The organism is Campylobacter sp. 2014D-0259 (assembly GCF_008000505.1).
In the GTDB taxonomy this organism is placed as follows: Bacteria; Campylobacterota; Campylobacteria; order Campylobacterales; family Campylobacteraceae; genus Campylobacter_D; species Campylobacter_D jejuni.
On the sequence record NZ_VOAQ01000026.1, the window covers coordinates 1 to 57,174 of the forward strand.

59 protein-coding genes, 4 tRNA genes and 1 pseudogene are annotated in these 57,174 nt (G+C 31.0%); 37 read left to right on the plus strand and 27 right to left on the minus strand.

Annotated features, from left to right (window positions below; all coding sequences use genetic code 11):
* Window positions 1–140 (plus strand): annotated as a pseudogene (locus tag SR63_RS07450) (methyl-accepting chemotaxis protein); the annotation flags it as partial.
* A gap of 42 nt (window positions 141–182) precedes the next feature.
* Here SR63_RS07450 and SR63_RS07455 read toward each other — a convergent pair.
* From SR63_RS07455 to SR63_RS07550, 20 genes are all read right to left on the minus strand, one after another.
* Entirely contained in the window at window positions 183–2,549 is a 2,367-nt protein-coding gene (locus SR63_RS07455; protein WP_002866855.1) for a tetratricopeptide repeat family protein, read from the minus strand.
* Window positions 2,550–2,571: 22 nt separating this feature from the next.
* A complete protein-coding gene (locus SR63_RS07460) occupies window positions 2,572–3,960 on the minus strand; it encodes an NADH-quinone oxidoreductase subunit N (protein WP_002866856.1) in 1,389 nt (462 codons plus the stop codon).
* Window positions 3,950–5,437, minus strand: coding sequence for an NADH-quinone oxidoreductase subunit M (locus SR63_RS07465; protein ID WP_002877569.1), 1,488 nt, complete (start codon window positions 5,435–5,437; stop codon window positions 3,950–3,952). Before SR63_RS07465 ends, SR63_RS07460 begins: the two co-directional genes overlap by 11 nt.
* 1 nt (window position 5,438) lies before the next feature.
* Window positions 5,439–7,229 carry an NADH-quinone oxidoreductase subunit L gene (gene nuoL, locus SR63_RS07470; RefSeq protein WP_002877567.1) on the minus strand — a complete coding sequence of 597 codons (1,791 nt, stop codon included), beginning with the start codon at window positions 7,227–7,229 and terminating at the stop codon, window positions 5,439–5,441.
* A gap of 1 nt (window position 7,230) precedes the next feature.
* Complete coding sequence (gene nuoK, locus SR63_RS07475) at window positions 7,231–7,527, minus strand: NADH-quinone oxidoreductase subunit NuoK (RefSeq protein ID WP_002858466.1); 297 nt, start codon at window positions 7,525–7,527, stop codon at window positions 7,231–7,233.
* Window positions 7,524–8,042 carry an NADH-quinone oxidoreductase subunit J gene (locus SR63_RS07480; protein ID WP_002866859.1) on the minus strand — a complete coding sequence of 173 codons (519 nt, stop codon included), beginning with the start codon at window positions 8,040–8,042 and terminating at the stop codon, window positions 7,524–7,526. The genes nuoK and SR63_RS07480 overlap by 4 nt, the downstream gene beginning before the upstream one ends.
* On the minus strand, window positions 8,039–8,680 hold the full coding sequence (gene nuoI, locus SR63_RS07485) for an NADH-quinone oxidoreductase subunit NuoI (RefSeq protein WP_002866860.1): 642 nt from the start codon (window positions 8,678–8,680) through the stop codon (window positions 8,039–8,041). Before nuoI ends, SR63_RS07480 begins: the two co-directional genes overlap by 4 nt.
* Window positions 8,681–8,689: 9 nt before the next feature.
* A complete protein-coding gene (gene nuoH, locus SR63_RS07490) occupies window positions 8,690–9,688 on the minus strand; it encodes an NADH-quinone oxidoreductase subunit NuoH (protein ID WP_002866861.1) in 999 nt (332 codons plus the stop codon).
* Window positions 9,681–12,143: an NADH-quinone oxidoreductase subunit G gene (locus SR63_RS07495; RefSeq protein WP_002866862.1), complete on the minus strand. Its 2,463-nt coding sequence runs from the start codon at window positions 12,141–12,143 to the stop codon at window positions 9,681–9,683. The genes nuoH and SR63_RS07495 overlap by 8 nt, the downstream gene beginning before the upstream one ends.
* A complete protein-coding gene (locus tag SR63_RS07500) occupies window positions 12,140–12,832 on the minus strand; it encodes a hypothetical protein (protein WP_002866863.1) in 693 nt (230 codons plus the stop codon). Before SR63_RS07500 ends, SR63_RS07495 begins: the two co-directional genes overlap by 4 nt.
* Entirely contained in the window at window positions 12,829–13,056 is a 228-nt protein-coding gene (locus SR63_RS07505) for an NADH-ubiquinone oxidoreductase subunit E family protein (RefSeq protein WP_002824979.1), read from the minus strand. The genes SR63_RS07500 and SR63_RS07505 overlap by 4 nt, the downstream gene beginning before the upstream one ends.
* A complete protein-coding gene (nuoD, locus tag SR63_RS07510; protein ID WP_002866864.1) occupies window positions 13,053–14,279 on the minus strand; it encodes an NADH dehydrogenase (quinone) subunit D in 1,227 nt (408 codons plus the stop codon). Before nuoD ends, SR63_RS07505 begins: the two co-directional genes overlap by 4 nt.
* Before the next feature lies 1 nt (window position 14,280).
* Window positions 14,281–15,075, minus strand: a complete 795-nt coding sequence (locus SR63_RS07515) for an NADH-quinone oxidoreductase subunit C (RefSeq protein WP_072238634.1) — start codon at window positions 15,073–15,075, stop codon at window positions 14,281–14,283.
* The gene (locus SR63_RS07520; protein ID WP_002777888.1) at window positions 15,072–15,575 is read right to left on the minus strand and encodes a NuoB/complex I 20 kDa subunit family protein; all 504 of its coding nucleotides are present in this window, start codon (window positions 15,573–15,575) and stop codon (window positions 15,072–15,074) included. The genes SR63_RS07515 and SR63_RS07520 overlap by 4 nt, the downstream gene beginning before the upstream one ends.
* The gene (locus SR63_RS07525) at window positions 15,557–15,946 is read right to left on the minus strand and encodes an NAD(P)H-quinone oxidoreductase subunit 3 (RefSeq protein ID WP_002824972.1); all 390 of its coding nucleotides are present in this window, start codon (window positions 15,944–15,946) and stop codon (window positions 15,557–15,559) included. The genes SR63_RS07520 and SR63_RS07525 overlap by 19 nt, the downstream gene beginning before the upstream one ends.
* A 112-nt stretch (window positions 15,947–16,058) precedes the next feature.
* Window positions 16,059–16,724, minus strand: coding sequence for an ATP-binding cassette domain-containing protein (locus SR63_RS07530; protein ID WP_002876088.1), 666 nt, complete (start codon window positions 16,722–16,724; stop codon window positions 16,059–16,061).
* Window positions 16,717–17,427 (minus strand): ATP-binding cassette domain-containing protein, encoded by a 711-nt coding sequence (locus SR63_RS07535; RefSeq protein ID WP_002866868.1) that lies wholly within the window; start codon window positions 17,425–17,427, stop codon window positions 16,717–16,719. The genes SR63_RS07530 and SR63_RS07535 overlap by 8 nt, the downstream gene beginning before the upstream one ends.
* Window positions 17,424–18,218: an ABC transporter permease gene (locus SR63_RS07540; protein WP_126239108.1), complete on the minus strand. Its 795-nt coding sequence runs from the start codon at window positions 18,216–18,218 to the stop codon at window positions 17,424–17,426. The genes SR63_RS07535 and SR63_RS07540 overlap by 4 nt, the downstream gene beginning before the upstream one ends.
* On the minus strand, window positions 18,205–19,149 hold the full coding sequence (locus tag SR63_RS07545; protein ID WP_002877562.1) for an ABC transporter permease: 945 nt from the start codon (window positions 19,147–19,149) through the stop codon (window positions 18,205–18,207). Before SR63_RS07545 ends, SR63_RS07540 begins: the two co-directional genes overlap by 14 nt.
* On the minus strand, window positions 19,149–20,684 hold the full coding sequence (locus SR63_RS07550; RefSeq protein WP_002877559.1) for an ABC transporter substrate-binding protein: 1,536 nt from the start codon (window positions 20,682–20,684) through the stop codon (window positions 19,149–19,151). Before SR63_RS07550 ends, SR63_RS07545 begins: the two co-directional genes overlap by 1 nt.
* A 295-nt stretch (window positions 20,685–20,979) precedes the next feature.
* On the opposite strand from SR63_RS07550, the gene SR63_RS07555 reads away from it, so the two are divergent.
* The 5 genes from SR63_RS07555 (at window position 20,980) to cgb (ending at window position 25,909) form a co-directional block, all read left to right on the plus strand.
* Window positions 20,980–23,343: a DMSO/selenate family reductase complex A subunit gene (locus SR63_RS07555; protein WP_002866870.1), complete on the plus strand. Its 2,364-nt coding sequence runs from the start codon at window positions 20,980–20,982 to the stop codon at window positions 23,341–23,343.
* Between the two features lie 10 nt (window positions 23,344–23,353).
* Window positions 23,354–24,010 carry a DMSO/selenate family reductase complex B subunit gene (locus tag SR63_RS07560; RefSeq protein ID WP_002866871.1) on the plus strand — a complete coding sequence of 219 codons (657 nt, stop codon included), beginning with the start codon at window positions 23,354–23,356 and terminating at the stop codon, window positions 24,008–24,010.
* On the plus strand, window positions 23,997–24,863 hold the full coding sequence (locus tag SR63_RS07565) for a dimethyl sulfoxide reductase anchor subunit family protein (RefSeq protein WP_147498417.1): 867 nt from the start codon (window positions 23,997–23,999) through the stop codon (window positions 24,861–24,863). The genes SR63_RS07560 and SR63_RS07565 overlap by 14 nt, the downstream gene beginning before the upstream one ends.
* A complete protein-coding gene (locus SR63_RS07570) occupies window positions 24,863–25,420 on the plus strand; it encodes a molecular chaperone (protein WP_002877556.1) in 558 nt (185 codons plus the stop codon). Before SR63_RS07565 ends, SR63_RS07570 begins: the two co-directional genes overlap by 1 nt.
* A 66-nt stretch (window positions 25,421–25,486) precedes the next feature.
* Entirely contained in the window at window positions 25,487–25,909 is a 423-nt protein-coding gene (cgb, locus tag SR63_RS07575; protein ID WP_002866873.1) for a single-domain globin Cgb, read from the plus strand.
* A gap of 19 nt (window positions 25,910–25,928) precedes the next feature.
* On the opposite strand, the gene SR63_RS07580 is transcribed toward cgb, so the two are convergent.
* Both SR63_RS07580 and SR63_RS07585 read right to left on the minus strand, forming a co-directional pair.
* Window positions 25,929–27,560, minus strand: a complete 1,632-nt coding sequence (locus SR63_RS07580) for a multidrug ABC transporter permease/ATP-binding protein (protein WP_002866874.1) — start codon at window positions 27,558–27,560, stop codon at window positions 25,929–25,931.
* A 49-nt stretch (window positions 27,561–27,609) separates the two neighbouring features.
* Window positions 27,610–28,905 carry an MFS transporter gene (locus tag SR63_RS07585; RefSeq protein WP_002866875.1) on the minus strand — a complete coding sequence of 432 codons (1,296 nt, stop codon included), beginning with the start codon at window positions 28,903–28,905 and terminating at the stop codon, window positions 27,610–27,612.
* Between the two features lie 96 nt (window positions 28,906–29,001).
* Here SR63_RS07585 and SR63_RS07590 point away from each other — a divergent pair, with 96 nt between their 5' ends.
* The 15 genes from SR63_RS07590 to hisIE all read left to right on the plus strand — a co-directional run bounded on the left by SR63_RS07590 (window position 29,002) and on the right by hisIE (window position 39,309).
* On the plus strand, window positions 29,002–29,799 hold the full coding sequence (locus SR63_RS07590) for an MBL fold metallo-hydrolase (protein WP_002866876.1): 798 nt from the start codon (window positions 29,002–29,004) through the stop codon (window positions 29,797–29,799).
* An 87-nt stretch (window positions 29,800–29,886) separates the two neighbouring features.
* A complete protein-coding gene (gene infA / locus SR63_RS07595) occupies window positions 29,887–30,105 on the plus strand; it encodes a translation initiation factor IF-1 (RefSeq protein ID WP_002781436.1) in 219 nt (72 codons plus the stop codon).
* A gap of 171 nt (window positions 30,106–30,276) precedes the next feature.
* Window positions 30,277–30,390, plus strand: coding sequence for a 50S ribosomal protein L36 (rpmJ, locus tag SR63_RS07600; protein WP_002781429.1), 114 nt, complete (start codon window positions 30,277–30,279; stop codon window positions 30,388–30,390).
* Window positions 30,391–30,392: 2 nt separating this feature from the next.
* Window positions 30,393–30,758, plus strand: coding sequence for a 30S ribosomal protein S13 (rpsM, locus tag SR63_RS07605; protein ID WP_002800121.1), 366 nt, complete (start codon window positions 30,393–30,395; stop codon window positions 30,756–30,758).
* Window positions 30,759–30,767: 9 nt separating this feature from the next.
* Window positions 30,768–31,160 carry a 30S ribosomal protein S11 gene (rpsK, locus tag SR63_RS07610; RefSeq protein ID WP_002779544.1) on the plus strand — a complete coding sequence of 131 codons (393 nt, stop codon included), beginning with the start codon at window positions 30,768–30,770 and terminating at the stop codon, window positions 31,158–31,160.
* Window positions 31,161–31,187: 27 nt separating this feature from the next.
* Window positions 31,188–31,814 (plus strand): 30S ribosomal protein S4, encoded by a 627-nt coding sequence (gene rpsD, locus SR63_RS07615; protein WP_002856574.1) that lies wholly within the window; start codon window positions 31,188–31,190, stop codon window positions 31,812–31,814.
* Window positions 31,815–31,826: 12 nt separating this feature from the next.
* Window positions 31,827–32,840, plus strand: a complete 1,014-nt coding sequence (locus SR63_RS07620) for a DNA-directed RNA polymerase subunit alpha (protein WP_002855748.1) — start codon at window positions 31,827–31,829, stop codon at window positions 32,838–32,840.
* A gap of 3 nt (window positions 32,841–32,843) precedes the next feature.
* Window positions 32,844–33,197: a 50S ribosomal protein L17 gene (rplQ, locus tag SR63_RS07625; protein WP_002851332.1), complete on the plus strand. Its 354-nt coding sequence runs from the start codon at window positions 32,844–32,846 to the stop codon at window positions 33,195–33,197.
* Window positions 33,198–33,371: 174 nt separating this feature from the next.
* Window positions 33,372–34,271 carry an ATP phosphoribosyltransferase gene (gene hisG, locus SR63_RS07630; RefSeq protein WP_002866577.1) on the plus strand — a complete coding sequence of 300 codons (900 nt, stop codon included), beginning with the start codon at window positions 33,372–33,374 and terminating at the stop codon, window positions 34,269–34,271.
* A gap of 7 nt (window positions 34,272–34,278) precedes the next feature.
* Window positions 34,279–35,565 (plus strand): histidinol dehydrogenase, encoded by a 1,287-nt coding sequence (gene hisD / locus SR63_RS07635; protein ID WP_002866578.1) that lies wholly within the window; start codon window positions 34,279–34,281, stop codon window positions 35,563–35,565.
* A complete protein-coding gene (gene hisB / locus SR63_RS07640) occupies window positions 35,562–36,620 on the plus strand; it encodes a bifunctional histidinol-phosphatase/imidazoleglycerol-phosphate dehydratase HisB (RefSeq protein WP_002866579.1) in 1,059 nt (352 codons plus the stop codon). The genes hisD and hisB overlap by 4 nt, the downstream gene beginning before the upstream one ends.
* Window positions 36,617–37,204 (plus strand): imidazole glycerol phosphate synthase subunit HisH, encoded by a 588-nt coding sequence (gene hisH, locus SR63_RS07645; RefSeq protein ID WP_002862245.1) that lies wholly within the window; start codon window positions 36,617–36,619, stop codon window positions 37,202–37,204. Before hisB ends, hisH begins: the two co-directional genes overlap by 4 nt.
* Window positions 37,201–37,935, plus strand: coding sequence for a 1-(5-phosphoribosyl)-5-[(5-phosphoribosylamino)methylideneamino]imidazole-4-carboxamide isomerase (gene hisA, locus SR63_RS07650; RefSeq protein WP_002866580.1), 735 nt, complete (start codon window positions 37,201–37,203; stop codon window positions 37,933–37,935). Before hisH ends, hisA begins: the two co-directional genes overlap by 4 nt.
* Window positions 37,917–38,684 carry an imidazole glycerol phosphate synthase subunit HisF gene (gene hisF, locus SR63_RS07655; protein ID WP_147498418.1) on the plus strand — a complete coding sequence of 256 codons (768 nt, stop codon included), beginning with the start codon at window positions 37,917–37,919 and terminating at the stop codon, window positions 38,682–38,684. The genes hisA and hisF overlap by 19 nt, the downstream gene beginning before the upstream one ends.
* Before the next feature lies 1 nt (window position 38,685).
* Window positions 38,686–39,309 (plus strand): bifunctional phosphoribosyl-AMP cyclohydrolase/phosphoribosyl-ATP diphosphatase HisIE, encoded by a 624-nt coding sequence (gene hisIE / locus SR63_RS07660; RefSeq protein ID WP_002866582.1) that lies wholly within the window; start codon window positions 38,686–38,688, stop codon window positions 39,307–39,309.
* A gap of 23 nt (window positions 39,310–39,332) precedes the next feature.
* On the opposite strand, the gene SR63_RS07665 is transcribed toward hisIE, so the two are convergent.
* Complete coding sequence (locus SR63_RS07665; protein WP_002866583.1) at window positions 39,333–40,493, minus strand: tetrahydrodipicolinate N-succinyltransferase N-terminal domain-containing protein; 1,161 nt, start codon at window positions 40,491–40,493, stop codon at window positions 39,333–39,335.
* Between the two features lie 25 nt (window positions 40,494–40,518).
* Entirely contained in the window at window positions 40,519–41,625 is a 1,107-nt protein-coding gene (locus SR63_RS07670; RefSeq protein ID WP_002866584.1) for an Mrp/NBP35 family ATP-binding protein, read from the minus strand.
* A 122-nt stretch (window positions 41,626–41,747) separates the two neighbouring features.
* On the opposite strand from SR63_RS07670, the gene SR63_RS07675 reads away from it, so the two are divergent.
* The 6 genes from SR63_RS07675 (at window position 41,748) to prfA (ending at window position 46,818) form a co-directional block, all read left to right on the plus strand.
* Window positions 41,748–42,863 (plus strand): bifunctional 2-C-methyl-D-erythritol 4-phosphate cytidylyltransferase/2-C-methyl-D-erythritol 2,4-cyclodiphosphate synthase, encoded by a 1,116-nt coding sequence (locus SR63_RS07675; protein ID WP_002877789.1) that lies wholly within the window; start codon window positions 41,748–41,750, stop codon window positions 42,861–42,863.
* On the plus strand, window positions 42,860–43,747 hold the full coding sequence (locus SR63_RS07680) for a response regulator (protein WP_002866587.1): 888 nt from the start codon (window positions 42,860–42,862) through the stop codon (window positions 43,745–43,747). The genes SR63_RS07675 and SR63_RS07680 overlap by 4 nt, the downstream gene beginning before the upstream one ends.
* Complete coding sequence (locus SR63_RS07685) at window positions 43,725–44,885, plus strand: sulfate adenylyltransferase (RefSeq protein ID WP_002866588.1); 1,161 nt, start codon at window positions 43,725–43,727, stop codon at window positions 44,883–44,885. Before SR63_RS07680 ends, SR63_RS07685 begins: the two co-directional genes overlap by 23 nt.
* Before the next feature lie 4 nt (window positions 44,886–44,889).
* A complete protein-coding gene (locus tag SR63_RS07690) occupies window positions 44,890–45,390 on the plus strand; it encodes a phosphatidylglycerophosphatase A (RefSeq protein ID WP_002858951.1) in 501 nt (166 codons plus the stop codon).
* Between the two features lie 78 nt (window positions 45,391–45,468).
* Entirely contained in the window at window positions 45,469–45,732 is a 264-nt protein-coding gene (rpsT, locus tag SR63_RS07695) for a 30S ribosomal protein S20 (RefSeq protein ID WP_002856547.1), read from the plus strand.
* An 18-nt stretch (window positions 45,733–45,750) separates the two neighbouring features.
* Complete coding sequence (gene prfA, locus SR63_RS07700; protein ID WP_002858952.1) at window positions 45,751–46,818, plus strand: peptide chain release factor 1; 1,068 nt, start codon at window positions 45,751–45,753, stop codon at window positions 46,816–46,818.
* Window positions 46,819–46,831: 13 nt separating this feature from the next.
* Here the strand turns inward: prfA and SR63_RS07705 are convergent, their stop codons facing one another.
* Window positions 46,832–47,587, minus strand: a complete 756-nt coding sequence (locus tag SR63_RS07705; protein ID WP_002866590.1) for a HugZ family heme oxygenase — start codon at window positions 47,585–47,587, stop codon at window positions 46,832–46,834.
* Window positions 47,588–47,780: 193 nt separating this feature from the next.
* Between SR63_RS07705 and SR63_RS07710 the strand changes: the two genes are divergently transcribed.
* Genes SR63_RS07710 through SR63_RS07725 form a run of 4 tightly spaced genes read left to right on the plus strand, consistent with a single transcriptional unit; the run spans window position 47,781 to window position 52,438 of the window.
* Window positions 47,781–49,898, plus strand: a complete 2,118-nt coding sequence (locus SR63_RS07710; protein WP_147498419.1) for a TonB-dependent receptor — start codon at window positions 47,781–47,783, stop codon at window positions 49,896–49,898.
* On the plus strand, window positions 49,873–50,859 hold the full coding sequence (locus SR63_RS07715; RefSeq protein WP_002856526.1) for a FecCD family ABC transporter permease: 987 nt from the start codon (window positions 49,873–49,875) through the stop codon (window positions 50,857–50,859). The genes SR63_RS07710 and SR63_RS07715 overlap by 26 nt, the downstream gene beginning before the upstream one ends.
* Complete coding sequence (locus SR63_RS07720; RefSeq protein ID WP_002866594.1) at window positions 50,859–51,635, plus strand: ABC transporter ATP-binding protein; 777 nt, start codon at window positions 50,859–50,861, stop codon at window positions 51,633–51,635. The genes SR63_RS07715 and SR63_RS07720 overlap by 1 nt, the downstream gene beginning before the upstream one ends.
* A complete protein-coding gene (locus tag SR63_RS07725; RefSeq protein ID WP_002866595.1) occupies window positions 51,632–52,438 on the plus strand; it encodes an ABC transporter substrate-binding protein in 807 nt (268 codons plus the stop codon). Before SR63_RS07720 ends, SR63_RS07725 begins: the two co-directional genes overlap by 4 nt.
* On the opposite strand, the gene SR63_RS07730 is transcribed toward SR63_RS07725, so the two are convergent.
* Complete coding sequence (locus SR63_RS07730) at window positions 52,435–53,292, minus strand: radical SAM/SPASM domain-containing protein (RefSeq protein WP_002877785.1); 858 nt, start codon at window positions 53,290–53,292, stop codon at window positions 52,435–52,437. The genes SR63_RS07725 and SR63_RS07730 overlap by 4 nt on opposite strands.
* Before the next feature lie 165 nt (window positions 53,293–53,457).
* On the opposite strand from SR63_RS07730, the gene SR63_RS07735 reads away from it, so the two are divergent.
* A complete protein-coding gene (locus tag SR63_RS07735) occupies window positions 53,458–54,717 on the plus strand; it encodes an MFS transporter (protein WP_002877783.1) in 1,260 nt (419 codons plus the stop codon).
* Here SR63_RS07735 and mutY read toward each other — a convergent pair.
* A complete protein-coding gene (gene mutY, locus SR63_RS07740) occupies window positions 54,703–55,722 on the minus strand; it encodes an A/G-specific adenine glycosylase (protein WP_002877780.1) in 1,020 nt (339 codons plus the stop codon). The genes SR63_RS07735 and mutY overlap by 15 nt on opposite strands.
* Window positions 55,723–55,794: 72 nt before the next feature.
* Between mutY and SR63_RS07745 the strand changes: the two genes are divergently transcribed.
* The 5 genes from SR63_RS07745 (at window position 55,795) to SR63_RS07765 (ending at window position 56,992) form a co-directional block, all read left to right on the plus strand.
* Window positions 55,795–56,547: a hypothetical protein gene (locus tag SR63_RS07745; RefSeq protein ID WP_002866598.1), complete on the plus strand. Its 753-nt coding sequence runs from the start codon at window positions 55,795–55,797 to the stop codon at window positions 56,545–56,547.
* 71 nt (window positions 56,548–56,618) lie between these two features.
* Window positions 56,619–56,693: transfer RNA gene (locus SR63_RS07750), tRNA-Gly, on the plus strand.
* 9 nt (window positions 56,694–56,702) lie between these two features.
* Window positions 56,703–56,791 (plus strand) — tRNA-Leu (locus SR63_RS07755).
* An 18-nt stretch (window positions 56,792–56,809) separates the two neighbouring features.
* Window positions 56,810–56,883: transfer RNA gene (locus SR63_RS07760), tRNA-Cys, on the plus strand.
* A 21-nt stretch (window positions 56,884–56,904) separates the two neighbouring features.
* Window positions 56,905–56,992: transfer RNA gene (locus tag SR63_RS07765), tRNA-Ser, on the plus strand.
* The last annotated feature ends 182 nt before the right edge of the window (window positions 56,993–57,174 follow it).

Sequence of the window (57,174 nt, forward strand, 5' to 3'; positions counted from 1 at the left end):
AAATCAATGAAAGTGTAGCTCAAATTGATCAAACTACTAAAGATAATGTTGAAATTGCTAATGAATCAGCTATTATTTCTAGTACAGTAAGTGATATAGCTAATAATATCTTAGAAGATGTTAAGAAGAAGAGGTTTTAACCTTAGATAACTAGCCAAAAAGCTAGTTATCTCTAAATTTACTTATTGATTTAAAATTTGATTTTTACTCTTACATAAATTCTGCCAATTTGAAGCACTTTTGATTTCAAGACATTGTTTTAAACTTTCTTTTTCAGCTTGTACATTTTGCATTCTTTCATAAGTTAAGGCTTGGATATATAAAGCTCTTGCTCTATCTTCATCTGAAAGTTTTAATTTAAGTAAATCTGTTAAAACAGCTAAACTTTCTTCATTTTTATTGATTTTAGTCAAAGCATCAAGATATATAAATTCTAAATTAGGACTAAAAAGATTTATACCTTTAAAATTTTGATAGTCAATGGCCTTAGGTGCGTAAGTTAAAATAGTTGTTTGCATATTATGATCATTAGCGTAAGAAAGTAAAGCATCGTAGGCTTCTACCATACTAAAATTCATTGGAAAACTTTCTAAAATTTGCAAAATTTTAATGGCTTGATTGTAGTCATTTAAGCGCAATAAAGATAAAAATTGCAAATAATAAGCCTTAAAATTCTCATCATCACTTTTTAAAATTCTAGAATTAGCTATGTCTTTAGAAATTTTAATCACCTGAGGATATTGTTTATTGTCAAAAAGAATAGATGCTTTTTGAAGACCATAAAATATAGAATCTTCATTATAATTTTTATCTATATAATCAAGTGCTTGTTCAACATTAGAAGTTCTGATAAGACAAGCTAACATTTGTTTTTTATTCTCAATTTTCTGACCTATATCATAAGCACTAAAACGCATAAAAATATTTGCAGCATTGATACAATTATCAGCTTTTATCGCATTTTTTAAATCATTAATGGCTGCTTTCTCTAAAAATTGAGTAGCATTTGGAATTTTTTTACTTTCTATAAGATCTTTATAAGCTAAAATAGCACTAAAATTTCCCTCTTTATAATAAAGTGCAACATCTTCATCTAAAGCTTTATTTGCAATATTCTCATCTTTATTTGCATATTGCTTCATTAAATCTGTATAACGCTGATGCAAAAAGCTTGCATTATTATCACCTAAAGCAAAGAATACCTCATCACTTGCTTTTTTAATTTCATCTAAATACTTACCATCTAAATAATCATCCATATATAAATCAAGGTATTTTTTAGCATCACTAGATCTGTTAGTATGTGATAAAACTAAGGCTAAATCTTTTAAAGTTTCTTCATAACTTGGATCAAGTTTTGACATTTTAGCAAAGGCATCTTCATAAATACTTGCACTTATATCAAATTGTCCTTTTTGATTAAATAATTTAGCAAGTTCTAAAGATCTTGGAATATCTTTTCCAAAATATTCAGGATTGGCTTTTAAAATGGTATTAATATACTCTATAGCTTTATTTACTTGCTCATTTGAAAGCAAATTCTTTGCCAAACTCATAGCTGCTCTTGCAGCTAAATCTAAATTTTTTGTATTAAAATAAGTATTTTCATAAATATTTACAGCTTTTTCTTTTTCATTTAAATTATAAATATAGTCTGCATAATCAAGTTTTGATAACTGAGTAAAATAATTATTAGGTTGTTCATTATCCAAAATCGACATTGTATACTCTACATCAGCACGCTGAGCTAAAGCGATATAAGTTCTTAACATTATATGTAAAACTTCTGAAAAATTTTTATCACTTGTAAAAGTACGCGTCCAATTTTTAGCATCATCAATCATCTTTTCTAAAATTTGTTGATCACGCATACTTGGATCTTGAGTGTAAAGTTTATTTTGAGCTCTTAATTTATAAAGTATAAATTCACTAGCAAAAATACTGCCACGATATCTATTGATAGCATTTTGTGCATCAATCACAACTTGATTGTAATTAGCCTTATCGTATTCTTTTTTGATGCGTAAATAAGTATTGATATCTGCACTTTGAGGAATAACAACAGGATCAGAATTTAAATCTAAAGCTCCAACATAAGGCAAACTCTCATGTGGAAAATTGATATTAAAATCAAGTCCATCATAGTCTTTAACGCGTACTAGTTCTGGTGTAAAAATAAAAGTAAAAGCCTTACTTTTATGCGAACTTGATGAACTGAGTTCTTTATCTATATAAATATTTTGAGAAGTGTCAAACATTCTTGCTTGTATTTTTGGCAAAATGATCATTTTAATTTTTTGAGCTTCTTGTATAAATTTTAAATCAAAAGCAGAAAAACTCTGATCTTTTAATTTATTATCAACCATACCTGCAATATCACATTCAAAATGAACTTTTGCTTCGGTAATAAATTTTTGACATGTAAATTCTAAATCATTACTCGCATGTAAAACTGCAAAAGCTTGATTATTTTCGCGACCCGTATTTAAAACAAGCTCAAAAGCAAAAGCATTTAAAAAACTTAATAAAATTAAAAATAATATTCTCATAAAAATAATTATAGCAAAACTCTTATAACATTAACAATATAGCAAAAGTGCTTACACAAACACAACAAGCTAAAATAAAATTTTGTATAAAACTAAACTTAATATTATAAACCCTATCATTTTTCATAAATAAAGCATGAATTAAAATCTTTAAATACGCATAAAGCATAATAACAGAAGATAAAGCCACAAAAAGCGCCAAATACCAATATCCATTTAAAATTGCTGTATTTAAAATCATAAATTTACCCCAAAATACTCCAAAAGGCGGGATACCTGCTAAAGAAAGCACACTAATGCTTAAACAAAAAACAATTAAAGGTTTTTTAACCAAAAGCCCATTTAAACTCTCATAAGAATTATTCTCATAATTGCTTAAAATCATAAATACAGCATAATTTGCAAAAGCAAATAAAGTCCAATATCCAAAAATAGCAAGCAAAATTCCATCAAAATTTTGTTCTTTTAATAAAGGAATGCAAGCTACCAAAACCAAAGAAGAATGCACTACAGAACTATAAGCAAACATTTTTTTGATATTGTTTTGACTTAGAGCCGCAAAAGCGCCTATAAGCATAGAAAAAATCGCTAGAACTATTATGATATATTCAAAACCTGTATTATTTAAAAAATCAAACAAACGAATAACCACAACCAACATGGCAACTTTTGGCACAACTGAAATAAAAGCAACCAAATTTGTATGTGCTGCATAATACACATCTTTAAGCCAAAAATGAAAAGGTGCCAAAGAAAGCTTGATTGCACAAAGAACAAAAATCATCACTCCGGCACCCAAAAGCATGGGATCTTTTTGAAACTCATTTTTTAACGCTAAATTAGCAGATAAATCTAAAGTTCCTGTTTTTAAATAAATAAAAGCTACAGCCATAACAAAAAACCCAGCTCCTACAGCCGCTACACTAAAGTATTTTATCGCACTTGAAATAGCATTATCACTTCCACGCATTGCTATTAAAGTATAAAGTGCTAAAGAAGAACTTTCAAGTCCTATAAAAATAAGCACTAAATTTGAGCTTGAAACCATCAAAAGCAAAGATGCGATCATAAATAAAAATAAAGCATAAAATTCACCTTGATTTTCTTCTTTTTGCATTAAAAGATATAAAAATGAAAAACACAAAATCACCAAAAAAGCATAAAATGAAACAATATCATTATTTAAAGTAGCCAAAAAAGCTTTTGCTTCTAAACCTTGAGCATTTGCATTATTTAAAATCAAAAAAGCACTTACAATTAAAGATAAAGAACTTATACCGATATAAAACGATCGATGAAATTTCCAAAAACCAGAGCAAAGCAAAAGAACTATTGCAGTTGTAATTAAAAATAAAAATGGATAAGATAAGCTTATATTTAAAAGTTCTAAATTTAAAAAATTATTTAACATTTGCCTCTCCTATTTTAGATAAAAAATCTAAAGTATTTTGCTCAACAGCTCTAATATTCATTGTTTTTATAAGATTATCCACATCTTTTTGTATGGGCTTTAAAAGTATATTTGGCATAAGCCCTAGTCCAAAAATCATTACTATAATGCACACAAGCGCTACTATTTCTCTAAGGCGTAAAGAAAAATTCTCTATAAAGCTTTGTTTTTGCATGAAAAATATTTTTCTAAATACTGCGAACATATAAATTGCTCCTAAAATAATCACCAAACCTGCCAACAAAGCGTAAAATAAATTAATCTTTGCTATACCTAAAAGAATTAAAAACTCTCCCACAAAAGAAACAGTTAAAGGCAAAGAAACGCTTGCGAGTAAAATTAACATAAAGAAAATTGAAAATAAAGGTGCTTTTTTGGCCAAAGAATGGTAAAAAGAAATATCATAAGTATGATATCTTTGGTATAAAAGTTCAACCATTAAAAATAAAGCTCCCGTTACAATACCGTGTGCAAACATATAAAAAACCGCACCGCTAATACCCAAAGCATTTAAAGAAAAAATTCCCAAAATCATCACACCAAGATGTGAAATAGAACTATAAGCGATCAATTCTTTAATATTTTCTGCTCTATAAGCAATTAAAGCATTATAAACGATACTCACTATACATAAAGCTACAATTAAAGGCATAAAATACACACTCGCATCTGGAAAAAGTGGTAAACAAAAAAGCAAAAATCCAAAAGGAGCCATTTTAAAAACTACAAGCATTACAGAAACAAGAACAGGCGAATTTACATAAACCTTAGGTGCCCAAGTATGAAGTGGAAATAAAGGAGCTTTGATAGCAAAAGCGATAAAAAATGCTCCAAAAAGTAAAAGTTGCTCTGTAAAATTTACTGCCGAGGCATTATTTTTCCAAATTTCTAAGTCAAAAGTGAAGATGTTTAAAAGTTGATAATTTAAATAAGCTTGATAAATCAATGCTATAAGCATTAAAATTGAACCCGCAAAAGCATAGATAAAAAATTTCACCCCTGCTCTAAAATCTTTACCATAAACTCCCATAATATAAAGCAAAGGCAAAAGAGAAAATTCCCAAAAAACATAAAATAACAAACCATCTTTTGCACTAAAAAGTCCCATAATTGCAAATTCTAAAAAGAATATACAAGATACAAGTGCTTTTTGTTCCAGCTTTAAAAATAAAAAGCTTAAAAATATCATCAAAGAACTTAAAAGCATCAATATAAGTGCGATACTGTCTACTCCTACATGAAAGCTAAAAAATTTCAAAATTTTAAAAGAAAGATTATAATCAAAGCTTACCCCTTGTAAAAAATCCGCAAAAATATCCAAATTTAAAGCCAAAATCATAAAACTTACAACAACGCTAAAAACCTTAACGCCTCCACGATTTAAAAGCAAAACCACAAAAGCAGAAATTAAAGGAAAAAATATCAAATAATTTAGCATTTTACACCATCCATACCAAAATCAACAAAATCACAAAAGCTGCCACCAAAAATCTAAGCATTAAGTTTAAGCTGTTTGGCATAATCATTTTTTGTGAAATAATTTGAGAATACAAAGCAATTTTTTCAACTATTCTATCAAAAATATAAAGATCACAATGCTTTAAAATCGCACATAAACTTTCATATTTTGAAACGATAAATTGATGATAGAATTGAGGAATAAAATAATCATTACTTAAAAGTTTGTGAATTTTATTTTCTTCAATACTTTCTTTAAACCAAGAATTTTTATAAGCAAAAATAGCCAAAATTACACCCAAAATAGCTGCTACACTCGCACAAATCATTACAATTTGATTTTGTGCATCAATAAAAACTAATTTTGTGCTTAAATATTCAAAAAAACTATGTTCAAAAAATCCTGCAACAATAGCTAAAACCATCAAAGGACTCATAGCCAAAAGTGCGATTTTACTTGCTTCATGTGGATGTTCATTGTGTCTTGCAGGGGTAAAAAATACCAACATTAAAAGTCTAAAGCTATAAAATGCTGTTAAAAAAGCTGCGATTAAAAGCACTAAAAAAATACCATGGTGAAAAGAAATGAAAGAATATCCTAAAATCAAATCTTTAGAGAAAAATCCTGCAAAAGGATAAATTCCTGCTAAAGCTAAAGATCCTATACACATCAAAATAGCCGTAAATTTTAAAGGTTTAAAAAGTCCACCCATTTTTTTAATGTCTAATTTATCATTCATAGCATGCATTACATTTCCAGCACCTAAAAAAAGTAAAGATTTAAAAAAAGCATGTGTAGCTAAGTGAAATAAAGCTATACCATAAGCCCCAAGTCCTGCGGCCACAAACATATATCCAAGTTGCGATAAGGTAGAGTAAGCAATAATACGTTTTAAATCCCTAGCCACCAAAGCCATAGAGGCTGCAAAAATCGCTACAAAAGCTCCAAGTAAGGCAATAATATAAGAAACCTCAGGAACTAAATCATAAAGCGTGCTAGCACGAATTACCAAATAAACCCCCGCTGTTACCATGGTTGCTGCATGGATTAATGCAGAAACAGGAGTTGGCCCTGCCATAGCATCAGCAAGCCAAGTGTGAAAAGGAAATTGTGCAGATTTTCCCATAGCTCCTATAAATAAACAAGTTGCGATTAAGATCAAAGCATTGTGATCTAGGCTTTGTGCCATGGAAAAAACTTCATCATATTTTAAAGTTCCTGCTTGTAAATAAAGCCAAAAAATTCCTAAAAGCATACCCAAATCCGCAATACGATTCATAATAAAAGCTTCATTAGCTGCAAAAGAATAAGTATCGTTTTTATACCAAAAACCTATGAGCAACCAAGAGCAAAGCCCAACGCCTTCCCAACCTACGAAAAGTCCTAAGAAATTATCACTCATAACTAAAAAAAGCATAGAAAAGACAAAAAGCCCCAAATAAGCAAAAAATTTATTAAAACCTTCATCATGAGCCATATAAAAAATACTATAAAAATGCACACAAGTAGCTACAATACCTACAACACTCATCATAGTGAGCGAAATGGCATCTATATCAAAGCCAAAATTTACTCCAGCAAACCATTCAAACAAACTCACATTAAAAGCTTCATTGCAAAAAAGCAAATACAAAGAACAAAAAGCACTCAAAGCTACTAAAAGTGAACAAATTATCCCTACAAATTGTTTTTTCTCACTCAAAGCAAAACAACTTGCAAACAAAAAAGCTACAAAAGGACTAAAAAGAGAAATCAAAGCTAAATTTTGCATGCTAAGCCTCCACTTCTTTTAAGCTTTTTAATTCCAAAGTGCCTTTTCTTCTATACCAAAGCACACACAAAGCTACACCAACAGCTACTTCACAAGCTGCTACACCCATGATAAAAAGCGCAAAAACCTGTCCATTTAAATCATTGTGCATTTTAGAAGCTGCTACTAAGGCTAAATTAGCACTATTTAATAAAATTTCACTCGAAATAAAAAGCATGATGAGATTTTGTCTTTTTAAAATCCCTACAAGCCCTATGACAAACATTAAAATAGCTATAAAAAAATACTTTTCTATCATTGTTTTTCCTTTGTTAGCTCTTTACGAGTAAGCACTATAGCACAAACTAAAGCAATCAAAAGCAAAATAGCTATAAACTCAAAAGCTAAAAGATATTTTGAAAAAATCGCTAAAGCCAGTTGTTTATTAAAATCAAACAAAGCAGGATCATTTAAAGGCAAATCCGTGCTGATATTTTGGTATTTAAAACCTATAAGCATGGCCAAAAGTAAAATCGCACTTAAAACCACCAAAGTAAAAAAACTTTTTTTAGCTTTAAGTTGTTCTTTAAATTCTTTAGAAGCATCAAAAAACATTATCGCAAAACTATAAAGTCCAAGCACAGCTCCACTATAAACAATAATTTGTATCACGCCTAAAAACTCTGCATCAAGTAAAAAATAAAATCCCGATAAAAACACCATTCCACCCGCTAAAGCAGAAAGAGAATAAAGCATATTTTTACTTAAAACCGCAATGCCAAAAAAACCTAAAACCACTACACTAAAAAATACAAAAGCCAAATTTTCTATCATTTGTTTTCTCCTTGCTCTTGTGTGTCTTGATTTTCTAAGGCTCTTTCAATCATCACATCGTAATAATTTGGTGTTTTTACCACCAATAAATCAGCATCTTTTCTAAGGCTTCCCGCTCCTTCAAATTCAACTTGATTTTTAAGCTTATCAATAGGAGTTAAAAAATCTTGCTTATAGCCAAAATAAGATCTTTGTTCAGCCGCATTTTCATACTCTGTTCCATGTACTATAGCAAGCTCAGGGCAAACCTCAGCGCAAAAACCACAATAAATACAACGCCCTAAATTAATACTATAATTTCCTACTTTTTTACGCCCATTTTCATCTAAAGAAGTTTCCATTCTAATACAATTGCTAATGCAAATTTTTTCGCAAAGCCCACAACCTATACATCTTTCATTTTCGCTTTCTATAAAACGCATCAAACGATGAACAGCACGGTAACGATTGTCAAGCTTTACCTTTTCAAAAGGATATTTAATCGTAGCGCTATTATTTCTCTTAAGCAATTCTCTCATCATCACAAAAAGCCCTACAAAAAGCTCTAGTTTAACGCTTCTACGAAAAGTTTGTGAAATTTTCTCCCAAGTGCTAACAGGAGTTTTTCTTTTCTCATCCACTAAATAATAATTTTTCATATCAAACTCCTATAAAAGAACTGCCAAAGCAGTGATTAAAAGGTTTAAAACCGCTAAAGGGATTAAGATCAAATAGCACATTTTCATCACTTGATCTGGACGCAATTGCGGAAAAGCAGCTCTTGCCCAAAAATACCAAAAGAAAATAAAACTTGATTTTACTATCATCATAATCCAACCAGGAATAATCCAAAAGCTATTAAAACCCCCTAAAAACAAAAGAGTTACCAAAATAGCTCCAGCTATCATAGAAGCATATTCACCTATAAAAAACATACCCCATCTTAAACCCGAATACTCCGTTCCATAACCCGCTACAATTTCAGCATCATTTTCCGTCAAACAAAGCGGAGTTCTATTAGTCTCTATAAATAAAGCAATTATAAAAAGCACAAAAGCCAAAGGCTGTTTAAAAATAAGCCAGGAAAAAAATCCATCGCTTTGATAATTGTTGATATCCACCAAAGAAAAAGAACCTACAAGCATTACAATAGCAATCAAAGCTAAAGCTCCTACGCTTTCATAGGAAATAATCGCTACAAGCCCTCTTGCAGCCCCTAAAATCGACCATTTATTATTACTTGCAAGTCCACCCAAAAACACCGCATAAAAGCAAAGTCCTGAAGTGCCGATGACAAAAAGCAAAGCTACATTGATATCTGCCACTATAGGCTGAATCACCCTTCCAAATAAAGTAAATTCAGGTAGCATAGGAATAGCTGCTAAAGAAACAAAAGCACAAATAGCAGAAATCAAAGGTGCTATAGCAAAAATAAATTTTTGCGAATTTGAAGGGATTATATCTTCTTTGGTAAAAAGTTTTATCATATCAGCTACAAGTTGAATAAGCCCAAAAGGCCCTACCATATCAGGCCCTATGCGTCTTTGAAAATAAGCTAAAACCTTTCTTTCAGCATAAGTTGCAAGACCTGCTAAACTCGCAAATATTGCAATGATAATAATACATTTAATCAAAGCCTCTAAAGCAAAAAAAGCAAAATCACTCATGGCTTGCTCCTAATTTTTCTAAATTCGCCACAACAAATCTTTCATCAAAAAAGCTTAGCGTGTCAAGCTTTTCATCAAAATACGGCAAGAAAGCTCCATTTTTTATATCCTTATCCACACGCACGCTAAGGCTTAATTCTTTATCTTTTATTTTAAGTTTTACAAGATCTTTATCTTTTAAATTTTTCTCTTTAGCTAAATTTTCACTTACACCTAAAAAAATCACCTCATTAATTGCACTAGCACGATTTGAAAATCTACCAAATTGATAGCTAGGATTAGCACTATAAAGCAAAATTTCATCTTCTTTTGGGTTTAAATTTTCAAAATTTGGAGAGATGAATTCTTTTTTAGCAACTTGTTTGAAACATTCTAAATTAAGTTCATATCCCCTTTTACAATCGCCTGCATTAGTATAAAAATTGTCTAAATGATCAAAATCAATCGGAGAAAAACCTTTATTTATAGGGAGTCTCTTAGTATAATTTATAGTATATTCCTCATCAAAACCTAAAGCATTAGCTAAATCATTTAAAAAATATCCCTTAAATTCTAAAGCAGCGTTAGTTGGTACCACTCTTTTATCATAATTTAAAAAAGTTCCTTCTTGCTGATTTAAACTCGCACTAGCTAAATTTGCATGCTCTTCATAAGAAAAACTAAAATCACCTTTTTCATTGTAGCCTAAAGTCTTGCCTTCTTGTGTGTTTTTATCCAAATCACAAATCATAGCCACACCTAAGGTATTAGTATGCGTAGGATTTAAAAAGACTTTAAAAGGAGTAGTATTTTGGATCAAAGCAAGTAATTTAGCAAGTTTTTTCGCATTTTTATGAAAATAAAAATCATTCCCTACAACAAGAGTAAAATTTGCTTTTTTAAGCAATAAATCTTCTAATTTATCTTCATCTATGCCTAAATTTTTAGCAAAAACAGAGCGTTGTACTTCTATAATTTTTTTTACTTTTTTAGGTACGACTTTTTTTACTTCTTTTTGAATTTCATTGCCTTCTTCATCTTTTTCTATGACTTGTTCTACAACTTCTTCGTTGATACTTTCTTCTATTTCTTTATTTTCACTAACAAAAAACTCTGCTAAATGAGTTTTGATACCTTCATCTTGGCTAAATTTTTGAAGTAAAAAATATAAAATTTGCTCTTCATCGCCACTTTTATGAATGTGTGAGATAAAATTTTTAGAATATTTTGCTATACCCATATCTTCCATAGGATGAAAATAAAGCCCTGAGCCTTTATTTATCACTAAAGCATTATTGATTTTATAGCTAAGCGTTGGAGCATCATATCTTAAAAGCGTTCCAGCCACAACCAAAAAATCACTTTTTGTTATATCTTGAGTATTAGCACTATAAAACTCACCGGAATTAGCGATAAATTCTTGTAAAAATTCTTTAAATTTCAAAGCTTCTTCATTGATCAAAGAAAGATTAAATTTCTTTTTTAAATTTTGTAAAATCAAAGCTTCTTCATTGGTAATAAAACTATTAAATTTAATGTTTTTAATTTCATTTTTCTCAAAAAGTTCCACAAGTTCTTTAAAGGCTTTTTCGTCTTTATCCGCCTCATTTTGCGTATCAAAAGCAAATCTTGCAGCCTTATTTAAACTCGCAAAGGCAAAATCATTACTCACACGATAAATTTTTTCTTTTTGATTGCTAATACCACTTTGCTTAATATCATAATACATCAACTCACAATCGCTTGAATGCGGATTTGAAGCAGGGATTCTTTTAAGTTCCCAAATATTTGAAGTGTATTGAAATTTCGAACCTATTAAAGCTCCTGTTGGACATACGCTTGTACATTCTCCACAAAATGAACAATCAAGCGTATCGCCATTTGCAGGACCTATCAAACTTTTTTGAAATTTAGTCCAAATCGCATAAGCATCTTTTCCCATGCTCTCTTTAAAGCTATTATCCACACTATCTCCACCACGAGGAACAGTCTTTAAAGCACTTTCGCCGATTTTATCCTTACAAACCGTAATGCAACGCTCACACACTATGCAAAGTGCGGGATCGTAATTAATCATTCCCCAATGTTTATGCGGTTTATGCGTGTCTTTAATCCAATGCTTTTGAACATTTACACGGCTTTTATGAGTGAAATTTTGCAATTCACACTCGCCTGATTTATCGCAAACCCCACATTCTAAAGGATGATTGATGCAATAAGCTTGCATGATCTCATTTCTTTCATCCCAAAGATTTTGTAAATCACTTTCTACAATCATACCCTCTTTTGCTTTAGTATTGCAAGAATATACCTTTTTACCATCAGCTTCAACCATACACATACGACAAGCCAAAGTAGGACTACAGCCTGAAAGATAGCAAATCGCTGGGATAAAAATATCATTTCTTCTTGCTATATTTAAAATATATTCGCCTTCTTCAAAGGCGCAATCTATACCATTAATCTTAACTGTCATTTTGCTTCCTTTATGCGAATTGGAGTAAAATCAAAACCATTGTTTTCATAATTTAAAAAAGCTATAGTGCCTTGTAAATTTTCATCTAAACAAAGCTTGGTTTTAAGACTAAAATCTTTAGCCAAAATTTCAACTTCACTTTGATCTTTGCATTTTGCAATTTGTAAAAATTGCTTTGAACAATGTAAATTTTTATCTTGTAAATTGGCTCTAAAAAGCACTAAACCATCATAATTATCAAGTTCTTTTAGAGTATTTAATTTTGCCTTTTTAAAATCGCATTCTTCTTCATCACTATCTAAAATCTTTAATTCATATTTTATGCTTAAGAAATTCAAAAAATATTTGATATTTTCGCTATCTTTGTAAGAATGGATATTTTTATCTACAATTAAATACTTAGCCTCTTTTAAAAAAGAAAGCACTTCACCTGCTTCTTCCTCTCCAAAGCAAGATTCAGCACTTAAATATCCCTCATCTAAATCGCAAAAATGCCCTTCATCGCTTAATTTACAAAGCAAGGCTAAAACAAAACTCAAACTTGCAATTTCGCATTTGTAAAATTTAGCTTTTAAGTTTTTATCTTCCAAACAAGAAATATTAATGCTATTTACACCTATTTTTTCACATAAATTTTTGTTTTTAAGGCTTGGCATATCTAAAAAACAAAGAGCATTATCATAAATCATACCCTCTCCTTTTTTATAACAATAGTCCAATCCACTTGATTAAATTTCAAAGAATTTAAAAGCTCACAGCCTTGTTCTTTTACAAAAGAAAAACTTTTTTCAACAGGAGAAAAATCGCCGATTTCAAAAAGCACCACTAAAACCTCGCCTTGTTTTGCTTCTTTTATGATTTGTGCTAAATCTTCAAAAAGCTCTTTGCTTTTTCTTAAATCTACTCTTCTCATCGATCTATCTCACCTAAAACTATATTTACATTACCCATAATGGCTACAACATCAGCCAAATAAGTACCTACAAGCATTTCTTCAAAAAACGCACAATGCCAATAACTAGGCGTTCTAGCCTTTAAACGATAAGGTCTTCCTGTACCATCACTATGGATAAAAAAGCCAAGCTCGCCTTTTGGACTTTCAGTAGGCACATAAACTTCGCCTTTAGGGGGTTTTAAACCTTGAGTGATTAAAACAAAATGCTGCATTAAAGAATAATTCTGCGTTAAAATTTGCTCCTTTGAAGCACTTACATACTCAGGATGCGTAGCTAAAATTTCAGGTGGGGTATCTTTATAAAGCGTGGCACATTGTCTAAGGATTTTTAAACTTTCACGAAATTCTTGCATATAAACTTTATATCTTGCATAAGAATCCCCTTGCGTAGCATAAGGCACACCAAATTCAACTTCATTATAAAGCAAATAAGGCTCTTCTTTGCGTATATCGTATTTTATACCACTTCCTCTTAACATCACACCCGTACAACCCCAATTTAAGGCTTGTTCTTTAGTAACCACACCTACATTTTCAGTTCTTAAACGCCAAATTCTATTATCATCTAAAAGATCTTCATAATCTTTTAAATCATTTGGAAATTTATCGCAAAATACAAGCATTTCTTCTAGATAATTTTCAGGTAAATCAAGCATAACCCCGCCTATTCTCATAGAAGAATGTGTAAGCCTTGCACCACAATACTTTTCTATCAAATCCAAAACATATTCTCGTTCTCTAAAGCAGTATAAAAACACACTCATCGCACCAATATCAAGTGCATGAGTGGCAAGCCAAAGTAAATGTGATGCGATACGGTTTAATTCTAAAAGTATCATGCGTATGACTGCGGCACGGCGTGGAATCTCTAAACCACAAAGCTTTTCAACCGCTGCGCAATAAGCATAATTATTCGCTGAAGCAGCGATATAGTCCATTCTATCAGTAGTAGGAATAAATTCTTGATAAATCATATTTTCAGCCATTTTTTCCATACCACGATGCATATAACCTATACAAGGACGCGCTTTTACAACTTGCTCTCCATCAAGTTCTAAAATAAGGCGTAAATTTCCGTGTGCTGAAGGGTGTTGAGGGCCTAAATTGATAATCATTTTTGAGTCTTCTTGCTCAAAAGCTATATTTTCATAATAAGGTTTTAACTTGCTAGGAATTTGCATTTTAACGCCTTTTCTCTAAAATTTTTGCTTCATCGCGTTTTACTTTTTTTACAAAAGCCACGCCTTCATCTTCTTGATATTCTTGTTTAAAGGAAATTTCCTTCTTTTGACTACCTTTTGGCACTTCATGATAAAGTCTTGCAAAATTTAGCGTATCTTTATCATCAGCAAAACCAGAATCTCTTTGCTCTTCACCCACTACTTCACGATATTCTTTGCCAAAAATTTTATCAATCTCATACCATCTTGCAAACTCATCGCCCTTTAAAGGATAAGTTTTTAAAAGCGGATGTCCAAACCAATCATCAGGCATTAAAATGCGTTTTAAGTTAGGATGATTTATGATGAAAATTCCAAACATATCATAAATTTCTCTCTCGCTCCAATTTGCCCCTTTAAAAACATGAGCCACGCTTTGCAAACGCTCTTTTACGCCTACAAAAGTTTTTATTCTCACTCTTAATTTTTTTTCTAAATTTAAAAGCTGATAAAACACTTCAAAACCATTTTTATCTGCTACAAAATCAATAGCACTTGCCTCTGTAAAACTTAAATACCCTAAAGTTTTAAGCATTTGCAAGGTTTTAACATTGTCTTCTTTTTTAATTTCTATTACCCAAAAATCAAGTTCTACAAAAGAATTTAAAATTTCTACTTGAGTTTTTAAAACTTCAAAATCATCTTTAAAAACACTTTCATTAACATCAGATTTTACAGCGTGTGGCGCGTGATAAAATCTATCTTTGTAATAATTTTGAGTTTGAGCATTTTTTTTATCGCTATACTTTCTCATTATACCAACCTTTTAGGTGCGATTTTACGACTTGCTTTTTCTTTGCGGATCTTTTTTTGCAAAATCATCAAAGCAAACTGAAAACTTTCTGGACGTGGAGCACAGCCTGGCACATAAATATCTACAGGTATAATTCTATCCACTCCTTGAACCGTAGAATAAGTATTAAACATACCCCCTGTATTGGCACAACTTCCCATAGAAATCACCCATTTAGGATCAGGCATTTGATCGTAAAGTCTTCTTGTAAATTCAGCATGCTTTTTACATAAAGTTCCTGCGATAATCATCACTTCACTATGGCGTGGTGAAGCTCTAAAAATCGTTCCAAATCTATCAAAATCATATCTTGAACCCCCAGCCGCCATCATCTCAATCGCACAACAGGCAAGTCCATAAGATAAAGCCCATAAAGAATTACTCCTGCCCCATTGAACTAGTTTATCCACACTAGTTAAAACTACGGGCAAACCACTTGCATAATTTACTTGATGCTCTGCCATGCAAACGCTCCTTTTTTATAAGCATATAAAAATCCAACTCCTAAAAGTACGATAAAAACAAAAACTTCTAAAAGCCCAAACCAACCTAAATCTTTAAAAATCAAAGCCCAAGGAAATAAAAACACAACTTCTATATCCAAAAGTATGAAGATTAAGGCGATGATGAAAAATTGAGAGTTAATCTTGTTAGCTTGTTTAACAGGAATAGGACCACATTCATAAATTCCAAGTCCTAATTTTTTGCGATTTTTTGCGGCAAAATTATTACCGATTTTTGAAGCTAAAAAAACCAGTCCAAAAAAAATAACACTAGCAAGTACTAGCATTAAAAAAATACCAAAATAAGGATGCGAAGCATCTATATGAGACATTTATTCTCCTTTTTTAAAGCACTTTAATCACTCCACAACAAAAATTAAATTTACACTTTTCTTTATTTTACTCTAAACTTTCTATATTGAAACTTATATTAAAAAATATTTTTTAAAGTTTTAATTTTTTATGATTAAATTTATAAAAAAGATCACTTTGATGGGTTATAAATATATAAGAAATATTATTTTTTTGCTGATAGTCATATAAAAAAGTTAAAATTTCTTTAGAAGTTTTAATATCAAGTGCTGAAGTAATTTCATCTAAAATCAACAATTTAGGATTTAAAACCAAAGCACGGATAAGACCTACACGCGTGGCTTCTCCTCCACTTAACTCATAGGGTTTTTGTTTTAAAATTTGCTTTTTTAGACTAAAAAAATCAAAAAATTCTAAAATCAAATCATCATTCTTTTGTAAATTAAAATTTTCCAAACCATCTTGTATAAGATTTTTAATTTTTTTATAAGGGTTTAAAGCCATTTTTTGATCTTGAAAGCAATACTGAATTTGCTTTCTTAAAAGTCTTTGTTTGTTTTTATCAAGCTTGTGTAAGTTAAGATTTTCATACCATACCTCACCCTCACTTGGATCTTCTAAAAAACAAAGAATTCTAGCTAATGTGCTTTTACCCGCACCACTTTTACCCAAAATTATTAAATTGTCATTTTCATTTAAAGAAAAATTGATATTATCAAAAATAATATGTCTTTCTTTTTTTAAATACCAGTGCTTTTTAAGCTCATAAAACTTACTTAAATTACAAACTTTAAGCATTATAATACCTTAAAAACTCATTTAAGCTATATAAATTTGAACTATTTTTTTCTAGCATAAGAATTTCATCTGCTAAAGAATTTACCAAATTTAAATCATGAGTGATGCAAACTAAGGCTGTGGTATTTTTTAATTCTTCTAAAATCGATATGATCTTAGAAGCGTTTTCTTTATCCAAAGAAGCTGTGATTTCATCACAAATTAAAATTTGGGGTTGATTTAATAATGCCAAAGCTAGGCTCACCCTTCTTGCCATACCCAAACTTAATTCATTAGCATAAGAATGCCACAAACGATCAAGATTTTCAAATCCTAATTTTTGAAAATAAGAAAAAGCGTAATCTTTTCTTTCTTTTTGTTTTAATTTTGTATGAGTTTTTAAAACAAGATGACATAAATTTCCAATATCCAAATAAGGATAAAGACTAAGCTCTGCATCTTGCAAAACAAGTGCCACCTTAGAACGAAAATTTCTAAGTTCTTCTTTGTTAAAATTAAAAATGCAAGAATTATGAAAACTTAATTCATCAAAACTTATTGTGAAATTAGAATCTAAAAGTCTTACCAAAGCTTTTCCTAACAAACTTTTACCCACTCCACTTTGTCCTAGTATCATTAAAGTTTTACCTGTTTTTATATCTAAATTAATATCCTTAAGCAATAAATTATTCTTCAAACTGATATTTAAATTTCTTACCTTCAAGATCTTATACCCCAAATTTTTTGTAAAAAATTACCCAACCATAAAAGAGGTAAAAACAACAAAAGCAAGCTTAAAAGTGGAAAAAGTATCATCCACCAAGCGCCTATAAAAACTGCTTTTGAAGACTCACTCAAAAGAGTACCTAAAGTTGGAATTTCAAATCCTAAACCCAGTCCAAAAAAACTCAAAGTAGCTTCTGTGGCTATAGCATGAACGATATTAAATATAAAAAGTGTAAAAATCAGTGTTTTTAAAGCAGGTATTAAATCTTTAAAAAAAGCTCTAAATTTAGTTCTTCCAAGCACTATATTTGCTTTGTAAAAATCTAAATTTTCAAGTCTTTTTAATTCACTTTCTATAATTCTTGCTATGAAACACCAATGAATTAAAGCGATTAAAAAAATCATCAAAAACACATCAGAAGTTATCATACTTTGAAAAAACATCATAAGTAAAAAAGCAGGCAAGGCTAAAAAAAACTCTAAAATACGCATCCAAAAAACATAAAAAAAACATCGCGCTAAAAACAAATAGCACAAAGCAAAGATAATAGACAATAAAGATCCACCAACACCTATAATCAAAGAATTTCTCAAAGCAAAAAGCAAACGAGAAAACAAATCTCTGCCTAAAAAATCAGTCCCTAAAATATAAGTAAAATTAGGAGCTTGATGCAAATTTTCTAAATGAGTACTTAAAATATCAAAAGGAGTCAAAAAAGGTGCAAACAAGGCGCATAAAAACAAAAAAATTAAAGGCGCAAGAATGATAAGAAATTTAAACAAAATCAAGCCTTCTTAATCTAGGATTTAAAATCCTAGCTACAATATCACTTAAAAATGTAAAAAATGCCGCAAGCAAAACACTAAAAAATATAAGCGCAAGCACAACAGGATAATCTTTAAAAATAATACTTTTAAAAAGTAAAGACCCAAGCCCCTCGTAAGCAAAGACACTTTCTACCACATAAGTTCCCATCATAAAACTTAAAGCACTTCCCCCAAAATAAGCCACAATAGGACTTAAAGAATATTTCAAAACTAAAAAATAAATATCTTTCTCCCTTAAAGCCCTAGCGTATAAATTTTGAATAAAAATTTGAGAAAAACTTTCATTGATAAAATTTCTAGCAATCCTTAAAAATAACGCCAAATGTGATAAAACGAGCACCAAAACAGGCAAAATCAAATGCTCTAAACGATTTAAAAAATCATCTTCAAAGCCTATATCACTACTTCCCATAACAGGCAAAATTTTCCAAAAAATTCCAAAAATCAAAACAAACAATAAAGCCAAAACAAAAGGAGGTAAAGCAAAAAAATTAAAAGCTAAAAAAGTGATGATTTTATCTATAAAACTTTCTTTATAAGAATATCCCAAAAGTGCCAAAAAAACACTGAGTAAAAATAAAAGCATTAAGGCACTAAAACCCAAAATAAAAGTATTAAAAATTCTTTCTTTTATAAGCTTTAAAACACTTTCTCCACTTAAAAAAGAAACTCCTAAATCTCCTTTTAAAGCCTTAAAAAGCCAAATTTTATACTGCTCTAGCAAAGGCTTATCAAGCCCTAAATTTTGTTCTATTCTTTGAACAAATTCTTTACTTTGTGAATTAACTCCATTAGCATAAGCTATACTGCCTTTACTAAAATAAAGTAAAACAAAACATAAAAAAGTGCTAAAAAATGCTACGACAATACTAAAAACTAAGCGTTTTAGCACTATTTACTCCACTCATAAACATTCCAAGTAAAACCCACTCCATGATGACCTAAAGTCCTTGCTTTGATACCTTTTAAATCTTTATTATAAACCAAAGCAAAATCAAGATAGGCTAAAAAAATAAAAGGAGGATTTTCATACAAAGCATCTATAAAATCTTTATAATATTTTTTTCTCTCTTCTAAATTTAAAGTATTTCTTGCTTTTTGCAAGGCTATATCCACTTTTTTATCATGATAATGTCCAAAATTCCAACCCTCATCATTTAAAGCACTATCTTGCGAACTTTCAAATACCCTAAAAGTGTGAAAATCAGGATCTAAAGGACTTCCCCAGCCTATTAAAAAACTATCTACTTTAGAATAATCAAAACTTCCAGCAGGTTTAGCCACCACCTTGCTTACAACTCCTATTTTTCTAAATTCGCTTTGCAAAATTCCAGCTAAACTTACCCTTAAAGGATCATTACTCATCGCCCAAATTTCAAATTCTAAAATTTTCCCCTCTTTTTCAAAATTTCCATCTTTATTTTTCTTAAAACCTGCACTTACAAGCAAGTCCTCGGCTTTTTTAGGATCATATTTGTAAATTTTAAAATTCTTAGAATTTGCCCAAGAACGCTCTAAAGGGTGATTGGCTACAAAAGCATAATCATGTAAAAGATTTTTTACTATACTTTCTTTATCAACTGCGTAATTTAAAGCTTGTCTTACTTTCAAATCTTTTAAAAATTCATTATCAAAATTAAACATTAAAGCCCGATAATCAGCCGATTTTTCACGTAAAATTCCAAAATTTTCATCATTTTTAAAAATATTTAGCAAAGAAACATCGATTAAAGCTGCGTCTATCTTGCCATTTTTAAGCTGGGCACTAGCTATAGAAGGATCAAAAATGTGTTTTATAATAAGTCTTGGAGTTTTTACCTTATCAAGATAAAAATGTTCATTGGCTTTAAATTCAACATATTCACCTTTTTTCCATTTTACAAATTTATAAGGACCTGTACCTATAGGATTTTGATTAAAAGAGCTTGTGTTTAAATTCTCATTTTCAAGCAAATGTTTAGGAAGCATTCCTATGCTTAAAGCATCTAAAAATGCAGGATAAGGTTTAAAAAGTGTGATTTTTACATGAGAAGGATTTAAAATTTCCACACTTTTAATGTCTTCAAAATTGACATAAACAGAAGAATTGTTTTTAGGATTTTTAAAGGCTTCTATGCTAAATTTCACATCATCAGCACTAAATTTGACTCCATCATGCCATAAAACATCATCTCTTAAAAAAATATCATAAACAAGCCCGTCTTTACTAACATCCCAAGACTTAGCCAAATCAGGTTTTAAACTCATATTTTCATCAAAACGCGTAAGCCCTGAAAATACAAGATTAATCACTGCATCGTGATCCTCACTATAAGCAGGATTTATCCTTGCGATTTCATTTTCAACTGCTATAATAAGTGTATCTTTTGGGATTTTTGCTTCTAAATTCACAAACAACAACATTGCAAAAATTAAAAATCTCAACATAAAAAACCTTTTTATTTTAATAACGCACAAAATTATAAAACAAAAAAACTCAACTCGCAAGCCTATACGGGGGATAAAGTTATATTTTAGTTATAAATTTATATTTAAATACTATTTTAATAAATTTTTATCATTATATTATTCAAATTTTTATTTTTTGAAGTTAAATTCATAAACGAAAAATCCATTATAAAGCCTATATTTAGGAGTTTTAAAGTCTTAATTTTAATTGAATAAAATTATTATTTGTATTATAATCGCAATTACTTTTGTCACATAAATGTAAGGAGATAACATGGAACAAAATCGTAGAGATTTTTTAAAATGGAGTTCTTTGTTTGGCGGCTTAACCTTAAGTCCTATAAGTCTAAGTGCAAATTTATTAAAAACTCCACCATTGATCAGCAAATGGGCTGGATGTAATGTAAATTGCGGAACAAAATGTCCTGTAAAAGTGCATACTCAAGATGGAATTATTAAATATGTCAGTACTGATAATGAAGGTGATGATAGCTTTGATAATCGTCAAGCAAGAGCCTGTATTAGAGGTAGAAGCTCAAGATATAAAGTTTACAATGCAAATCGCTTAAAAAAACCATTAAAAAGAGTGGGGAAAAGAGGTGAAGGTAAATTTATGCCTATTTCTTGGGAACAAGCTTTTGATGAAATTTCTGCCAAAATGCAAGAAATTAAAGAAAAATACGGCAATGAAGCCTTTTATATAAATTATGCAACAGGAACAACAGGAACAATAATCAATCGCTGTACACAAGGTCCATGGGCTAGACTTTTAAGTCTTTATGGTGGTTATTTAAATTATCATAATTCTTATTCTACGGCTCAAATTTCAAATGCTATGAATTTTTTCTATGGTGGATCTCCTGCTAGCGATATATACACTTTACGCTCTGCAAAATTAGCTATATTTTTTGGAGCAAATCATGTTGAAACTAGAATGGGAGGTGGTGGAGTAGGCTATGCTTATCAAAAAGCCTTAGAAGAAAGCGGATGTAAAATAATTCACATTGACCCAAGATACAATGATTCTATGATAGGGCATTGCGATGAGTGGATACCTATAGCACCAGGAACCGATGCAGCTTTGATTGCTGCGCTAACTTATGTGATGATAAAAGAAGATTTACTTGATAGAACTTTTCTTGATAAATACACCATAGGCTTTAGCGAAAATACTCTGCCACAAGATGCAGCCAAAAACTCAAGCTATGAAAGCTATGTTTTAGGACTAAACGATGGAGTAGAAAAAACTCCTAATTGGGCTAGCAAGATTACAAAAATTCCAGCACGCCGCATAGTTCAACTTGCAAGAGAAATTGCCACCATAAAGCCTTGTTTTATAGAACAAGGTTGGGGAGTGCAAAGACATTCAAATGGAGAACAAAATGCAAGGGCGATAGCAACTCTAGCTTGTATTACAGGAAATATTGGCATAGAAGGCACAAATACAGGATGTCGAACAGGGTCAAGTAAAACATATGATATAATGGGTATGCCTTTTAAAAATCCAATAAAAGATTCTATTCCTTGTTTTTTATTTACAGACGCTATTTATCGCGGAAAAGAAATGACAGATATTAGTGATGGGGTGCGTGGCACAACACAATTAAAACAAAATATCAAATTTATTTTCAATACAGCAGGAAATTGTCTTACAAATCAGCACAGCACCATTAAAGAAGTGCATGATATTTTAAGCGATGAGAATTTGTGTGAGTGTATAGTAGATGTTAATGTAACTAGAACTCCGTCAAATAACTACGCAGATTATATCTTACCTGATGCAACTATGCTAGAGCAAGAAGATTTTATAAGACCTAGCGCAGGATATTATAGCAATAAGCCTTATATTATTTATTGTCAAAAAGCTATCGAGCCAGTTGGTGAAGCAAAACCTATTTATGAAATGTGTCTTGAACTTGCTAAAAGACTTAGCATAGAAAAAGAATTTAGCGAAGGAAGAACACAAAAAGATTGGCTAAAATACCTTTATGAAGAAAGTATGAAAAAAAATCCACTTTTGCCTAGTTTTGAAGAAATGTGCGAAAAAGGACTTGTAAAATTTGAGCCTGTAAAACCTGTAGTGGCATTACAAAGTTTTATAAAAGATCCTATCAATAATCCTTTAAAAACTCCTAGCGGAAAGATAGAAATTTATAGCACAAAACTCGCACAAATGCAAAAAACTTGGAAATTAAAAGAAGGACAACAAATAGTGCCTATTCCTGTTTTTGAAAGCCAAAGAGAAGGGATTTTGGATCCATTAAAACAAAAGTATCCTTTGCAATTTTTTGGCTATCACTACAAAGGTAGAACACATTCTAGCTTTTGGGAAATTCCACAAATTAGAGAAGCTAATCCACAAGAAATTTGGATAAATACCATAGATGCAGAGCAAAGAAGTATCAAAACGGGCGATGTGGTGCAAGTAAGAAATGACTTAGGAATCATACAAGGCATAGCAAAAGTTACTCCAAAAATCATACCAGGTTGTGCAGTAACCCCACAAGGTGCATGGGCAAAATATGAAAATGGTATCGATGTGGGAACTTGTGTGAATTCTTTGGCAAGTATAGTACCAACTGCTATTTCTAAAGGAAATGGACAACATTCTATTTTAGTTGAAATTGCAAAAGTTTAAGGAGAAAAAGATGAAATTAGAAGAAAATTCACAATTTGGTTTTATGCTAGATCAAAGCAAATGCGTAGGCTGTAGGACTTGCTCACTTTCTTGCAAGGATTATAAAAACATGCCTGTGGGAGTTAATTTTCGCCGTGTGTTTGAGACTGAAGGGGGAAATTGGACAGCTAAAGAAGATGGGAGTTTTGAGCAAAGTGTTTTTGCTTACTACACTTCTATTTCTTGCAATCATTGTTCTAATCCATCTTGTCTTAAAGCTTGTCCAACTGGTGCAACAATGAAAATAAAATGGGGAATAGTAGCAATCGATGATAGTATGTGTATAGGCTGCAAAGCTTGTGCTATGGCATGTCCTTATGGCGCACCTCAATTTAACCATGAAAGTGGTCATATGAGCAAATGCGATGGGTGTTATGAGAGATTAAAAGAAGGTAAAAATCCAATTTGCGTGGACTCTTGTCCTTTTAGAGCATTAAAAGCAGGCGATATAACAAAACTGAGAGAAGAACATGGAAATTTAGCCTCTATCACACCTTTACCTGATGCTTCTATCACGCATCCAAATTTATGTATAGTGCCTGAAAAACATAGTTTGCCTTCAGGTAATAAAAGTGCGATTTTTCATCTACCTCAAAACTACCAAGGAGTTAAAAATGACATCATTTAATCACATTTTAAGCGAAATGCCTTTGGTATTATTTACTATTTTAGCACAAGCTGTAATTGGACTTAGTTTGGTTTATGCACCTGCATTTATAAATGGTTGCAAAAATTATGCAAATTTAAAGTCTTTTGGATTAGCCTTAGGAATTGCAATGATGGTTGCTTTTATCCCTTCATTTTTTCATTTAAATGATATTACACATATTTTTAATGTATTAAATAGAATGGGTGTTTTTTATGCAAACAATGAATGGCACATAGGCTGGATGAATAATGAAATTTTATTTGTATCTCTTGTGTGTGCTTTGGGCTTTTTGCTTTATCTAAAAACTTCAAATTGGGTGTTTTATCTTACGCTAATATGTGGAATTTTAGGACTTTTCTTTATGAGTGGAGCTTATGGCTCCATGCAAGAAAGTGTACCTACTTGGGATTTTAAGATCACTTTGCTTTATTTTTTTGCTAGTGCTATATTTTTAGGTGCTATTGTTTATTATTGTTTTTTTGAAAATAGCGAACATGAAAGAAAAATGTCATTTTTTACAGGACTTATAGGCATAGGGCTTTTAAGCACTGCTATAGTTTTACAAACCCTACATGTAGGACAAACTTGGATTATGGGGCTTGTAAATCCTTTTGAACTTTTAGGTGGAACCTATGATTGGTTTATATCGCTTTCTTTTGCATTCTTAGGACTTGGGATTGTTACTTGGTATTTGCATAATTATTTACATGAAAAATTTAAAAGTAAATTTTTTGCTTATTTTGCCCTACTTTGTGCATTTTTAGGGGTGTTTACCACTAGAATGCTATTTTATGGACTTATAAGTACTCAAATCATGTTGGGACATTCTTGATGCAAAAATTGGCAATAGATATATTTATCAATTTTTTGCAAAATCCACCTAATCATTTTTTGCTAGAAAAACTTAAAAAAGAAGAATTCTGGCAAAATTGGTTTTTAAAAAATAATAGCAAATTACAATGCACCGCTTTAAAGCTTTTATCATCTTCAAACGAAGATGATAAATTAATAGCAAGTGATTTTACATCTTTGTTTTTAAGCGATGTTGATTATGTAAAAGCACCGCCTTTTGCTTCTTTTTATCTTGATGAAAATAAAGAAATTTATTCAGATAATTCTGATAAAGTTAAGCAAATTTTTGCGCAAAATAACTTTTTTTCTTTTTTTAATGAAGAACCTGCAGATAGCTTGATAAATGAATTATTATTTATTAGTTTTTTAATCAAAAAACAAGATGATATAACTTTGCAAAAATTCTTAAAAGAAGAATTTTTTACTTGGTTTAATATGTGGAGTTTTGATGTTATCAATAAAGCTAAAACACATTTTTATAAAGCATTAACAATGTTAATGCAAGATTTTTTCAATCAACTAAATACAAAATTTTAACACAGGTCAATTTTTTTCTCCTTTTTAAGATATAAAATATCTCTTTTACAACAAAAAGGAGAAATTATGACAAAAGAACAAATTCAAATCATCAAAGATTGTGTGCCTATTTTGCAAAAAAATGGAGAGGATTTAACCAATGAGTTTTATAAAATAATGTTTAATGATTATCCTGAGGTAAAACCTATGTTTAATATGGAAAAACAAATTTCAGGAGAACAACCAAAAGCTTTAGCGATGGCGATTTTAATGGCAGCCAAAAACATAGAAAATTTGGAAAATATGAGAAGCTTTGTTGATAAAGTTGCCATAACTCATGTTAATTTAGGGGTTAAAGAAGAGCATTATCCTATAGTTGGAGCTTGCCTTTTAAAGGCTATTAAAAATCTTTTAAATCCTGATGAAGCCACTCTTAAAGCTTGGGAAGTTGCTTATAGTAAAATTGCTGAATTTTATATCGATATAGAAAAAAAGCTCTATGATAAATAATATAAGCCCATTTTGGGCTTTAATCAAATTTTTCTACTAAATTTTTAGCTAATTCCTTTATATTCTCACCCTTTAATTCGCTGATTTCACCATTTTGAGCCAAGAAAATTCTATCAGCACTATCAAAATATGCATCATCATGTGTGATAGCAAAGATTGTTTTACCTTGCTCTTTTAGCAAAGGTAAAAGTTTTTTATAAAAAAATCTTCTAAAAACAGGATCTTGATCAGCCGCCCATTCATCAAGCACCAAAATATCCCTTTCTTCAAGCAAGGCTATAAGCATAGCTAAACGCTTTTTTTGCCCTGTAGAAAGTTTGGTTAAGGTCAGTTCATTATCTTTGACACTTGTTTTATCTTTAAGTTCTAAAAACTCCAACCAAAAAGCAATTTTTTCTTCGCTTGCAAAATTTTCTTTATTTAAGGTTTTAGTAAAAAGATGAAAATCGCTAAAAACAGCAGAAATAAGAGATCTATACTCATCTAACTTTTTATCATCTATAAGCGTATCATCAACATAAATTCCGCCTTTGCTTGGCTTAAAAAGTCCTGTCAAAAGCATACAAAAAGTGGATTTACCACTTCCATTTTTACCTATTAAAAATACCAATTCACCTTTTTTAAGTTCTATATTTACAGGATTTAAGTGAAAATTTTCTTCATAAGCAAATTGAGTATTTCTAAAAGAAATTTTTTTCCATTCGCTAATATAATGTGTTTTTTTAAAACCTTCTATATAATCATCTAATTCCAATTTTGCGATCTTATCTAAAGCAATTTTTGCCAAAAGCAAAGTAGGAAAAGATCCTATCATAGATACTAAAGGGGTTCGTAAAAACAAAATAGAAAGAGCTATAGTTGTAGCATCTGCAACACTTGCCCATTCAAATTTTAAAGCTAAGTAAAACTCTACACCCACTAAAGCCAAAAGAGTTACATTTGTCCAGTTGTTTGAGAGATTGTTAAAAAGATTGCCTAAAGTACTATTTTTCTTTTTCAATCTTGCATTATTTTCAAATTCATCTTCATAGTAAAGCTTGGCTCTGTCACGATTGATCAAAAGTTCTTTATGTCCATCTAGTATATTTTGGTAATTATTTTGCAAAGCATCATCATTTTCCCTTGCCTTTCTAAAATACTGATATACTTTCATCATCAAAAAATTATTAGTAATAAAAATAACCATAATCCATACCACACACAAAACAAAAATTTGTGGTGAAAGATAACATAAATAAACACTAGTGCATAAAATCAATATACTTGATTGTAAAAAATCAGGCAATCTTAAAAGCCCAAAAGATATATTTCTCACATCACTTCCCAAAGAAGCTAAAATTCTAGCCTTACCTACTTTAGCCACTCTTAACAAAGGGGTGTCTAAGATCTGCTTTACTACGCGCCTTTGCATTTTAAAAATAAAATTTTGTCCAAAAATACTAAGTCCAAGTTCAACTATGGTAGAACTTATAAAAAATATCAAAAGCAAAACAATAAAATAAAAAATAGGAATATTTTGTGCATTTTTAAGCAAATAATCATTGATAAAAACAAGAGTTAAAACTCCAACAGCACTTGTAATAAAAGAAAAAAGCAAAAAAGAAATCAACTTTAATTTATTTTGCTTAAGTAATTCGATAATAAAAGGCATTTATAAACTCCAAAATATAATTTTAATTATAACATTTTAAGAGTGATTATCAAAATTTTATTTTATCTTTTACTATAAAAACAGCACAAATAGCCAATAACGCTAAAAAAATCATATATATACTCATACCATATAAAAATGGATTTTCATTTTTACTCGCCAGTGTATTAAGCCAAAAAACGAGTTGCGGAGTAATACCGCCTGAAATTGCATAAGCAATATTATAAGAAAAAGAAATTCCTGAAAATCTTATTTTAGCTCTAAAAACTTCACTCATTAAAATAGGCGCAAACACATTAATCCCACCTAAAAAACAAACAATCGAATACAAAATACACACCAAAACCAAATTTTTAAGCTCATATAAAGCATAAAAATATAAAAAAGAAAAAAATACAAAAGTTAAAGAAAAGAAAATGCAAATTTTAAATAAACCAAATTTATCTACAAGATAACCCATAAAAGCCCCGCCTAAAGCTATTCCCAAAATTCCTAATATCTGTAAATAACTTCCTTCAACCCCACTTAAATTTAAAATACTAGGCATAAATTTAGGCATCAATAAAACAAGCACAATAACACAACCTGTTAAAACCCAAGTCATCATCATTGATGAAAATAAATTTTTTACAATATCCTTTTCTTTAAATAAATCTCTAAGTGGAAAAGAACTAAGTGATGATTCTTTTTTCATTTGTTTAAAAACAGGAGTTTCTTGCAAAAATCTACGCAAATAAATAGAAATAATCCCAAAAATTCCACCTACAAAAAAAGCAATACGCCATGCATAAGCAGCAATTTCTTCTATACTAAAAAAAGCATTAATGATTAAAAATACTATACTTCCTAACAAAATTCCTAAAGCCATAGCTGAATTTAAACAGCTTAAAAAGAAAGCTTTTTGTTTTTCTTGACAATGTTCTCTTACAAAAACCCAAGCTCCAGGCAATTCTCCACCTATAGCTATGCCTTGAAAAATTCTTATAAGTATCAATAAAACAGGAGCTAAAAACCCAAGAGTTTCATAACCTGGAATAAAAGCTAAGACAAAGGTAGGAAGAACCATTAGTAAAATACTTAGCATAAACATATTTTTACGCCCAAATTTATCTCCAAAATGTGCCATAACTATACCACCTAAAGGACGTGCTAAATATCCAGCTGCAAATGCTCCATAAGTATTTAATAAAGCCCAAAATTCACTCATATCTTTAGGAAAAAATACATTAGCTATATATTCAGCAAAAAAGACAAAAATAATAAAATCATAAAATTCTAAAGTTCCTCCTAGTGAAGAAAGTCCTAAGATCTTAATTTCCTTTGTTCCAAATTTTGATTTTCTCATTGATTAATTACCTTAAATTTTAAAAACATTGTTTTTATTATACTATAATCATTTCCAAAATATTATCTAAAAAATTTAAGGATAAAAAGGATAAATATGTTTAATTTTATAACCACCCTTTTAAAAACCAATCTTTATTTTTTAGAAGAAAAAACCACAAGCAAAAGTTCAAATCAAACCCATATAATCTCACTTAAACAATCTGATGATGAATTTTTAAATTTATTATTTTCTTTTTTAGTGCCGCAAAACGATGAAGATAAGAATTTTATAGAAAAAACTCGCACAAAAATCAAAAGAAATGAGCATAATATTGCTCTGATAAAAAATCCAAATTTTAATGCTTTAATAGACACAGGGTTTTTAGATACTATTGACACATTAAAAGAAAAATTGCATACCCACAAAACCGATTTTAAAGATATCACTCATATTATCTTAACACATGCACATCCTGATCATATAGGAGCTTTAATGAGCGAAGAAAATCTTTTTCCAAAAGCTCAAATTTTAATCGATAAAAAAGAATATGATTTTTGGATCAAAAGCGATAGACAAGAAATTAAAAACACCTTGCTTAAACTTAAAAATATAGAATTTATTAACCACTCTAAAGATTTGATCTTTCAAAATTCAGGCATTAAAGCCATACCTGCTTATGGACATACCCCAGGTCAAAATGCTATCATAATTGATGATAAAATAGTCTTTTGGGGAGATTTACTTCATCTTTATGATATACAAATCCCAAAACCTAAAATCGCTATAAAATTTGATATAGATCAAAATGAGGCTATACAAACAAGGGAAAAACTACTTAAAGAATTTAAAGAAAGAAAACTCAAAGTTATAGGGACTCATGTGCCTTTTATTGAGCCTAAATTTTTAGATTAATTACTTAAAAATTACTAAAAATTAAGTAAAAATTTTAATAATTTTTGCTAAAATTATAGCCTTTTTATTTCATGAAAGGAGAAAATTTTGGCAAAAGATGATGTAATTGAAATTGATGGCACCGTACTTGAAGCATTGCCTAATGCAAATTTCAAGGTTGAACTTGACAACAAACATGTAATTTTATGTCATATTGCAGGAAAAATGCGTATGCATTATATAAGAATAATGCCAGGTGATAAAGTAAAAGTAGAACTTACACCTTATAGCCTTGATAAAGGGCGTATAACTTTTAGATATAAATAATCTAAGTTATTTAAAAGCTAATTTTAGATAAAATTAGAGTTTTTGCGACAAATTACATCGAACTATATGAAGAAGTATTTTTAAAATCCACCACTTATTTTGAAAATAGTTGGTTATTCATAAAACCTGATGTAGTCGTAAATCAAGTGGAATTCATTCAAGGAGACGCTCATGAAAGTGAGACCATCGGTTAAAAAGATGTGCGACAAGTGCAAAGTAGTTCGCCGTAAAGGCGTGGTTCGCATTATTTGCGAAAATCCAAAACATAAACAAAGACAAGGATAAACATGGCTCGTATTGCAGGTGTGGATTTACCAAAGAAAAAAAGAATTGAGTATGGACTAACCTATATTTATGGTATAGGACTTTTCACTTCAAGAAAAATTCTAGATAAAGTAGGAATTTCTTATGATAAAAGAGTTCATGAGTTAAGTGAAGATGAAGCAGCAGCTATCCGTAAAGAAATTCAAGAAAACTATATGGTTGAAGGGGATTTGAGAAAACAAGTTGCTATGGATATTAAAGCACTTATGGATTTAGGAAGCTTTAGAGGTTTAAGACACAGAAAAGGCTTACCAGTTCGCGGACAAAAAACAAAAACAAACGCAAGAACTAGAAAAGGTAAGAGAAAAACTGTTGGTGCAAAATCATAAGGATAAATCATGGCAAAAAGAAAAATCGTAAAGAAAAAAGTAGTTAAAAAAAATATAGCAAAAGGTATTGTTTATATCAGTGCGACTTTTAACAATACTATGGTTACAGTAACTGATGAAATGGGAAATGCTATCGCTTGGAGTAGTGCAGGTGGTTTGGGATTTAAAGGTTCTAAAAAATCAACTCCTTATGCAGCACAACAAGCAGTAGAAGACGCTTTAAATAAAGCAAAAGAACACGGAATTAAAGAAGTAGGCATTAAAGTACAAGGACCAGGAAGCGGTAGAGAAACTGCTGTTAAGAGTGTAGGTGCTATGGAAGGAATCAAAGTAACTTTCTTAAAAGATATCACTCCATTAGCTCACAATGGTTGCAGACCGCCTAAGCGTCGTCGTGTCTAAGATATAAGAAAAATTTAGGAGAATATTATGGCAAGATATAGAGGACCAGTAGAAAAATTAGAAAGACGCTTTGGTGTTAGCTTAGCATTAAAAGGAGAAAGAAGACTAGCTGGCAAAAGTGCACTAGATAAACGCCCTTATGCACCAGGACAACACGGAGCAAGAAAAGGTAAAATTAGTGAGTATGGACTTCAATTAAGAGAAAAGCAAAAAGCTAAATTTATGTATGGAGTAAGCGAAAAGCAATTCCGTCGTTTATTTGCTGAAGCAGCAAGAAGAGAAGGAAATACAGGGGTATTACTTATCCAACTTTTAGAACAAAGATTAGACAATGTGGTATATAGAATGGGTTTTGCTACAACACGTCGTTTTGCAAGACAACTTGTAACACATGGACATGTTTTAGTAAATGGTAAAAGAGTGGATATTCCTAGCTTTAGAGTAGAAGCAGGTGCTAAAATCGAAATTATCGAAAAAAGCAAAAACAATCCACAAATAACAAGAGCTATCGAACTTACAGCACAAACTGGAATCGTTGCTTGGGTTGATGTTGAAAAAGATAAGAGATTTGGAATTTTCACAAGAAAACCTGAGAGAGAAGAAGTTGTCATTCCGGTTGAGGAAAGATTTATCGTTGAGCTTTACTCTAAGTAATAGGGGCTAAATATGAGAAATATTACAACATCTGCTTATACGCCAACAGAATTTACAATAGAAAACATTAGTGATACTGTGGCTAAAATCAGTGCTTGGCCTTTTGAGATCGGCTATGGAATCACCCTAGCCCATCCTTTACGCCGTTTGCTTTACACTAGCACCATAGGATATGCTCCAACTGCGATCCATATTGATGGCGTAGCTCATGAATTTGATAGCATGCGTGGTATGCTTGAAGATGTAGCACTTTTTATCATTAATCTAAAAAAACTACGCTTTAAAATTAAAGGCGAATCAAATAAAGAAATAGTAGAATTTAGCTTTAAAGGCTCAAAAGAAATTTACGGCAAAGATCTAAATAATGATCAAGTAGAAGTAGTAAATAAAGACGCCTATCTAGCAACTATCAACGAAGATGCTGAACTCAAATTCACATTAATCGTTGAAAAAGGTATTGGCTATGTACCAAGCGAAGAAATTAAAGAGCTTATAAATGATCCTAAATTTATAGCTTTAGATGCTTTCTTTACACCTGTAAGAGAAGCAACCTATGATATTGAAAAAGTTTTATTTGAAGATAATCCTGATTATGAAAAAGTGGTTTTAACCGTAACAACCGACGGACAAATCACTCCAAATGAAGCTTTTCAAAATGCTCTAGAAGCTATGTATAAACAATTATCAGTATTTGATAAAATTACCAATGTTAGAAGCGTAATTAAAAATCAAGCAACAAGCAATGAACTAGAAAATACTAAATTATTACAAAACATTACAGATTTAAATTTAAGTGCTAGAAGTTATAATTGTCTTGAAAAAGCAGGAGTAGTTTACATAGGTGAGCTTGCTTTGATGAGTGTAAGTGAACTTGCAGGGCTTAAGAATTTAGGTAAAAAATCTCTTGATGAAATTAAAAACATCATGGAAAGCATAGGTTTTCCTGTGGGAACTTCTAAGCTTAGCGATAATAAAGAAATACTTAAAAATAAAATCGCAGAATTAAAAGCACAAAACGAAGGATAAAGAATGAGACATAAACATGGATATAGAAAACTTGGCAGAACTTCATCTCATCGTGCTGCCTTATTAAAAAATTTAACTATAGCTTTAGTAAATAGCGGAAAAATCGAAACTACTCTACCAAAAGCTAAAGAATTAAGAGGTTATGTAGAAAGATTGATTACTAGAGCAAGACTTGGAGATTTTAACGCTCATAGAGCAGTTTTTGCTTCATTACAAGATAAAAATGCTACTAATAAGCTAGTAACTGAAATTGCTCCAAAATTCAAAGATCGCAATGGTGGATATACAAGAATCATCAAAACAAGAATTCGCCGTGGTGATGCTGCTGAAATGGCTTTCATCGAATTTGTAGCTTAATCAAATCCTAGCTTTTGCTAGGATTAATACTTCAATTAAATACCCTAAAAAATAAAAAGTTTTAAATAATTATTTTAAATAAAATTAAATTTATTTATTTTTCAAAACCCTTGCTAAAAATTCAACTACTTATGCTAATATTAAGTTTTTAATTTTTAATTTCAAGGATATGTTATGCAAGAAAACACTCGTTTACGCATTGCGATACAAAAATCAGGTAGACTTTCAAAAGAATCCATAGAGCTTCTTTCAGAATGTGGTGTTAAAATGCATATCCATGAACAAAGTTTGATCGCTTTTTCTACAAATTTACCCATAGATATTTTACGCGTTAGAGATGATGATATCCCTGGGCTTATTTTTGATGGTGTTGTAGATTTAGGTATTATAGGGGAAAATGTTTTAGAAGAAAATGAACTTGAACGCCAGTCTTTAGGAGAAAATCCAAGTTATAAGCTTTTAAAAAAGCTAGATTTTGGATATTGCCGTCTTTCTCTTGCCTTACCTCAAGAAAATAAATTTCAAAATTTGAAAGATTTTGAAGGCTTAAGGATAGCTACTTCTTATCCACAACTTTTAAAGCGTTTTATGAAAGAAAATGGGATTAATTATAAAAATTGTATGCTTACAGGTTCTGTTGAAGTAGCCCCTAGGGCAAATTTAGCCGATGCAATTTGCGATCTTGTTTCAAGTGGAGCAACTTTACAAGCAAATAATCTTAAAGAAGTTAAAGTCATTTATGAATCTCGTGCTTGTTTGATTCAAAAAGAAAATGCTTTAAGTAAAGAAAAACAAGCCTTAGTGGATAAAATTATGTTGCGTGTAGCAGGAGTAATGCAAGCAAGAGAATCTAAATACATTATGCTTCATGCTCCAAAAGAAAAGCTTGATAAAATTCAAGCTCTGCTTCCAGGAGTTGAAAGACCGACTATCTTACCTTTAGCACACGATGAAAAAAATGTAGCTTTACATATGGTAAGTAAAGAAAATCTTTTTTGGGAAACTATGGAGGCTTTAAAAGAAGAAGGTGCGAGTTCGATTTTAGTTCTGCCTATAGAAAAAATGTTAAAGTGAGTAAAAAATGCAAATTTTAGTATATGATAATTTAGATGAAAAACAAAAAGAAGAGGCGTTAAAACGCCCTGCTATAAGCGCGAAGGATGAAATTTCAAAAATAGTAAGCTCCATCGTTAAAGAAGTGCAAGAAAAAGGCGATGAAGCTTTGATAGAACAAGCTTTAAAATTTGATAAGGCTGAAATTTCTAATATTAAAATCACTCAAGAAGAAATTACTCAAGTAAGCAATCGTTTGGATAAAGATTTACAAGATGCTATTTTAGTAGCTTATGAAAATATCAAAAAATTCCACGAAGCCCAAATCCCACATGAAATCGCTCTTGAAACTACAAAAGGCGTTAAATGTGAGGTTTTAACACGCCCTATAGAAAAAGTAGGACTTTACATACCAGGGGGTTTAGCACCTTTGTTTTCAACGGTTTTAATGTTAGCTATCCCTGCAAAAATTGCAGGTTGTGAAAAAATCGTTTTAGCAAGTCCTGCAAAAATCAATGATGCCGTGCTTTTTTGTGCTAAACTTTGCGGCGTGGATGAAATTTATCAAATGGGTGGTGCAGGAGCTATAGCAGCTTTGGCTTATGGTACACAAAGTGTTTTAAAGGTGGATAAAATTTTTGGCCCAGGAAATGCCTTTGTAACCGAAGCAAAACGTCAAGTAAGTAGCGATATAAACGGAGCGACTATTGATATGCAAGCAGGACCTAGTGAAGTTTTAGTAATAGCTGATGATTTGGCTAATGAAAAATTTGTAGCTAGTGATTTGCTTTCACAAGCTGAACATGGTGCAGATTCTCAAGTGATTTTGGTGTGTTTAAGTCAAGATTTTGCTAAAAAAGCAAGTGATGAAGTCCAAAGTCAATTAGAACTTTTACCTCGCAAAGAACTTGCAAGCAAAAGTATTGCGAATTCACGCATTATCATAGCTAAAGATTTAAATCAAGCCTTAGAAATTTCAAATCTCTATGCCCCTGAACATTTAATCATACAAACTCAAAATCCACGAGAACTTTTAAAAGGTGTAAAACACGCAGGATCAGTATTTTTAGGAGCTTATTCTCCAGAGTCTATGGGTGATTATGCAAGTGGGACTAATCATGTTTTACCTACTTATGGACTTACTAAAACGCATTCTAGTTTAGGTTTGGCAGATTTTAGTAAAAGAATGACCGTTCAAGAGCTAAGCAAAGAAGGCTTTTTAGCTTTAGGTAAAAGTGTTGAAATTTTGGCACAAAATGAGCATTTAGACGCACACAAAAACGCTGTAACTTTTCGTTTAGAGAGCTTAAAATGAGTCAAAAAATCCTTTTTATAGATAGAGATGGCACTTTAATAGAGGAACCAAAAAGCGATTTTCAAATCGATACTCTTGAAAAATTGCGTTTTGAAAAAGATGCTATTCCTACTCTTTTAAAACTAAAAAATTTTGGATTTAAATTTATCATGGTAAGCAATCAAGATGGTCTTGGAACGCCGAGTTTTCCAAAGGAAAATTTTGAAATTGCTCATGAAAAAATGCTTGATATTTTAAAAAGTTGCGGTATAGAATTTCAAGATATTTTTATTTGTCCGCATTTTGAAAATGAAAATTGTGCTTGTAGAAAACCTAAAACCGCTATGTTAGAAGAGTATATCAAACACGAACTTTATGACAAGGAGCAAAGTTTTGTTATAGGAGATCGTGAGAGCGATATGATCTTAGCTTCAAATTTAGGTGTGCGTGGTTTAAGATACGGCGAACTTTCTTGGAAAGAAATAGAAAATGAAATTTTAAGTTCTTTTAGAAGTGCGAGTTATCAAAGAACTACCAAAGAAACAGATATAAAAGTAAAAGTGTGCTTAAATGGGGGCAAGGTTAGCATTAAAACAGGTATTGATTTTTTTGATCACATGTTAGAGCAAATCGCTGTACATGGAGGTATAGGGCTTGAAATTTCTTGCAAAGGGGATTTAGAAATCGATGAGCATCATAGCGTTGAAGATGTAGCCTTAGCACTTGGAGCTTGCATCAAAAAAGCCTTAGGGGATAAAATCGGCATTGCAAGATATGGTTTTGCTTTACCTATGGATGAGTGTTTGGCAAGTTGTGCGATGGATTTTTGCAATCGCCCTCATTTAGTCTATAAAGCCAAATTTAAAAAATCTCATTTAGGAGCTTTAAGCACAGAAATGATCGAGCACTTTTTTTATTCTTTAAGCTATGCTATGGGCGTGAGTTTGCATTTAAAAGTTAAAGGCAAAAATGATCATCATAAAGCTGAAGGGCTTTTCAAAGCCTTTGCAAAAGCTTTGAAAATGGCAGTAAAAATAGAAAGTGAAAATTTAGCCAGCTCTAAAGGAGTGATATGAAAATCATCATCATCGATACAGCCTGTGCGAATTTGGCATCTTTGAAATTTTGTCTGGATAGATTAGGTTTTAATGCAACTATCAGTAGGGATTTAAAAGAGCTTGAAAGTGCGGATAAGCTTTTTTTACCTGGAGTGGGTACCGCAAAAGAAGCGATGAAAAATTTAGAACAATTTAATCTTATTGATTTTATTAAAAATACCAAAAAACCTTTACTTGGTATTTGTTTAGGTATGCAAATTTTAGGAAATTTTTCTGAAGAATTAAATCAAGAAACCTTAAAACTTATAGATTTTACAACCCAAAAATTTAAAGCTAAAGAAGGCTTTACTTTTCCACATATGGGATGGAATCAAGTTCATAGCTCTCATGCTTTGTTTAAAGGCTTAGAAGGGGCTTATTTTTATTTTGTGCATAGTTATTGTGTAGGACTTGGAGAATATACTATAGCAGATTGTGAGTATTCGCAAAAATTTAGCGCAAGCGTAATGAAAGATAATTTTTACGGGGTGCAATTTCACCCTGAAAGAAGCAGTGAAGCGGGGGAAATTTTAATTTCAAATTTTATTAAGGATATAGGATGACTCAAATCATACCCGCACTCGATCTTATAGATGGCGAAGTGGTGCGTCTTGTAAAAGGGGATTATGAACAAAAAAAAGTATATAAATACAATCCCTTGGAAAAATTCAAAGAATACGAAAAAGCAGGAGCGAAAGAACTTCATCTTGTAGATCTTACAGGTGCAAAAGATCCTAGCAAAAGACAACTTGCTTTGATAGAAAAATTAGCCAAAGAAGTCAATGTCAATTTGCAAGTAGGCGGAGGCATACGCTCTAAAGAAGAAGTTAAAGCTTTGCTTGATTGTGGAGTAAAAAGAGTAGTTATAGGATCTATGGCGATTAAAGATGCGACTTTATGTCTTGAAATTTTAAAAGAATTTGGTAGCGAAGCTATAGTTTTAGCCTTAGATACGATTTTAAAAGAAGATTATGTTGTGGCTGTAAATGCTTGGCAAGAAGCAAGCGATAAAAAGCTTATGGAAGTTTTAGATTTTTATAGCAATAAAGGCTTAAAACACATACTTTGCACAGATATTTCAAAAGATGGCACCATGCAAGGAGTAAATGTAAGACTTTACAAACTTATCCATGAAATTTTTCCTAATATTTGCATTCAGGCAAGTGGTGGAGTAGCGAGCTTAAAAGACCTTGAAAACTTAAAAGGAATTTGTAGTGGGGTTATCGTAGGAAAAGCTTTATTAGACGGAGTTTTTAGCGTAGAAGAAGGAATAAGATGCTTACAAAACGCATAATTGCATGTTTAGATGTCAAAGATGGCAGAGTAGTAAAAGGAACACAATTTAAAAACCATAAAGATATGGGAGATATCATAGAGCTTGCTAGGTATTATTCTCAAAATGGTATTGATGAGCTTGTTTTTTATGATATTGCTGCAAGTGCTAGAAAAGAACGCATATCAAGAGAATGGGTAAGTGAAGTAGCAAAAAATATCAATATTCCTTTTTGTGTTGCAGGGGGTATTAAAAGCGAAGAAGATGCAGCTGAACTTTTGGCTAATGGGGCAGATAAAATTTCTATCAATTCTCCTGCTTTAAATGATCCAAGCCTAATCACACGCCTTGCTAAAAGCTTTGGCGTGCAATGCGTAGTAGTAGGGATTGATAGCTTCAAAGATGAAAATGGAAATTTAAAAGTATTTCAATACACAGGCGATGAAAAAACAAGCAAGCATAGTGGAAAAAGCACTTTAGAATGGGTTAAAGAAGTGCAAGATCTAGGTGCAGGCGAAATTGTTTTAAATATGATGAATCAAGATGGTGTTAAAAATGGCTGTGATTTAGAACAATTAAAAGCTGTATATAAAATTTGTAAAGTACCTTTGATCGCAAGTGGGGGAGCGGGAAAAATGGAGCATTTTTTAGAAGCTTTTAAACTAGGTATAGATGGGGCTTTAGCTGCTTCTGTTTTTCATCAAAAACTTATAGACATTAAAGAATTAAAAATTTATCTTAAAAATCAAGGTTTAAGTATAAGGATATAATATGCAAAATTTCAAAGAACTTAATGAAAAAATTGCTTGGCAAAAAGTGGATCATCTTTTACCTGTCATCATCCAAGATGCAAAAACTTGTGAAGTTTTAATGCTAGGCTTCATGAATAATGAAGCCTTAGAAAAAAGCTTAGAAAGTGGCAAAGTAGTCTTTTTTTCACGCACAAAACAGCGTCTTTGGATGAAGGGTGAAGAAAGTGGAAATTTCTTAAATATCGTAGATTTAAGCTTAGATTGTGATAATGACACGCTTTTAATTTTAGCAAATCCTGTAGGATCTACTTGTCATACGGGCGATATTTCTTGTTTTGAAAAAATTTCTAAAAATGCGGATTTTGTTTTTCTAGCCAGACTTGAAAAGCTTATTAATGCACGCAAAAATGCCGATGAAAATACTTCTTATACAGCAAAACTTTTCAAAAGTGGCACAAAACGCATCGCACAAAAAGTTGGTGAAGAAGGCGTAGAAACAGCTTTAGCAGCGACAGTAAAAGATAAAGAAGAGCTTATTTGTGAAGCAGCGGATTTAATGTATCATTTAAGTGTTTTACTTGCAGATGCAAATCTTAGTTTCTCAGATGTGATTTCAAAGTTGAAAGAAAGACATAAAGCTTAAAGCTTTATGTAAATAAATTTATATCAATGCAAGGCTTCGTTAAGTTTGACTGCTTTTTTATTTAAAGCTACTATCATAGCACCGCTTATAGAATCTTGACGGAAATGTAGCCCATTTAAACCTTTAAGCTCTAAGCCTTTGTAAATTTCTTTATCAAAATTAAAATAAGGATTAAGTTTAGCAAGCTCCTCAGCATCTTTGAGTAAAAATTTCGTTCCTTCTAGCACTGCAATACCTGCATCAACTATACAATTATCCCCTAAAGGAATTCCTGTCACTGAATTAGCCCCTAAAAGACAAGCCTTACCTACGCTTATAGCATTGCCACTTGTTCCACTTAAAACACCTAAAATCGAAGCTCCGCCACCTACATCAGAACCTTCTCCTACTATAGCACTCGAACTAATACGCCCTTCAACCATACAAGCTCCTGTTGTACCTGCATTAAAATTCACATAACTTGCCCCTGGCATGATGGTTGTTCCTGCTGCTAAAGATGCACCCATTCTTACTTTGGAACTTTCTAAAATTCTTGTATTATCCTCAGGGATAATATGCGCTAAAAATCTTGGAAATTTATCAACAAAATCGATTTTTGGATATTGATTGCTCATTTTTAAACGCATTTCATTTGCTCTTAAATACTCAAGCTCGATAGGTTTATCATCGCTCCAAGCTACATTGCTTAAAAGTCCAAAAGCTCCATTTAGATTGATACTTCTTAAAGGTACTTTTTTAGTAGAAAGCAAATAAAGTTTTAGATAAACACTTTCTACACTTAAAGGTTCTTTATCTTCAAAAAGACAAACAAAAGCAAACTCATCGTCTTTAAATTTATCTTTGATAATCTTTAATAAATCAATATTTTGATGCCCTTCTTCTTCTAAAAAAGGTTTAAAACAAGAAAGCGCAAAATCAATATCTTCTAATTTTAAAGTTTGCACAAACTCACTCGCATTAAAATCAATCTCCACACCCCTTTGCATAAAAGCTTCAAGCATGATTGCCGCTGAGCCAAAATTTTGCTCATAATTAATCAAAGCAAAACTTGCTTGTAAGATTTTATTTTTATTTAACTGTCCTCTATCAAGCCTTGCTATACCAAAAGCTTTAGGTTTTTTATAGCCACTTTTTTGCTCAATTTGTTTGATTAAAAGTAAAAAATCTTCTTTGGTATTAATCATTTTCTTTTCCTTATCCACTTAATTTTTAATGCGAACACGCACTTTTTCCATTCATCACAGGTTGTATAGCAGAATTATCCGCACCGCCTTCATTGTTAATCTTTTCTATAAAGCCCCAAATTTTTTCAGCTGCTGTTAAATAACGCTTTGAACTCACACTTTCAGGGTGATAAAAACTCACAGGCTTGCCTTCATCTCCACCTTCTCTTACTATCATTTCTATAGGAATTTGTGCTAAAACTTCACTTTTATAGGCTTTTGCCATATCCTCAGCCGTTCCTTTGCCAAAAATATCATACTCTTTACCATTATCAGGACATAAAAATCCACTCATATTTTCAATCACACCCGCTATAGGAATGTGAAGTTTATTAAACATATCTAAAGCTCTTTTACTATCGTCTAAAGATACGGTTTGAGGTGTACTTACACAAACTCCTGCAGTAATAGGAATACTTTGTGCAGAAGTAATTTGCGCATCGCCTGTTCCTGGAGGCATATCCAAAAACAATACATCAAGTTCAGGCCAAATCACATCAGCTAAAAGCTGCTCGATTGCTTTCATAATCATAGCTCCACGCCACATAAGACCTTGACCCTCTTCGATCAAAACCCCCATACTCATCATATAAACACCATGAGTTAAAATAGGCTTTAATCTCTGCCCTACTACTTCAGGCTGAGTTTTGGTTTCGCCTAGCATTCTTGGAATATTTGGCCCATAAATATCTGCATCTAAAATCCCTACTCTTTTTCCCATTTTAGCCATGGAAATTGCTAAATTTACTGTAGTTGTAGATTTGCCCACACCACCTTTTCCACTTGAAACCATGATAAAATTTTTTACTTGTGGAGCGATATTTTTTCCACTTCTTGAATTGCTTTTTTCTTCAGGAATTTTTGGAGTAATGATATTAAGTTCAATATTTTTTAAAGCCAAACTCGATAAAGCTTCAGTGGCATTTTTACGAATTTCATTAGCTACTTCAGGATTTGCTGAAACGATTTCTATATCAATAAATACACCATCATCTTGAATTTTAATATCTTTTACAAAGTTAAAACTCACTATATCCTTTTCAAAACCAGGATATTTTACAGTTTTTAGCTTCTCTAAAATTTGTTCTTTCATGTTTTTTCCTTGTCTTTTAAAAAAATCAATTTTACTAATAAAATGATAAAATTTAGCTTTTTATAAGTGTATAATATGGTAACATTATAAAAACCAACAATATTAAAAAGAGGAATGAAAAAATGAGTGAAATTAGCCTCATTATGTTAGCAGCTGGAAATTCTACTCGTTTTAACACAAAGGTAAAAAAACAATTTTTACGACTTGGAAATGACCCTCTTTGGCTTTATGCAACAAAAAATTTAAGCTCTTTTTATCCTTTTAAAAAAATAGTTGTTACCTCTAGTAATATCACTTATATGAAAAAATTTACTAAAAACTATGAATTCATAGAAGGTGGTGATACCAGAGCAGAATCCTTAAAAAAAGCCTTAGAGCTCATAGATAGCGAATTTGTTATGGTAAGTGATGTAGCAAGGGTATTGGTGAGTAAAAATTTGTTTGATCGTTTGATTGAAAATTTAGATAAAGCAGATTGTATTACCCCTGCTTTAAAAGTTGCAGATACAACACTTTTTGACAATGAAGCCTTGCAAAGAGAAAAAATCAAACTCATTCAAACCCCGCAAATTTCTAAAACCAAATTGCTTAAAAAAGCCTTGGATCAAAACCTAGAATTTACAGATGATAGCACAGCTATAGCTGCAATGGGTGGAAAAATTTGGTTTGTTGAAGGTGAAGAAAATGCAAGAAAACTAACCTTTAAAGAAGATCTTAAAAAGCTTGATTTGCCTACACCTAGCTTTGAAATTTTTACTGGCAATGGTTTTGATGTGCATGAATTTGGAGAGAATCGCCCTTTGCTTTTAGCAGGAGTGCAAATTCATCCTACTATGGGGCTTAAAGCACACAGCGATGGAGATGTTTTAGCTCACTCTTTAACCGATGCGATTTTAGGTGCTGCAGGACTTGGAGATATAGGAGAGCTTTATCCTGATACTGATATGAAATTTAAAAATGCCAACTCCATGGAGCTTTTAAAACAGGCTTATGATAAAGTCAGAGAAGTAGGTTTTGAACTCATTAATATAGACATTTGCGTCATGGCACAAAGCCCTAAACTTAAAGACTTTAAACAAGCTATGCAAAGCAATATAGCTCATACTTTAGATTTAGATGAATTTAGAATCAATGTTAAAGCCACAACAACGGAAAAATTGGGTTTTATTGGAAGAAAAGAAGGTATGGCGGTGCTTAGTAGTGTAAATTTAAAATATTTTGATTGGACAAGATTATGAAAGTTTTAATTATTGAAAATGAAATTTATCTAGCACAAAGCATTAGCATTAAACTAAGTGATGCTGGATATAGCTGTGAAATTATCAACTCGTTTGATGAATACAATGGTGAAAAATACTATGATATTGTACTGCTTTCTACAAATACTAATAATTTTCTAAAAGCCGTAGGTCAGTTTAAACATAGTATTATTATTTTGCTTATTTCTTATATAAGTACAGATACAGTTTCAAATCCTTTGAAATTAGGTGCTAGTGATTATATTCAAAAACCCTTTATGATAGAAGAGCTGATTAGAAAAATAAAGCATTATCAGGATTTTAGAAAACTTTCAATCCTTAATAAAGCTTATCAAAGCTACATCAAATCAAGATTAGAAACAATCAAAATTCCAGAGTATAATTATAAAAAATTAAAACTTCCATTGATATTAAAATCCAACAAGCAAAGCAGTGCTGATGCTTTTGTTTTTAATTATGCAAATGAATGTGACATTACTCTTTCTTTTATTGATTTAACATCTACAAATTCAGTTGAAAAAGTTATGAAACTTCCCACAGAAAACAATCTCTTATTTTTGAGTAATTTTCAAGCATTAAAAGCAACAGAAAAGGAAAAACTCCTAGATTTTATACAAAACAAAAATGTTATTTTGCATACCAATTCAAATACAGATGATTTAAAAATAAACTGCATTAATTTAAATGATAATGAAAAAAATATCGATAGCAATGAAATTTTAACCATAGATGAGTATGTAAAATATGTTATTATAAATTACCAAAATATATTTCCTGATACTGATCTTTCAAAAAAATTAGGCATTTCACGTAAATCTTTATGGGAAAAAAGGAAGAAATATGAAATCAGCAAGAAAAAATAAAAACATTACCATAGATCAAAATGAATTTGGCATCTTGTCACTTATTAAAGAAGGTTTGCTAGGTACTTGCACTCATTTAATGAATGAAAAAGAAGTCAATGAAATCATTAAATCAGGAAAATTTAAAGGAGAAAGTTTTCCCTATCCCTTAAGCTTTGCACCAAAAAATGCTGAAGAAGCACTAAATGATATAAAATCTGGCGATAGAATCGATCTCATACTAGACGAAAAAGTAGTAGGACATATAGATTTTAAAAGCCGATTTAAAAATAATAAAAATTTTTCTGATATTTTCAGTCCTAACACTTGCTCTTTGGAAGATATGGGAACAACTTGTATAAGTGGAAAAATAGAAATTTACAATTCTCAAATTAAAAAAATAAAAGAAAATTTTCAACAAATCAAAAACAATCTTAATGCACAAAAAATTACCGCTATAGTTTCAAGTTTTGATCCTTTGCATCGTGCCCATGAAAGAATGTTTCGTTGGACTATTGATAAAGCAGATTTAGTTGTAATTTTTCTTGTAGAATCTTTTGATGCAAATGGGTTTGAATTCGAACTTAAAGAAGCTTATTTGAAAAAATTTATTCAAAACTATCTTCCACCGGATAGAATTTTCATTTTTCCATTAAAAAATATTAATATTTTTCACGCTCATTTAAATCCTGGCTTAGAAAGCATTATCGCAAAAAGTCTAGGTTGTACCAAACTAGTAGTAGGACAAAATCATACAGGACTTGGAATGTTTTATGATGATAATCAACCAAAAACCATACTTGATGATTTTTCCAAGGATTATGGCATAGAAGTGATTGTTTTGCCTGAATTTGTATTTTGCGATCAATGTCGCATGATTGTTAGCACAAGATCTTGCCCTCATGGTTGTCATCACCATTTGCACTATAATTCTCAGTCTTTAAAAGATTTACTAAGAGCGGGTATCATTCCTCCAGCAATTTTCATGCGCAAGGAAGTATCTAGCGTTATTTTAACTTCTCTTTTTCCAAATAGATTAAAAAATATGCAAAAAATTTATAATGAGCTTTTTCCAACTGATGGAATTTTAGAATACAAAAATGATGAAGAATTTTATCAAAAACTTTTAGAAATTCATCAAATGTCTTATATGGTGTAACAAAATGCAAAAATTATTTTTAACTTTTTTTTATTCAGGTTCTATAAAAAAGGCAAGTGGGACTTTTGGTACTATCGCTGCTTTAATACCTGCTTTTTTTATACTTAAATATCTTGGGATTAATACTTTGTTTTTACTAAGTATTTTAATTTTTGTTGCAAGTATTCGTGTTATAGATGATTATGAAAAAAAAACAGGAATTCACGATGACAAACACATAGTTATCGATGAAGTTGCTGGGGTTTTTCTTGCTTGTGCTATTGCAGCAAGTGTTGAAAATTCAATAGTTAATTTTATTTTGGCTTTTGTTTTATTTAGACTCTTTGACATTACAAAACCTTCTATTATTGGCAAAATAGATAAAAAAGTCAAAGGCGGACTAGGTGTAATGCTTGATGATATGCTAGCAGGATTGTTTGCTGGACTTTTAAGTGCGGTAATTTATGGATTTTTACTTAAATTTAATTTAGTTTTTTGGGATATAAATTTAAAAGATTTATTTTGAAATTTTGCTTAAATTAATTAAATTTTAAATTTTATTCTTATATAATTTAGTCTTTAATTTCAAAAAAGGAAAATATAAATGGCAAACCATAAATCTGCTGAAAAAAGAGCAAGACAAACTATTAAAAAAACAGAAAGAAATAGATTCTATAGAACAAGACTTAAAAATATAACTAAAGCCGTAAGAGAAGCTGCAGCAAATGGAGATAAAAATGCTGCTAATGAAGCTTTAAAAGTAGCTAATAAAAGCATTCATGCTATGGTAAGTCGCGGTTTCATTAAAAAACAAACTGCTTCTCGCCGTGTAAGCCGCTTAGCCCTTTTAGTAAATAAAATCGCATAATTTTCTATATAGTTTTTAATGTTAGCTAGCAAACTAGATCCTTTTTTAAAACGCTTTGAAGAGTTAAATTCTCTTCTTAGCAGTTCTGATATACTCAACGATATCAGTAAAATGACTACACTCTCTAAAGAACAAAAAAATTTAGAACCTATCGTTTTAAAAGCTAAAGAGTATTTAAAAACTTTAGACAATATAGAAGAAAATAAAGCTTTGCTAAACGATCCAGAACTTGGGGAACTTGCAAAAGAAGAACTAAAAACTTTAGAAGAATTAAAACCAAAACTTGAAGAAGAGATTAAAATTTTACTTCTTCCTAAAGATCCCAATGATGAAAGAAATATTTTTCTTGAAATTCGTGCAGGTACAGGTGGCGATGAGGCATCTTTATTTGTAGGAGATCTTGTAAAAGCTTATGCAAGATATGCTGAAAATCGCGGCTATAAACTTGAGATTGTAAGCTCTAGCGAAGGAAGTGTAGGTGGATTTAAAGAAATCATCATGCTTGTTAAAGGAACAGGGGCTTATTCAAGACTTAAATATGAAGGTGGAACGCACCGTGTTCAAAGAGTTCCTCAAACAGAATCCCAAGGACGCGTGCATACTTCTGCTATCACCGTGGCAGTAATGCCAGAAGTTGATGATATAGAAATCGAAATCAATCCAAACGATCTTAAAGTTGATGTGATGCGTTCTTCTGGACATGGTGGACAAAGTGTAAATACTACTGATTCAGCTGTTCGTATCACTCATATCCCTACAGGTATAGTTGTAGTCAATCAAGATGGAAAAAGCCAACACAAAAATAAAGAAAGTGCGATGAAAGTCCTAAAAGCAAGGCTTTATGAAATGCAAGAGAGTGAAAGACTAGCAAAAGAAAGCGAAGCAAGAAAATCACAAGTAGGAAGCGGAGATAGAAGCGAACGCATTCGCACTTACAATTTTCCACAAAATCGTATCAGCGATCATAGAATAAATCTTACTTTATATCGCTTAGATGCCATTATGCAAGATGGGCTTTTTGATGAAATCATAGAACCTTTAATCACTCATCATCAAGCCCAAGCTTTACAAGAACAAAATTTATAAGATTTTATACAAATTAATGCTTATGTGGGAATTTATGTGGATTTCCACTAGCACCTACATGTGCAACATTTCCATTTTCTATATCATAAGCTTGACCAAAACCTTTTACAAAGCGTCCTTTTTTAAATTCAAGCTTTACTAGATGAAAATCAAACATCTTGCGTATAGTTTTAATGCCTCCTTCTCCTCCGGTTTGTTTTTCAAACTCATCATAAATTTGATCAAATCTTTCACCTCTCTCTAAAAAGCTTGCATTTACTCTATAGCGCAATCTTTTGCGAAGTATAACAGAAGCAGCTTTACTCTCATCCTCTAAAAACATTATTTCTATATTGTTTGGATTTACTTTGATGTTGTTAAAATGTTCACTTACTTCACTTATATAAATATAATTTCCCCATTGTGTGCTTACAAAAGGTGCATACGAGCAAACAACTTCTGCATTTGCATTTAAAGTTGCCAAAGCTACAGAATTAAAACTTAGCATAAATTCATTTAATTCTTTTTCTACGCCACTAAAATTTTGCTCGCTCTTTGCACTCATGCAAAGGGATATTATAGTATCTTTAATCGTGTTTTCATCGGCTTTTTTAGGAAATTCCACTCGTAAATTTTCTTTATCATTGTAAACAAGATCCAAGCCATTAAAATCAACACTTTTTAGAAAAACATCTTGCACTTGCTCAATACCACCAAATTTTTTACAAAGATCAACTAAATTTGATTTATGATGATCATTCATATGAGAAATAATGCTTTCAAAATTCATTTTTATCCTTTCTTGATTTTAAAATAAAATATTAAAAAAAATGGTATCAATTATCAAATTAAAAATAACTTAAAATATATAAATTATCTATTTTAACAAAAATTTATACTAAATTAAGTTAATAAAGGATAAATTTCGTTCTAAATTATTATGATATAAATTATCATTATTTATTTTATTTAAGGAGTAAAATTTGCACCCAAATAAAAAAGCTTTTAAATTATCTTTATTTGCATTATTGCTAATAACTAATTTAAATGCACAAGAATCAAATGAAGCTATCAATCTACAAAAAGTTGTTGTTAGTGCAACAGGTTTTGAGCAAGATGCAGACTCAAATTTACGCAATGTAATCAGCATAGAAGGCAAAGATCTGCAAAATAAAGGTTATGTTTCCTTAGAACAAGCCTTAGAAAGAATTTCGGGTATTAGCTTTGTAAATTTTGGACTTGGACGCAATATAGATATGCGTGGACAAGGAGATAAATCCAATATAGCTGTAAAAGTTATGATCGATGGGCGTGCTATTAATGTTCTTGATAATTCCCATGGTGTAACCCCGCTAGATAGTATTAATTTAGATAATGTAGAACGCATAGAAATCATACCTGGGGGTGGATCTGTGCTTTATGGAAGTGGTACTAGAGGGGGTGTGATTAATATCATTACAAAAAAACAAAAATCAGATGCTTTTGCTATAAATTTAAAAAGCAGTGCTTATGATCATGGTGGACTAGGTGGAAATTTAGGTATCAATGGCGCCAAACAAATAAATGAAAATTTAGCTTTTAGCTTTGATATACAAAGTTTTAACCTTGATGGATATCAAGAAGGTTATAATGAAAAAGGTTATTTTATCAACACAAAAACCTATATTGATATCAATGATAATAGCGATTTAACTTTGGGGTATGATTATTTTAAAAGCAAAAATACCAGCAGTGGCTATCTAACAAAAGCACAAGCTCAAAGCGATCCAACCCAAAAAGGCAATAGTGACAATATCACACAAATCAATCGCCCTGAAATTTCTTTGGATTATCATTACTATTTTGATGATATATGGGAATTTAACCTAGAAGCTTTTTGGCAAAATCAAAAGATCGATTATCTAAAAGATGAAATTTCTATGATGGGAACTACAGCTTATCAAAATGGAAGCGGTTTTGAAGACACACTTACAGGGATAAGTTTAAAAAACAAACTAAATTATGCAAATAATTCTTATTTTATTTTTGGTTATGAATTTACAAACCATGATGCAAAAAGAAAGAGTTTGGTGTATTATAGTGTTCCAGGTGTCATAAATTATCACAGGATGACAACTTTAATGGATATGACTAAACAAAGTCATTCTATTTTTGCTCTTAATTCTCATAATTTTAATGAATTTTTTACTTTATCCGGTGGAGCTAGATATGAATTTAGCACTTATGATACCGATAGATCTTATAGAAATGAAATGAGTATGAACATACCCCGACCCCCATCAGACTCAACAACCCTTTTTGATACCAATAAAAACACCAATAATTTTGCTTTTGAAATCACCCCTAACTTTAAATACTCTGACACAGGCAATCTTTATCTTAAATACGAAAGAGGTTTTGTTTCTCCTGCACCTGCTCAATTTGTCAATCGCAACAAAACTGGTAATGGAATACCACCCTATTATTCGTCGAACCTAAAAGCTGAGATCTTTGATACCTTTGAACTAGGTATTGATGATTTTTGGTGGGATTTTTACGGCTTTAATCTAACTTTATTTTACACCCTAAGCAAAGATGAAATTTCTTATCTTGGAAACCCTCATTCTACTAGTGGATCTTGGTGGAAATATTATAATATAGATCAAACTCGCCGTTTAGGAGTAGAATTAAGTCTGAGTCAAAATTTTTTAGATGATGATTTAATCTTTAAAGAAAGTCTAACTTATCTTGATGCTAAAATTTCTAAAGGTGTTAATGACGGCATGAGAATTCCTTATGTTTCAAAAATCAAAGCCACAGCTGGGCTTGAATACGCTTGGAATAAAAATTTCTCAAATTTTATTGATCTAACCTATTTTTCTAGAGCAAAAGATGGTGGAACTATAGATGAAAATACAGGAAAAATGTCTAAAAATTCTTGGATAAGGGATTATTTTTTAACAGATATTGGCATGAAATATAATTATAAAAAATTACAAATTTTAGCAGGAATTCGCAATCTTTTCGATAAAAGATACTACACCTATCAAGACAGTATAAATGATCAATACCTAGTTGGGAATGGCAGAAACTACTATGTTGAATTTAAATACGCATTCTAAAATTTTAGTGATTATAGGGCTTTTGGTAGCTTATATAATCGCTTCTTTTACAGCACTTTGCTTAGGAGATGAGAATTTAAACCCAAAAGAACTTTTTTCATATATCTTTAGCCAAGATGAAATTTTAAGACAAATCATCATAGATGGACGCTTACCACGGATTATAATGGCGATTTTAATCGGTATGCTTCTAGCTAGTAGTGGGGCTATCACTCAAAATGTATTTTCAAATCCTATAGCCGATCCTTATATCATAGGTATAGCTTCTGCGGCAACCTTTGGAGCGGTTTTGGCGTATTTGTTAAAATTGAATGATTATTATTATGGAATTTTAGGTTTTGTTTGCTCTGCCTTTTTTGCCCTAGGAGTTTTTAAAATTTCTTCTAAAGCTTCTATAGCGACTTTACTCATTATCGGCATAGCAGCTTCATCTTTTTTAGGAGCTTTTACTTCTTTTTTCACTTATCTTATAGGCGAGGATTCTTTTAAAATAGTCGCTTGGCTTATGGGAAATATAGGCAATGCTTCTTGGTTTCGTGTGGGAATTTTAATCTTGCCTTTAATTTTTTGTTTGTTTTATTTTTACGCTCATAAAAACGAATTAAACATACTTTTAAGCGGAGATGATGAAGCTAGAAATCTAGGGGTAAATGCTCAAAAATTAAAGATAAATTTACTCATTGTCTCATCCTTGGCTGTATCTTTTGCGGTTGCTTTTAGCGGACTTATAGGCTTTGTTGGACTAATCATTCCTCATACTATAAGACTTTTGCTTAAAAATTATGATAATGCCTTAGTTATCCCTTTATGTACAGCATTTGGAGGATTATTTTTACTTATTTGTGATACTTTAGCAAGAACTCTTTTAGCCCCTGTACAAATTCCGATTGGAATTTTAACTGCATTTTTTGGAGCTCCTATTTTTTTATACTTGGCTTTAAGTGCTAGGAGATTTTTATAATGCTAAAAATACAAGATTTAAGCTTTGCTTATCACCAAAAAGATTTACTAAAAAACATTCATTTAGAACTTAAAAATCAGGCTTTTATAGGAATTTTAGGGCCAAATGGCTCAGGTAAAAGCACTCTTTTAAAACTTATACTTAAAAATTTAAGTCCAAATAAAGGAGAAATAAGTCTTTTTAACACAAATATCAAAGATTTTTCTCTTAAAGAATTTGCCAAAATTTGCGGATTTGTGCCTCAAAAATCAGAATTAAACACCCCTTTAAAAGTCATCGATGTGCTTTTAATGAGCAAATATGCGAATTTAAAACACGCTTTTAGTTCTTATTCTAAAGAAGATATTTTAGAAATTAAAGAATTTGCTAAGGATTTAAGACTTGAAAATTTTCTAGAAAGAAGCATACTTTCTTTAAGTGGGGGTGAATTTCAAAGAATGCTTTTAGCAAGAGCTTTACTTAAAAAGCCAAAAATTCTTTTTTTAGATGAACCCACTTCAGCCCTTGATTTAAACTATGCTATAGAGCTTTTAAGCCTTTGCGAAAAACTAGTTAAAGAAAAAAATATAGCCGTTGTTGCTATCTTGCATGATTTAAATTTAGCTTCTATGTTCTGCGATAAAATCCTTTTTTTAAAAGAAGGGGAGATAAAGTATTTTGGAACGAGTAAAGAGCTTTTTACTCAAGAAATTTTAAAAGAAATTTATGATTTAAACTGCGAGATTATTTATAAAAATTCTAAACCTTATATTTTAGCTTTAAAGGAGAAAAAATGAAAAAAATTTTAATTATTATGAGTTTATTTTTAATCACACTAAATGCAAAGGAACGCCTTGTAGTGCTTGATCCTGCAAGCATAGAAACCCTTTTTATGCTTAAGGCTGAAGATCAAATCGTAGGCATTGCCACTTTACAACACTCAAATATCTATCCTAAAGATCAAACCTCAAAACTTACAAGCGTAGGCACTTTTTCAAATCCTTCACTTGAAAAAATAGTAGCATTAAAACCAAGTTTGGTGATTTTAAGCTCTTATTCTTTAAATTTAGAAGAAGGACTTAAAAATTTTGGTATCAAAAGTATCAATTTAAAAGCCGAGCGTTTAGAAGATATAACAAAAAATATCACAACCTTAGGCCAAATCACCAAAAAAGAAAAAGAAGCAGAGTTTTTAAAACAAGAATTTACCCAAAATTTAAAAAAATTAAGCGATAAACCCCTAAATAAAAGTGCGATTTATCTTTATTCTAGCAACCCTTTAATGGCCTTTAATGATAATTCTTTAATAGCTGATATTTTAAGACTTATAGGGATTAAAAATTTAAGCCCGCAAAGTCAAATTTCAAGACCTGTTATATCAGCAGAATATATACTGAAACAAAATCCAGACATACTCATTCTTGGAATTAATGCTAAAAACAACCTTTTAGATACAAATGCTTTATTGAAAAATACCAAAGCAGTTAAAACAGGAAGTATTTATTTTAACAAAGATACACATATATTATTACGTCTTAGTCCTAAGATAATAGATAGAATTCAAGAATTTAAAACAAAGCTAGAAAATAACAATTTTTAATCACCCAATCTTGCTTTAAAAAATTCGCAAGTTTGACAAAGTTTTTCTATGCGTTTATCTTCTTCAAAAGCTTTTTTCATCATCTTTATACGCGGTGATTTAAAAAGCTTATCAAAGTTATTTTCAAAAACATTTCCTAAGTTAATATCTGCTTTAGCATCCAAACAGCAAGGCACCAAACTTCCATCACTTAAAATCCCAATTTGCTCTTTTAAAGCATGACATTTTCCTTTTTTATAAAGGGGTTCATCTTTTAAATTTGGCCATTTAAAAAGTTTATTTTGATGAAGCAAAATATGTCTTTGCAAGCGATTTTTACTTAAGTTTGTATCAATCTTAACTTCAAATTCTTTGGCTAAAAACTCATAAATTTTTAAATTTGACTTAGGTGCTTTAAAATTAGCATCTAAATTCCAAAGTCTTAGATTGATAAAAGAAAGGCTTTTTTGCTCTAAATGCTTTTTGCAAAGTTCTAAAATAGGCTTAAAATACTGTTCTAAAGAAATTTTGCTTTGACTTAAAAAAGACATTAAAGAAATATTGATTTGATGGATATTCTCATACCCTAACAATAAAGCTTGATTTTTAGAATTTAAATAAAAGCCACTTGTAGTGATTTCAAGCTTCATAGCTTCACTTTTTGCGATTTTTAGATAATTTTCCAAATTAGGTAAAAGCAAAGGATCACCCAAAAGATGAAAGGTAAAAAGCTCAGCCTTATTAGAAATTTCATGAGCTAAGTTTTGAAATTTTTCTTCACTCATTACCCCGCGAATTCCTTTTCGAGAAGGACAAAAATCGCATTTTAAACCACAAATATCGCTTAATTCTATATATATTTTTTTAAATTTCATTATATTTCCTAGAGTAAACATTTTACCAAAATTTATGAAATTTATTAAAATATGTAACATTTTTATCGATATTTTTATCTTTTTTATTTCTCTTCTTTATTTTTAAATATATTAAACAAAAATCACACTATACTTAAATAAAAATCTAAAATTAAGGAAGGGTTTATGCAAGAGCTTACTCGCACGAAAAAAATTCGCTCTATTATTGCTGCAAGTAGCGGAAATTTAGTAGAGTGGTTTGACTTTTATATCTACGCTTTTACAGCAACTTATTTTGCTCATACTTTTTCAACTTCAGATAATCCTGTTATCCAGCAAATCAATGCCTTTGGGGTTTTTGCAGCAGGGTTTTTTATGCGTCCTATAGGCTCTTGGCTTTTTGGCTCTTTAGCTGATAAAGTAGGTCGTAAAAAATCTATGGTTATATCAGTGGTTTTAATGGCTTTGGGCTCTTTTATGATAGCAGCCTTGCCAAGCAAAGATACAGTGGGAGATCTTGCTATTATCTTACTTTTAATAGCAAGACTCATTCAAGGTCTTAGTGTAGGCGGGGAGTATGGCATAGCAGCTACTTATCTTTCAGAACTTGCTACAGAAGGAAAACGCGGTTTTTACTCATCTTTTCAGTATGTAACCCTAATAGGTGGTCAACTTTTGGCCGTTGCAAGCATTAGTATAATGTTTTTATTTTTTAGCATTGATGATATGAAAGATTATGCTTGGAGAATACTTTTTGTAATAGGCGGAATTTTAGCACTAGGCTCGCTTTTTGTAAGAAAAATGATGAATGAAAGTGCTACAAAACTTCACCAGCATGAAGATCGTGGTACTTTAAAAGCATTATGCAAATCTTGGAAACCTTTTTTAATGGTACTTGGGGTTACTTCTGGAGGTTCTTTAGCTTTTTATACTATTACAACTTATACTAAAACTTTTATGGAAAATACGGGTATGGATAAAATGCTTGTTAATAATCTTTTCTTAGGTGCTTTATTTATACTAATGATCATTCAACCTCTTTTTGGATATATAGGAGATAAAATAGGTCACAAACGATCTTTAATTGTATTTTGTATTTTGGCATTGGTAGGAATTTATCCTATTTTTTCACTTATAGCCAATAACGCACAAAATAATCCTTCTTTGACATTTATGTTGGTGGTATTATTGTTTGTTATTTTAAGTTTTTATACTTCAGTTGCTGGGATTTTTAAAGCAAAACTTTTTCCTGAACATGTAAGAGCTTTAGGGACAGGTTTGGGTTATGCTATTTCAAATGCTGTTTTTGGAGGATCTGCTCCTTGGGTTGCTTTACAATTTAAAAATGCAGGTATAGAAAATGGCTTTTTTATCTATATAGCTATTTTTACAATCATCATGCTTATAGCTACTTTATATTTGCCTAAAAAATCACAGCTTAATTAATTTTAACGCATTTAAAGAAAGTGCCGAAAGTGCGGTACTTTCTAACTCTTTTAAGGTTTTAAATTCATAATTTTTATTTTCATTGTTTAAAATTTGATGATAAACCTTGATATTAAGTTTATACTTAGTATAGCCGTGCTTAAACTCCCCTACAAAACTCATATCTTTAGAAAGTTTATACTCTCCTTCTTTAAAAAAAGGAAAATTATACATACCTTTATAAAGCTTATCTTGGCTTTTCTGTATCGCAAATTTTTTATTAAATTCAAACAAAAAAAGATTTAAATTTAAACTCTCATAAAGTATTTTTTTAGCTCTTGGATAAAGCTCTGTATGAAATTTGCCTTGACAAAAATCATACAAAGGACAAATTCCACACTTTGCATTTTTACTCACGCAAACCAAAGCCCCTACATCAAGCAAAGCTTGGTTGTGATCAAAAGCATGATTTACATTTAAAAGCTCTTTAGCTCCTTTTTCAAGTTCTTTCATGCTAGGATTTTCTAAAGCAAAAAGACGAGAAAGCACACGGCGTATATTGCCATCAACAAAAGAAACCTTTTGATCATAGCCAAAACAAGCTATAGCACCTGCTGTATAAACTCCTATGCCGCTTAATTTTTTTAGATCCTCAACTTCTTTGGGTAATTTAGCCCCAAACTTATCCACACATTCTAAAGCCGCCTTTTTTAAATTTCTAGCACGAGTGTAGTAACCAAGCCCTTGCCAAGCCTTTAAAAGTTCATCTTCATTAGCATTAGCCAAACTTTCTAAAGTAGGAAATTTTTTCAAAAAGGGGAAATAAAACCTTTCTAAAACTGATTTAACTTGAGTTTGCTGAAGCATAATTTCGCTGATATAAACCCCATAAGCTCTATCAATATGCTTTAAACTTTCATCACAATTTTGACTTTGTAAATTACGCCAAGGTAAAGTTTTGCGTCCATTTTTTTCATACCAAAGAAGTAAATTTTCTTGTAGTTTTTCAAGCTCTTTTTTTTGCATAAATGAGAGTATAACAAAAAATTTTAAAATTTTTTGCTAAAATTAGCTCAAATTAAATTATTAAGGATATCCATGTTAGCTTTTTTTAAAGGTTTAGGTATAGGTTTTTTATGTTTATTACTTTTTGTTGCAGGAGTAGTTTTTAATGTAGAATTTTTAGGCAAAAAAGACTCTAATCATGATTTATATTTTTCAAGAAATATAGAAGTAAGCAATACGCTAAAACCCGATATTTTATATGCAAATATTAATTTTTGGGCAAATGAAAATTTAAGCTCAAAAATCACATTGGATAATAGCGAAAAAGCTGAAATCGCAAATACTTTCAATCAAATTTTAGAACGCTCAAAAAAAGAAAATTTTTGTAGCGGAGGAAGTTTTTCTTTAGAGCCTAATTTTTCCTATAAAGATGGTATACAAACTCCAAAAGGTCAAAGATTTGATGCAATTTTAGAATGTGAATTTAAAGAAAATCAACTTGCAGATTTTAACAAGCTTTTAAATGACATCAATTCTATCATAGCTAAAAATAATTTCATCAGCGTTTCAACACCAGCCATACAAACAAAATTTTCAAAAGATACACTAAACAACAACAAAGAAAATCTCTACAAAGAGCTTTTAAAAACATCATACGAATATGAAAAAACTTACTCTTTAGATCTTAATAAAACTTGTGTATTGAAAAATTTACAAGTAAATACAAATGTCAATATCGCACCTAGAATGTTAAATGCAAAATCTGACAATATAGAACTTTCATCTCCAATTATCAGCGAAAAAGAACAAATTTTAAGCGCGAAAGCTTTATTTATTTGCAAATAACTTAAGGCAAAATAAACTCCTTTTAAGTTTATTTTGCTATACTTTTATCTTCAATTCTTTCAGAAATTTATGCGGGAATAGCTCAGGGGTAGAGCACAACCTTGCCAAGGTTGGGGTCGCGAGTTCGAATCTCGTTTCCCGCTCCATAATCACCCGCCCGGGTGGTGGAATTGGTAGACACAAGGGACTTAAAATCCCTCGGAATTTTTCTTCCGTGCCGGTTCAAGTCCGGCCTCGGGCACCACTTTTTCAACATTATCAGGGCGACATAGCCAAGCGGTAAGGCATGGGCCTGCAAAGCCTTGATCTCCGGTTCGAATCCGGATGTCGCCTCCAAAAGGCAAAACTTTACTTTATCGGGAGATGGCTGAGTGGTCGAAAGCGGCGGTCTTGAAAACCGTTGAGGGTCACACCTCCAGGGGTTCGAATCCCTTTCTCCCGGCCACCAAGACTTTCTAGTTTATCAAGCTTATATCATTCCTGAAATTATAAAGGATACTACAAATGAAAAATAATACTTCGGTCTTACTATTTTTGTTATATCCTAAAAAACTTAGAAAAACTATGGCTAATATAATTAAAAATAAGAAATACAAATGGAAAATTTAGAATTTGTTATCTTAAAAC

Bases quoted from the DNA above. Each gene is read 5' to 3' on its own strand.
- SR63_RS07455 (WP_002866855.1), bottom strand. From the start codon at position 2,549: ATGAGAATATTATTTTTAATTTTATTAAGTTTTTTAAATGCTTTTGCT.
- SR63_RS07460 (WP_002866856.1), bottom strand. From the start codon at position 3,960: ATGTTAAATAATTTTTTAAATTTAGAACTTTTAAATATAAGCTTATCT.
- SR63_RS07465 (WP_002877569.1), bottom strand. From the start codon at position 5,437: ATGCTAAATTATTTGATATTTTTTCCTTTAATTTCTGCTTTTGTGGTT.
- nuoL (WP_002877567.1), bottom strand. From the start codon at position 7,229: ATGCAAAATTTAGCTTTGATTTCTCTTTTTAGTCCTTTTGTAGCTTTT.
- nuoK (WP_002858466.1), bottom strand. From the start codon at position 7,527: ATGATAGAAAAGTATTTTTTTATAGCTATTTTAATGTTTGTCATAGGG.
- SR63_RS07480 (WP_002866859.1), bottom strand. From the start codon at position 8,042: ATGATAGAAAATTTGGCTTTTGTATTTTTTAGTGTAGTGGTTTTAGGT.
- nuoI (WP_002866860.1), bottom strand. From the start codon at position 8,680: ATGAAAAATTATTATTTAGTGGATGAGAAAAGAAAAACTCCTGTTAGC.
- nuoH (WP_002866861.1), bottom strand. From the start codon at position 9,688: ATGAGTGATTTTGCTTTTTTTGCTTTAGAGGCTTTGATTAAATGTATT.
- SR63_RS07495 (WP_002866862.1), bottom strand. From the start codon at position 12,143: ATGACAGTTAAGATTAATGGTATAGATTGCGCCTTTGAAGAAGGCGAA.
- SR63_RS07500 (WP_002866863.1), bottom strand. From the start codon at position 12,832: ATGATTTATGATAATGCTCTTTGTTTTTTAGATATGCCAAGCCTTAAA.
- SR63_RS07505 (WP_002824979.1), bottom strand. From the start codon at position 13,056: ATGAGAAGAGTAGATTTAAGAAAAAGCAAAGAGCTTTTTGAAGATTTA.
- nuoD (WP_002866864.1), bottom strand. From the start codon at position 14,279: ATGCAAATTCCTAGCAAGTTAAAACCTTATTATGAAAATATAGCTTTT.
- SR63_RS07520 (WP_002777888.1), bottom strand. From the start codon at position 15,575: ATGGCAGAGCATCAAGTAAATTATGCAAGTGGTTTGCCCGTAGTTTTA.
- SR63_RS07525 (WP_002824972.1), bottom strand. From the start codon at position 15,946: ATGTCTCATATAGATGCTTCGCATCCTTATTTTGGTATTTTTTTAATG.
- SR63_RS07530 (WP_002876088.1), bottom strand. From the start codon at position 16,724: ATGCTTAAAGTTTGTAATTTAAGTAAGTTTTATGAGCTTAAAAAGCAC.
- SR63_RS07550 (WP_002877559.1), bottom strand. From the start codon at position 20,684: ATGTTGAGATTTTTAATTTTTGCAATGTTGTTGTTTGTGAATTTAGAA.
- SR63_RS07555 (WP_002866870.1), top strand. From the start codon at position 20,980: ATGGAACAAAATCGTAGAGATTTTTTAAAATGGAGTTCTTTGTTTGGC.
- SR63_RS07560 (WP_002866871.1), top strand. From the start codon at position 23,354: ATGAAATTAGAAGAAAATTCACAATTTGGTTTTATGCTAGATCAAAGC.
- SR63_RS07565 (WP_147498417.1), top strand. From the start codon at position 23,997: ATGACATCATTTAATCACATTTTAAGCGAAATGCCTTTGGTATTATTT.
- SR63_RS07570 (WP_002877556.1), top strand. From the start codon at position 24,863: ATGCAAAAATTGGCAATAGATATATTTATCAATTTTTTGCAAAATCCA.
- cgb (WP_002866873.1), top strand. From the start codon at position 25,487: ATGACAAAAGAACAAATTCAAATCATCAAAGATTGTGTGCCTATTTTG.
- SR63_RS07580 (WP_002866874.1), bottom strand. From the start codon at position 27,560: ATGCCTTTTATTATCGAATTACTTAAGCAAAATAAATTAAAGTTGATT.
- SR63_RS07585 (WP_002866875.1), bottom strand. From the start codon at position 28,905: ATGAGAAAATCAAAATTTGGAACAAAGGAAATTAAGATCTTAGGACTT.
- SR63_RS07590 (WP_002866876.1), top strand. From the start codon at position 29,002: ATGTTTAATTTTATAACCACCCTTTTAAAAACCAATCTTTATTTTTTA.
- rpmJ (WP_002781429.1), top strand. From the start codon at position 30,277: ATGAAAGTGAGACCATCGGTTAAAAAGATGTGCGACAAGTGCAAAGTA.
- rpsM (WP_002800121.1), top strand. From the start codon at position 30,393: ATGGCTCGTATTGCAGGTGTGGATTTACCAAAGAAAAAAAGAATTGAG.
- rpsK (WP_002779544.1), top strand. From the start codon at position 30,768: ATGGCAAAAAGAAAAATCGTAAAGAAAAAAGTAGTTAAAAAAAATATA.
- rpsD (WP_002856574.1), top strand. From the start codon at position 31,188: ATGGCAAGATATAGAGGACCAGTAGAAAAATTAGAAAGACGCTTTGGT.
- SR63_RS07620 (WP_002855748.1), top strand. From the start codon at position 31,827: ATGAGAAATATTACAACATCTGCTTATACGCCAACAGAATTTACAATA.
- rplQ (WP_002851332.1), top strand. From the start codon at position 32,844: ATGAGACATAAACATGGATATAGAAAACTTGGCAGAACTTCATCTCAT.
- hisG (WP_002866577.1), top strand. From the start codon at position 33,372: ATGCAAGAAAACACTCGTTTACGCATTGCGATACAAAAATCAGGTAGA.
- hisD (WP_002866578.1), top strand. From the start codon at position 34,279: ATGCAAATTTTAGTATATGATAATTTAGATGAAAAACAAAAAGAAGAG.
- hisB (WP_002866579.1), top strand. From the start codon at position 35,562: ATGAGTCAAAAAATCCTTTTTATAGATAGAGATGGCACTTTAATAGAG.
- hisH (WP_002862245.1), top strand. From the start codon at position 36,617: ATGAAAATCATCATCATCGATACAGCCTGTGCGAATTTGGCATCTTTG.
- hisA (WP_002866580.1), top strand. From the start codon at position 37,201: ATGACTCAAATCATACCCGCACTCGATCTTATAGATGGCGAAGTGGTG.
- hisF (WP_147498418.1), top strand. From the start codon at position 37,917: ATGCTTACAAAACGCATAATTGCATGTTTAGATGTCAAAGATGGCAGA.
- hisIE (WP_002866582.1), top strand. From the start codon at position 38,686: ATGCAAAATTTCAAAGAACTTAATGAAAAAATTGCTTGGCAAAAAGTG.
- SR63_RS07665 (WP_002866583.1), bottom strand. From the start codon at position 40,493: ATGATTAATACCAAAGAAGATTTTTTACTTTTAATCAAACAAATTGAG.
- SR63_RS07670 (WP_002866584.1), bottom strand. From the start codon at position 41,625: ATGAAAGAACAAATTTTAGAGAAGCTAAAAACTGTAAAATATCCTGGT.
- SR63_RS07675 (WP_002877789.1), top strand. From the start codon at position 41,748: ATGAGTGAAATTAGCCTCATTATGTTAGCAGCTGGAAATTCTACTCGT.
- SR63_RS07680 (WP_002866587.1), top strand. From the start codon at position 42,860: ATGAAAGTTTTAATTATTGAAAATGAAATTTATCTAGCACAAAGCATT.
- SR63_RS07685 (WP_002866588.1), top strand. From the start codon at position 43,725: ATGAAATCAGCAAGAAAAAATAAAAACATTACCATAGATCAAAATGAA.
- SR63_RS07690 (WP_002858951.1), top strand. From the start codon at position 44,890: ATGCAAAAATTATTTTTAACTTTTTTTTATTCAGGTTCTATAAAAAAG.
- rpsT (WP_002856547.1), top strand. From the start codon at position 45,469: ATGGCAAACCATAAATCTGCTGAAAAAAGAGCAAGACAAACTATTAAA.
- prfA (WP_002858952.1), top strand. From the start codon at position 45,751: ATGTTAGCTAGCAAACTAGATCCTTTTTTAAAACGCTTTGAAGAGTTA.
- SR63_RS07705 (WP_002866590.1), bottom strand. From the start codon at position 47,587: ATGAATTTTGAAAGCATTATTTCTCATATGAATGATCATCATAAATCA.
- SR63_RS07715 (WP_002856526.1), top strand. From the start codon at position 49,873: ATGTTGAATTTAAATACGCATTCTAAAATTTTAGTGATTATAGGGCTT.
- SR63_RS07720 (WP_002866594.1), top strand. From the start codon at position 50,859: ATGCTAAAAATACAAGATTTAAGCTTTGCTTATCACCAAAAAGATTTA.
- SR63_RS07725 (WP_002866595.1), top strand. From the start codon at position 51,632: ATGAAAAAAATTTTAATTATTATGAGTTTATTTTTAATCACACTAAAT.
- SR63_RS07730 (WP_002877785.1), bottom strand. From the start codon at position 53,292: ATGAAATTTAAAAAAATATATATAGAATTAAGCGATATTTGTGGTTTA.
- SR63_RS07735 (WP_002877783.1), top strand. From the start codon at position 53,458: ATGCAAGAGCTTACTCGCACGAAAAAAATTCGCTCTATTATTGCTGCA.
- mutY (WP_002877780.1), bottom strand. From the start codon at position 55,722: ATGCAAAAAAAAGAGCTTGAAAAACTACAAGAAAATTTACTTCTTTGG.
- SR63_RS07745 (WP_002866598.1), top strand. From the start codon at position 55,795: ATGTTAGCTTTTTTTAAAGGTTTAGGTATAGGTTTTTTATGTTTATTA.